Source organism: Vibrio sp. DNB22_10_4 (genome assembly GCF_052879755.1).
The window spans coordinates 1-57,671 of the sequence record NZ_JBNNXW010000002.1 but is presented as its reverse complement, the minus strand read 5'-3'; the positions used below and the strand labels follow the sequence as shown (position 1 = coordinate 57,671).

Annotated in this window: 53 protein-coding genes (1 of these 53 running past the window's edge); 43 read left to right on the top strand and 10 right to left on the bottom strand. The window is 46.7% G+C overall.

Features of this window, described 5'->3' with window-relative positions; translation table 11 throughout:
* From fliP to ACVA6Q_RS08115, 26 genes are all read left to right on the top strand, one after another.
* On the top strand, positions 1-451 hold the 3' portion of the coding sequence (gene fliP / locus ACVA6Q_RS08240) for a flagellar type III secretion system pore protein FliP (protein WP_353496734.1). The gene continues 428 nt to the left of window position 1, outside the view; only the last 451 of its 879 coding nucleotides appear in the window; the start codon falls outside the window, past its left edge; the stop codon is at positions 449-451.
* A gap of 13 nt (positions 452-464) precedes the next feature.
* Entirely contained in the window at positions 465-734 is a 270-nt protein-coding gene (gene fliQ / locus ACVA6Q_RS08235) for a flagellar biosynthesis protein FliQ (RefSeq protein ID WP_353496733.1), read from the top strand.
* A 6-nt stretch (positions 735-740) separates the two neighbouring features.
* On the top strand, positions 741-1,523 hold the full coding sequence (gene fliR / locus ACVA6Q_RS08230; protein ID WP_353496732.1) for a flagellar biosynthetic protein FliR: 783 nt from the start codon (positions 741-743) through the stop codon (positions 1,521-1,523).
* 13 nt (positions 1,524-1,536) lie between these two features.
* Positions 1,537-2,667 carry a flagellar biosynthesis protein FlhB gene (gene flhB / locus ACVA6Q_RS08225; RefSeq protein ID WP_353496731.1) on the top strand — a complete coding sequence of 377 codons (1,131 nt, stop codon included), beginning with the start codon at positions 1,537-1,539 and terminating at the stop codon, positions 2,665-2,667.
* A 144-nt stretch (positions 2,668-2,811) separates the two neighbouring features.
* On the top strand, positions 2,812-4,917 hold the full coding sequence (gene flhA, locus ACVA6Q_RS08220) for a flagellar biosynthesis protein FlhA (protein ID WP_446647226.1): 2,106 nt from the start codon (positions 2,812-2,814) through the stop codon (positions 4,915-4,917).
* Between the two features lie 66 nt (positions 4,918-4,983).
* Positions 4,984-6,513 (top strand): flagellar biosynthesis protein FlhF, encoded by a 1,530-nt coding sequence (gene flhF, locus ACVA6Q_RS08215; protein WP_446647225.1) that lies wholly within the window; start codon positions 4,984-4,986, stop codon positions 6,511-6,513.
* 12 nt (positions 6,514-6,525) lie between these two features.
* A complete protein-coding gene (locus ACVA6Q_RS08210) occupies positions 6,526-7,413 on the top strand; it encodes a MinD/ParA family protein (RefSeq protein WP_418642265.1) in 888 nt (295 codons plus the stop codon).
* A complete protein-coding gene (locus ACVA6Q_RS08205; RefSeq protein WP_429761420.1) occupies positions 7,406-8,137 on the top strand; it encodes an RNA polymerase sigma factor FliA in 732 nt (243 codons plus the stop codon). Before ACVA6Q_RS08210 ends, ACVA6Q_RS08205 begins: the two co-directional genes overlap by 8 nt.
* A gap of 45 nt (positions 8,138-8,182) precedes the next feature.
* Positions 8,183-8,551: a chemotaxis response regulator CheY gene (gene cheY, locus ACVA6Q_RS08200; protein ID WP_006069980.1), complete on the top strand. Its 369-nt coding sequence runs from the start codon at positions 8,183-8,185 to the stop codon at positions 8,549-8,551.
* Positions 8,552-8,582: 31 nt separating this feature from the next.
* Positions 8,583-9,299, top strand: coding sequence for a protein phosphatase CheZ (locus ACVA6Q_RS08195; protein WP_353496726.1), 717 nt, complete (start codon positions 8,583-8,585; stop codon positions 9,297-9,299).
* 8 nt (positions 9,300-9,307) lie between these two features.
* Positions 9,308-11,554 carry a chemotaxis protein CheW gene (locus tag ACVA6Q_RS08190; protein ID WP_446647224.1) on the top strand — a complete coding sequence of 749 codons (2,247 nt, stop codon included), beginning with the start codon at positions 9,308-9,310 and terminating at the stop codon, positions 11,552-11,554.
* An 11-nt stretch (positions 11,555-11,565) separates the two neighbouring features.
* Positions 11,566-12,681 carry a protein-glutamate methylesterase/protein-glutamine glutaminase gene (locus ACVA6Q_RS08185; protein ID WP_446647223.1) on the top strand — a complete coding sequence of 372 codons (1,116 nt, stop codon included), beginning with the start codon at positions 11,566-11,568 and terminating at the stop codon, positions 12,679-12,681.
* Position 12,682: 1 nt separating this feature from the next.
* Positions 12,683-13,462, top strand: a complete 780-nt coding sequence (locus ACVA6Q_RS08180) for a ParA family protein (RefSeq protein ID WP_353496723.1) — start codon at positions 12,683-12,685, stop codon at positions 13,460-13,462.
* Entirely contained in the window at positions 13,452-14,528 is a 1,077-nt protein-coding gene (locus ACVA6Q_RS08175) for a chemotaxis protein CheW (protein WP_446647222.1), read from the top strand. Before ACVA6Q_RS08180 ends, ACVA6Q_RS08175 begins: the two co-directional genes overlap by 11 nt.
* A 64-nt stretch (positions 14,529-14,592) precedes the next feature.
* A complete protein-coding gene (locus ACVA6Q_RS08170) occupies positions 14,593-15,087 on the top strand; it encodes a chemotaxis protein CheW (protein WP_042478487.1) in 495 nt (164 codons plus the stop codon).
* Positions 15,087-15,590, top strand: coding sequence for a DUF2802 domain-containing protein (locus ACVA6Q_RS08165; protein WP_429761811.1), 504 nt, complete (start codon positions 15,087-15,089; stop codon positions 15,588-15,590). Before ACVA6Q_RS08170 ends, ACVA6Q_RS08165 begins: the two co-directional genes overlap by 1 nt.
* Before the next feature lie 299 nt (positions 15,591-15,889).
* Positions 15,890-16,507 (top strand): cytochrome c biogenesis heme-transporting ATPase CcmA, encoded by a 618-nt coding sequence (gene ccmA / locus ACVA6Q_RS08160; RefSeq protein WP_353496720.1) that lies wholly within the window; start codon positions 15,890-15,892, stop codon positions 16,505-16,507.
* A gap of 6 nt (positions 16,508-16,513) precedes the next feature.
* Positions 16,514-17,182 (top strand): heme exporter protein CcmB, encoded by a 669-nt coding sequence (gene ccmB / locus ACVA6Q_RS08155; RefSeq protein ID WP_042497161.1) that lies wholly within the window; start codon positions 16,514-16,516, stop codon positions 17,180-17,182.
* 84 nt (positions 17,183-17,266) lie between these two features.
* Positions 17,267-18,016, top strand: coding sequence for a heme ABC transporter permease (locus tag ACVA6Q_RS08150; RefSeq protein ID WP_353496719.1), 750 nt, complete (start codon positions 17,267-17,269; stop codon positions 18,014-18,016).
* A 6-nt stretch (positions 18,017-18,022) separates the two neighbouring features.
* Positions 18,023-18,229: a heme exporter protein CcmD gene (gene ccmD, locus ACVA6Q_RS08145; RefSeq protein WP_429761807.1), complete on the top strand. Its 207-nt coding sequence runs from the start codon at positions 18,023-18,025 to the stop codon at positions 18,227-18,229.
* Complete coding sequence (gene ccmE, locus ACVA6Q_RS08140; RefSeq protein WP_353496717.1) at positions 18,226-18,711, top strand: cytochrome c maturation protein CcmE; 486 nt, start codon at positions 18,226-18,228, stop codon at positions 18,709-18,711. The genes ccmD and ccmE overlap by 4 nt, the downstream gene beginning before the upstream one ends.
* On the top strand, positions 18,708-20,669 hold the full coding sequence (locus ACVA6Q_RS08135) for a heme lyase CcmF/NrfE family subunit (protein WP_446647221.1): 1,962 nt from the start codon (positions 18,708-18,710) through the stop codon (positions 20,667-20,669). The genes ccmE and ACVA6Q_RS08135 overlap by 4 nt, the downstream gene beginning before the upstream one ends.
* On the top strand, positions 20,669-21,223 hold the full coding sequence (locus tag ACVA6Q_RS08130; protein WP_353496715.1) for a DsbE family thiol:disulfide interchange protein: 555 nt from the start codon (positions 20,669-20,671) through the stop codon (positions 21,221-21,223). The genes ACVA6Q_RS08135 and ACVA6Q_RS08130 overlap by 1 nt, the downstream gene beginning before the upstream one ends.
* A complete protein-coding gene (locus tag ACVA6Q_RS08125) occupies positions 21,220-21,702 on the top strand; it encodes a cytochrome c-type biogenesis protein (protein ID WP_112462189.1) in 483 nt (160 codons plus the stop codon). The genes ACVA6Q_RS08130 and ACVA6Q_RS08125 overlap by 4 nt, the downstream gene beginning before the upstream one ends.
* Entirely contained in the window at positions 21,702-22,916 is a 1,215-nt protein-coding gene (gene ccmI, locus ACVA6Q_RS08120; RefSeq protein WP_418642048.1) for a c-type cytochrome biogenesis protein CcmI, read from the top strand. The genes ACVA6Q_RS08125 and ccmI overlap by 1 nt, the downstream gene beginning before the upstream one ends.
* Positions 22,917-23,108: 192 nt before the next feature.
* A complete protein-coding gene (locus ACVA6Q_RS08115) occupies positions 23,109-24,029 on the top strand; it encodes an MlaA family lipoprotein (protein WP_446647220.1) in 921 nt (306 codons plus the stop codon).
* Between the two features lie 83 nt (positions 24,030-24,112).
* Here the strand turns inward: ACVA6Q_RS08115 and ACVA6Q_RS08110 are convergent, their stop codons facing one another.
* From ACVA6Q_RS08110 to ACVA6Q_RS08095, 4 genes are all read right to left on the bottom strand, one after another.
* Entirely contained in the window at positions 24,113-25,396 is a 1,284-nt protein-coding gene (locus ACVA6Q_RS08110) for an outer membrane protein transport protein (RefSeq protein ID WP_446647493.1), read from the bottom strand.
* A gap of 259 nt (positions 25,397-25,655) precedes the next feature.
* Complete coding sequence (locus ACVA6Q_RS08105) at positions 25,656-26,951, bottom strand: outer membrane protein transport protein (RefSeq protein ID WP_353496711.1); 1,296 nt, start codon at positions 26,949-26,951, stop codon at positions 25,656-25,658.
* A 263-nt stretch (positions 26,952-27,214) separates the two neighbouring features.
* A complete protein-coding gene (locus ACVA6Q_RS08100) occupies positions 27,215-27,934 on the bottom strand; it encodes a DUF3379 family protein (protein WP_446647219.1) in 720 nt (239 codons plus the stop codon).
* Positions 27,927-28,502, bottom strand: coding sequence for a sigma-70 family RNA polymerase sigma factor (locus ACVA6Q_RS08095; protein WP_353496709.1), 576 nt, complete (start codon positions 28,500-28,502; stop codon positions 27,927-27,929). The genes ACVA6Q_RS08100 and ACVA6Q_RS08095 overlap by 8 nt, the downstream gene beginning before the upstream one ends.
* A gap of 461 nt (positions 28,503-28,963) precedes the next feature.
* On the opposite strand from ACVA6Q_RS08095, the gene fadI reads away from it, so the two are divergent.
* Entirely contained in the window at positions 28,964-30,286 is a 1,323-nt protein-coding gene (gene fadI / locus ACVA6Q_RS08090) for an acetyl-CoA C-acyltransferase FadI (RefSeq protein WP_446647218.1), read from the top strand.
* The gene (fadJ, locus tag ACVA6Q_RS08085) at positions 30,286-32,403 is read left to right on the top strand and encodes a fatty acid oxidation complex subunit alpha FadJ (RefSeq protein ID WP_353496708.1); all 2,118 of its coding nucleotides are present in this window, start codon (positions 30,286-30,288) and stop codon (positions 32,401-32,403) included. Before fadI ends, fadJ begins: the two co-directional genes overlap by 1 nt.
* A 68-nt stretch (positions 32,404-32,471) precedes the next feature.
* On the opposite strand, the gene ACVA6Q_RS08080 is transcribed toward fadJ, so the two are convergent.
* Positions 32,472-35,255 carry an insulinase family protein gene (locus tag ACVA6Q_RS08080; protein ID WP_446647217.1) on the bottom strand — a complete coding sequence of 928 codons (2,784 nt, stop codon included), beginning with the start codon at positions 35,253-35,255 and terminating at the stop codon, positions 32,472-32,474.
* Positions 35,256-35,589: 334 nt separating this feature from the next.
* Here ACVA6Q_RS08080 and sixA point away from each other — a divergent pair, with 334 nt between their 5' ends.
* Complete coding sequence (sixA, locus tag ACVA6Q_RS08075; RefSeq protein ID WP_446647216.1) at positions 35,590-36,054, top strand: phosphohistidine phosphatase SixA; 465 nt, start codon at positions 35,590-35,592, stop codon at positions 36,052-36,054.
* 27 nt (positions 36,055-36,081) lie between these two features.
* On the opposite strand, the gene smrB is transcribed toward sixA, so the two are convergent.
* Positions 36,082-36,612 carry an endonuclease SmrB gene (gene smrB, locus ACVA6Q_RS08070; protein ID WP_042502372.1) on the bottom strand — a complete coding sequence of 177 codons (531 nt, stop codon included), beginning with the start codon at positions 36,610-36,612 and terminating at the stop codon, positions 36,082-36,084.
* Between the two features lie 62 nt (positions 36,613-36,674).
* Here smrB and prmB point away from each other — a divergent pair, with 62 nt between their 5' ends.
* From prmB to fusA, 3 genes are all read left to right on the top strand, one after another.
* Positions 36,675-37,607 (top strand): 50S ribosomal protein L3 N(5)-glutamine methyltransferase, encoded by a 933-nt coding sequence (gene prmB, locus ACVA6Q_RS08065; protein WP_446647215.1) that lies wholly within the window; start codon positions 36,675-36,677, stop codon positions 37,605-37,607.
* A 232-nt stretch (positions 37,608-37,839) separates the two neighbouring features.
* Entirely contained in the window at positions 37,840-38,925 is a 1,086-nt protein-coding gene (gene aroC, locus ACVA6Q_RS08060; protein ID WP_112462197.1) for a chorismate synthase, read from the top strand.
* A gap of 533 nt (positions 38,926-39,458) precedes the next feature.
* Positions 39,459-41,474 (top strand): elongation factor G, encoded by a 2,016-nt coding sequence (gene fusA, locus ACVA6Q_RS08055; RefSeq protein WP_446647214.1) that lies wholly within the window; start codon positions 39,459-39,461, stop codon positions 41,472-41,474.
* A gap of 82 nt (positions 41,475-41,556) precedes the next feature.
* Here fusA and ACVA6Q_RS08050 read toward each other — a convergent pair whose 3' ends face one another.
* Entirely contained in the window at positions 41,557-41,976 is a 420-nt protein-coding gene (locus tag ACVA6Q_RS08050) for a glycine zipper family protein (RefSeq protein ID WP_446647492.1), read from the bottom strand.
* A gap of 223 nt (positions 41,977-42,199) precedes the next feature.
* Complete coding sequence (locus tag ACVA6Q_RS08045) at positions 42,200-42,823, bottom strand: trimeric intracellular cation channel family protein (protein ID WP_446647213.1); 624 nt, start codon at positions 42,821-42,823, stop codon at positions 42,200-42,202.
* A gap of 237 nt (positions 42,824-43,060) precedes the next feature.
* On the opposite strand from ACVA6Q_RS08045, the gene ACVA6Q_RS08040 reads away from it, so the two are divergent.
* The 4 genes from ACVA6Q_RS08040 (at position 43,061) to ACVA6Q_RS08025 (ending at position 45,764) form a co-directional block, all read left to right on the top strand.
* The gene (locus ACVA6Q_RS08040; protein WP_446647212.1) at positions 43,061-43,591 is read left to right on the top strand and encodes an elongation factor P hydroxylase; all 531 of its coding nucleotides are present in this window, start codon (positions 43,061-43,063) and stop codon (positions 43,589-43,591) included.
* 42 nt (positions 43,592-43,633) lie between these two features.
* Positions 43,634-43,897, top strand: coding sequence for a YfcL family protein (locus ACVA6Q_RS08035; protein ID WP_446647211.1), 264 nt, complete (start codon positions 43,634-43,636; stop codon positions 43,895-43,897).
* A gap of 144 nt (positions 43,898-44,041) precedes the next feature.
* The gene (locus tag ACVA6Q_RS08030; protein WP_446647210.1) at positions 44,042-44,563 is read left to right on the top strand and encodes an NADPH-dependent FMN reductase; all 522 of its coding nucleotides are present in this window, start codon (positions 44,042-44,044) and stop codon (positions 44,561-44,563) included.
* 214 nt (positions 44,564-44,777) lie between these two features.
* Positions 44,778-45,764 (top strand): Gfo/Idh/MocA family protein, encoded by a 987-nt coding sequence (locus tag ACVA6Q_RS08025; RefSeq protein ID WP_446647209.1) that lies wholly within the window; start codon positions 44,778-44,780, stop codon positions 45,762-45,764.
* Positions 45,765-45,844: 80 nt separating this feature from the next.
* Here ACVA6Q_RS08025 and ACVA6Q_RS08020 read toward each other — a convergent pair whose 3' ends face one another.
* Both ACVA6Q_RS08020 and ACVA6Q_RS08015 read right to left on the bottom strand, forming a co-directional pair.
* Entirely contained in the window at positions 45,845-47,071 is a 1,227-nt protein-coding gene (locus tag ACVA6Q_RS08020) for an MFS transporter (protein ID WP_446647208.1), read from the bottom strand.
* A gap of 186 nt (positions 47,072-47,257) precedes the next feature.
* Entirely contained in the window at positions 47,258-48,874 is a 1,617-nt protein-coding gene (locus ACVA6Q_RS08015) for a long-chain-fatty-acid--CoA ligase (RefSeq protein ID WP_446647207.1), read from the bottom strand.
* A gap of 348 nt (positions 48,875-49,222) precedes the next feature.
* On the opposite strand from ACVA6Q_RS08015, the gene ACVA6Q_RS08010 reads away from it, so the two are divergent.
* The 7 genes from ACVA6Q_RS08010 to ACVA6Q_RS07980 all read left to right on the top strand — a co-directional run bounded on the left by ACVA6Q_RS08010 (position 49,223) and on the right by ACVA6Q_RS07980 (position 57,500).
* The gene (locus ACVA6Q_RS08010) at positions 49,223-50,077 is read left to right on the top strand and encodes a helix-turn-helix transcriptional regulator (protein ID WP_446647206.1); all 855 of its coding nucleotides are present in this window, start codon (positions 49,223-49,225) and stop codon (positions 50,075-50,077) included.
* A gap of 651 nt (positions 50,078-50,728) precedes the next feature.
* Complete coding sequence (locus ACVA6Q_RS08005; RefSeq protein ID WP_446647205.1) at positions 50,729-52,360, top strand: ABC transporter substrate-binding protein; 1,632 nt, start codon at positions 50,729-50,731, stop codon at positions 52,358-52,360.
* 99 nt (positions 52,361-52,459) lie between these two features.
* Positions 52,460-53,380: an oligopeptide ABC transporter permease OppB gene (gene oppB, locus ACVA6Q_RS08000; protein ID WP_042478541.1), complete on the top strand. Its 921-nt coding sequence runs from the start codon at positions 52,460-52,462 to the stop codon at positions 53,378-53,380.
* 15 nt (positions 53,381-53,395) lie between these two features.
* Positions 53,396-54,298 (top strand): oligopeptide ABC transporter permease OppC, encoded by a 903-nt coding sequence (gene oppC / locus ACVA6Q_RS07995; RefSeq protein WP_112462208.1) that lies wholly within the window; start codon positions 53,396-53,398, stop codon positions 54,296-54,298.
* Positions 54,299-54,317: 19 nt separating this feature from the next.
* On the top strand, positions 54,318-55,289 hold the full coding sequence (oppD, locus tag ACVA6Q_RS07990; RefSeq protein WP_446647204.1) for an oligopeptide ABC transporter ATP-binding protein OppD: 972 nt from the start codon (positions 54,318-54,320) through the stop codon (positions 55,287-55,289).
* A gap of 5 nt (positions 55,290-55,294) precedes the next feature.
* On the top strand, positions 55,295-56,287 hold the full coding sequence (oppF, locus tag ACVA6Q_RS07985) for a murein tripeptide/oligopeptide ABC transporter ATP binding protein OppF (RefSeq protein ID WP_446647203.1): 993 nt from the start codon (positions 55,295-55,297) through the stop codon (positions 56,285-56,287).
* Between the two features lie 262 nt (positions 56,288-56,549).
* The gene (locus tag ACVA6Q_RS07980) at positions 56,550-57,500 is read left to right on the top strand and encodes a glutathione S-transferase family protein (RefSeq protein ID WP_446647202.1); all 951 of its coding nucleotides are present in this window, start codon (positions 56,550-56,552) and stop codon (positions 57,498-57,500) included.
* The last annotated feature ends 171 nt before the right edge of the window (positions 57,501-57,671 follow it).

Here is a 57,671-nt window from a genome sequence, read left to right as displayed (position 1 = left end):
CTTGACCTTTTTTATTATGTCCCCGGTGCTCAATCAGGTGAACGAGCAAGCTGTGCAGCCCTACCTCAATGAGCAGATCAGTGCCAAGCAAGCCTTTGAACAAGCACAAGCGCCCATCAAAGACTTTATGCTAAAGCAAACGCGCGTCAAAGATTTAGAGACCTTTGTTGAAATGTCTGGTTCAACCGCACAGAACCCAGAAGACGTTTCTATGGCGGTGCTTATCCCGGCCTTTATTACCTCGGAGCTGAAAACAGCCTTCCAAATTGGCTTTATGCTGTTTTTGCCATTTCTTATCATTGATTTGGTCGTGGCGTCCATTTTGATGGCAATGGGTATGATGATGCTGTCACCGATGATTGTATCCTTGCCGTTTAAACTGATGTTGTTCGTGCTGGTGGATGGATGGAATCTGATTCTTTCCACCTTGGCCGGCAGTTTCGCCTTGTAGCTGGAGTAGCATTATGACTCCTGAGATGTTTGTCGAACTGTTTAGAGATGCGCTGTGGCTGGTATTGCTGCTGGTTTGTGCCATCGTAGTGCCGAGCCTTTTAGTCGGTCTTGTTGTGGCTATCTTTCAAGCCGCGACTTCGATTAACGAGCAGACGTTAAGTTTTTTGCCAAGATTGATTGTCACTATTTTGGCACTGATGGCGTTTGCCCATTGGGGCACGCAGATGATGATGGAGTTTTTTTATGAAATCATCGAGCGTCTCCCATTGGTACTATGGTAAGCCCGCATGGAATACCCAGCGAGTGACGTCCTTGATTGGCTAACTAACTTCTTTTGGCCTTATGTGCGTATTTCCGCCATGTTGATGGTGATGTCCGTTACTGGGGCGAACTTTGTATCACCTCGCATTCGATTGTTCTTAGGGCTTGCGCTGACGCTGGCGGTGTCGCCTTCGATACCAGCCATTCCTCAAACCATTGAGTTGTTGTCGTTTCAAGGTTTCCTCACTGTCGCTGAGCAAATACTTATCGGTACGGCGATGGGCATGGTGACGGTATTTATGGTGCAGACCTTTGTTATGCTCGGCCAGATATTAGGTATGCAATCGAGCCTAGGTTTTGCTTCTATGGTTGACCCTGCGAACGGTCAAAATACGCCGGTGTTAGGTCAGCTATTTCTATTTCTCACTACCATGTTTTTCCTTGCGACCGATGGCCATCTTAAGATGATTCAACTGGTGGTGATGAGTTTTAAGACCTTGCCAGTGGGCTCGGGACATCTGTCCAGCGCGGATTTTCGCGAAATGGCTGGGTGGCTAGGCATTATGTTTCAGACCGCATTGAGTATGGCGCTGGCCGGTATTATCGCGCTGTTGACCGTCAACCTGTCTTTTGGTGTTATGACTCGTGCAGCGCCACAACTTAACATCTTCTCGCTCGGTTTTGCGTTTGCGCTACTTATCGGTTTGATGATCTGTTGGTACATTATGGCGGGGCTGTATAGTCACTATCAGCTCTATTGGTTACAAGTAGAAGGTCAGGTGTGTCGCTTGATCGATCTCGCGTGCTAGGGGAGGGCTAATCATGGCAGAATCCGACGGCCAAGAACGTACCGAAGACGCCACCCCCCAGCGGCTTAAACAAGCTCGCGAAAAGGGACAGGTGGCGCGATCCAAAGAACTAGCATCGGTGTCCGTACTGATTGTTGGCTCGCTGTCACTGATGATGTTTGGCGAAGGGTTAGCGCGCGCATTGTTTAGTTCAATGTCGAGGTTATTCACCTTAACCCGAGAAGAAATCTACGACTCCACCAAACTCTTTGATGTTGTGCTCGGTGCACTGTCGAGCTTGCTGCTACCACTGACACTTATCTTGGTTGTGTTGTTCGTTGCTGCGCTTGTCGGCGCCGCGGGCGTCGGGGGCATTAGTTTTTCAGCGGAAGCAGCGATGCCAAAGCTGTCGAAAATGAACCCACTTAGCGGTGTGAAGCGAATGCTTGGGATGCAAAGCTGGGTGGAGCTTATCAAGTCGATTTTAAAAGTCGCGCTCGTTGCTGGGATGGCGTTTTATTTGGTTAACGCCTCGCGAGCGGACTTATTCCAGCTCAGTATGGAGGTCTATCCCCAGAACATCTTCCACGCACTGGATATTTTGCTTAACTTTATTTTGCTGATAAGTACGACGTTGCTCATTGTGGTAGCGATAGATATCCCGTTTCAGATCTGGCAGCACGCCAACCAACTGAAAATGACTAAGCAAGAAGTGAAAGACGAATACAAAGATACCGAGGGTAAACCTGAGGTGAAAGGGCGTATTCGTATGTTGCAACGGGAAGCCGCTCAACGGCGCATGATGGCAGAAGTGCCCCAAGCTGATGTGATTGTGACTAACCCTGAGCACTTTTCCGTAGCGCTTCGCTATAAACAAGGCCAAGACAAAGCGCCAATTGTGGTCGCAAAAGGTGTGGATCACATGGCGCTGAAGATCCGTGAAGTGGCAAGAGAGCACAATATTTATGTTATCCCGTCACCGCCATTAGCTCGCTCGCTTTATCACACCACAGAGCTGGAACAAGAAATCCCTGATGGACTGTTTGCTGCGGTGGCGCAAATTCTCGCTTATGTGTATCAGCTTAAGCAGTATCGCAAAAAGGGTGGACAGCGGCCTAAGCTGCAAAATGAGCAGGTCACCATCCCGAAAGACATGCGTTACTAATGCGACTTTGCCAGCGTGGGTGGCAAACTAGTGATGTCAAAAAAATGGCGCGCGTTAGTGGCGTAATTCTTGCACATTAGTCTGTATTAAAAGAAACAACCCGAGTCTCCAAGGAAAGTGGAGACCAGCAGTGAACTATCCGTAATGAAATTGACGTTACCTTTTGCCGATAAGTTGCCGAACATTCCGCGTCGAGCGCTACCTGCTATCGGTGCACCGGTTATGGTGCTTGCCGCGCTTGCGATGATTGTATTGCCGATCCCGGCAATTCTGCTCGACTTGTTCTTCACCTTTAATATCGCATTGGCCATGGTGGTCTTGCTGGTATCGGTCTATACCCGTCGTCCTCTCGATTTTGCCGCATTCCCAACCGTACTGCTGATTGCCACTCTGTTGCGTTTAGCGCTAAACGTGGCGTCTACTCGTGTGGTTTTACTCTATGGTCATGAAGGGGGCAGCGCTGCCGGTAACGTAATTGAAGCGTTTGGTAACGTGGTTATCGGTGGTAACTACGCCGTGGGTCTCGTGGTGTTTATGATTTTGATGATCATTAACTTCATGGTGGTTACCAAAGGTGCGGGACGTATTTCAGAGGTAAGTGCTCGCTTTACCCTCGATGCCCTACCAGGTAAACAGATGGCGATCGATGCTGACCTTAACGCTGGTCTCATTGACCAAGACCAAGCACGCCTGCGCCGTTTCGAAGTGACCAAAGAGGCTGACTTCTACGGCTCGATGGATGGTGCATCCAAATTTGTTAAGGGCGATGCCATTGCAGGTATCTTGATCCTGTTTCTCAACATCGTTGGGGGTCTCAGCATTGGTATGATGCAGCACTCGCTCGGCTTTACCGAAGCCCTGCAAATCTACACGTTGCTGACCATTGGTGATGGTTTGGTTGCTCAAATCCCATCGCTACTACTTTCCATTGCTGCCGCTATCATGGTGACCCGTCAAAATACTGACGAAGACATGGGGGAGCAGGTTGTATTCCAGCTTTTTGATAACCCGAAAGCATTGACTATCACCGCCGGTATTTTGGGTGTGATGGGTATTGTGCCGGGTATGCCACACTTTGCGTTTCTACTTTTGGCTGCGTTGGCTGGTGGTGGCGCCTATTGGATGCACCGTAAACAGCAAGCTAAAGCGGATGAGAAGAACCTACCGGCGGAGGTGGGTGCCAACAGCAATGACCCGGCTTCGCCGCCAAAAGAGCTCTCTTGGGATGACGTTCAGCCCGTTGATGTGATTGGTCTTGAAGTGGGCTATCGTTTAATTCCACTAGTAGACAGAGACCAAGGTGGTGAACTGCTTGAACGTGTGAAGGGTGTTCGTAAAAAGCTTTCCCAAGACTTTGGTTTTCTCATTCCTGCGGTGCATATTCGCGATAACTTAGAGCTGACGCCTAACTCTTATCGCATTACCTTGATGGGGGTCGCTGTGGGAGAAGCCGAAATTCGCCCCGATCAGGAGCTCGCGATTAATCCTGGACAAGTTTATGGCCTGATTGATGGTGAGCAAACTATTGACCCTGCATTTGGGCTAGAAGCGGTGTGGATTCAAGAAGCGCAGCGAGAACACGCCCAGGCGCTTGGTTATACCGTCGTAGACTCATCCACAGTGCTTGCCACTCATTTGAGTCAGCTCTTGACCAACAACGCCGCTCAACTATTAGGTCACGAAGAAGTGCAGAACCTTCTGGAAGTACTTGGTCGCAGCGCTCCGAAGTTGGTGGAAGATTTTGTCCCAGAACAATTGCCGCTGGGTACCGTGGTCAAGGTTCTACAGAACTTGCTGCATGAGGCGATTCCTATCCGTGATATCCGTACTATCGTCCAAACTTTGGCGGAATACTCCGGCAAGAGTCAAGAACCTGACGTATTGACGGCAGCGGTTCGTATCTCGCTGAAACGCCTGATTGTTCAGGAAATCAACGGCATAGAGCCAGAGCTTCCAGTGATTACCCTGATACCTGAGCTGGAACAAATTTTGCATCAAACTATGCAAGCGTCTGGCGGTGAATCCGCAGGCATTGAACCTGGATTAGCCGAAAGACTTCAAGCTTCGCTAACACAAGCGACTCAAGAGCAAGAGCTAAAAGGAGAGGCAGCTGTGCTGCTAACATCGGGTGTATTGCGTTCGACGCTCGCTAAATTCGTGAAAAATACCATTCCGAACTTGCGAGTCTTGTCTTACCAAGAAATCCCTGATGAGAAACAGATTAGAATCGTGCAGGCCGTAGGTAATTAACCTTAGTACTGGTCGCCGGTCTTAACACCGATGAGCCGGACATTGCACATTGAATGGATGTAACACTTGAAAATTAAACGATTTTTCGCCAGAGACATGAGGCAAGCTCTGCTCCAAGTTAAAGAAGAACTTGGCGCCGATGCTGTGATCATGTCGAATAAAAAAGTGGCGGGCGGCGTAGAAATCGTGGCTGCTATTGATGGCGATACTGCGCAGCCAGAGCGTCAAATGGGCAGCAATGCTCTAGCGGCGCCATCGCGTTCGGCCTTGCCGAGCTATGGTCGCGACCTCAAAGAGGATGTGGTGAACTTGCAAAAGAGCAGCGCCGCACCGACCAGTAGCGCACTACCATCGATGACCGATCGTTTCGCGAATATGCTAAAAAACTATCGCGGCAACGACAACGAGCAAAGCAAGCCGAAGAATACACCACCAGATTCACTCTCAGCATTACTTGAACGTCAGTCGGAGCGCAGTAAGTCTGCCGGCGATTCTCGTTCAGTGAGTGATGGCTATCAAAACAGCGACCGCTTGCAGTATGCTCAGCAAAACCGTTCTGAGACGGCTTTCCGTGACCGCCAAGAAAGTGCTCGTCCCTCTTACCGCTCTGACGAAGGCTATTTAGATAATGCTCGTGAGACGCGCAGACCAAGTAGTGGCCGCGATGGTAAGTTTGGTGAAGAGCTCGAAGCGATGAAAGAGGATATGTCCTCGATCCGTCGTTTGCTCGAACATCAAGTTTCCGGATTAATGTGGCAAGAAGTTGAGCGCCGTGAGCCGCTGCGTGCCATGTTGATTAAACGCCTTGAGCGCATGGGGATCTCCCCTGAGCTTTCTGACCAGCTTGCTTGCTATATTCCAGAAGACACACCGCCACAAAAAGCGTGGAAAGCGTTGCTGTCTTTGGTTTCCGATCAGATTGTTGTTAGTAAGCAAGATATCCTACGCAAAGGTGGCATCGTTGCGCTGCTCGGTCCTACAGGTGTCGGTAAAACCACGACTGTGGCAAAACTCGCTGCGCGTGCGGCGATGGAGTATGGCTCAGACAATGTCGCCTTGGTGACTACAGACACTTATCGTATCGGTGCTCATGAACAGCTGTCGATTTATGGCCGCATTATGGGTTGCCCGGTAAGAGTCGCTAAAGATTCTGAAGAATTGGCCGATGTACTCTATCAGTTGAGAAATCGACGTTTGGTGTTGATAGATACCGCCGGTATGGGTCAGCGCGATGTGCGTTTGTCCGAACAGTTAGACACTCTGATGCAAGAGAGTGGCGAAGTGATTCACAGTTACCTTGTTTTGCCTGCTACAGCGCAGCGACAAGTACTGCAAGAGACACTGGATCACTTTAGACGCATTCCGCTATCTGGTTGTATTATGACCAAGCTGGATGAGTCATTGAGTTTGGGTGAGTTTATTAGTGTCGTTGTCCAAAATGCACTACCGGTGACCTACATTGCGAATGGTCAGCGAGTACCGGAAGACATCGTGATCGCGCAGCCAAAATACATGGTCGCGAAAGCCAACGAATTATTAGAGAAGTCGACAGAGAATGAACCTCACTTCTGGAACAGTGATATGGAGGGGGTTTAGATGCAAGCGAAAATGACAAATAACATGATACATGATCAGGCCAGTGGCCTAAGACGTTTGACTAAACCAACTTTAACTAAAGTTATCTCTGTCACCGGCGGCAAAGGCGGCGTAGGTAAATCCAACGTAACGCTTGGTTTGGCCATTTGCATGGCGCGCCAAGGCAAGAAAGTGATGGTACTTGATGCCGACTTAGGTCTTGCTAATGTCGATGTCATGCTGGGCATCCGACCTAAGAAAAATCTGGGTCATGTTCTGGCGGGTGAGTGCGATTTAAAAGACGCTATCGTTGAAGGCCCACACGGCATTAAAATCATTCCAGCGACGTCGGGTACCCAAAGCATGACGGAACTGAGTCATGCACAGCACATGGGACTTATCCGTGCATTTGGTAGCTTGGAAGAAGAAATGGACGTGTTGCTGGTGGATACTGCAGCAGGTATTTCTGACATGGTGGTCAGTTTCTCGCGCGCCGCACAAGATGTTGTTGTGGTGGTCTGTGATGAACCAACGTCGATCACTGATGCCTATGCATTGATTAAATTGCTGAGCCGCGAGCACCAAGTGCAACGCTTCAAAGTGGTGGCGAACATGGTTCGTAGCTACCGAGAAGGCCGAGAATTGTTCACAAAATTGACACTAGTCACAGAGCGATTCTTGAATGTGAGCCTTGAGTTAGTCGCCTGTATTCCATTAGATGATAAAGTGCGACAAGCGGTGAAGAGACAAAAAATTGTTGTGGATGCATTTCCACGTTCACCGGCGGCATTGGCGATGAGCTCGCTAGCCAACAAAGCGCTGACTTGGCCAATACCAAAAGTACCAAGTGGCCACTTGGAGTTTTTTGTCGAGAGACTACTCAACAGACCGGAAGTATTAGAGGAACCGTTTGGTGAATAAAGCTTTGACCTATGACCAGCATGCCAATTTGAGTGGTCAGCAAGCTTTCTTGGAGAAATACTCAGTATTGGTGAAACGAATCGCTCACCATTTAATTGGGCGTTTACCACCTAACGTGTTGGTAGAAGACTTGATTCAGGCCGGAATGATCGGCTTGATTGAAGCACAAAAAAATTATGATGGTAGCAAAGGTGCAAGCTTTGAGACCTACGCTGGCATTCGCATTCGAGGTGCGATGCTAGACGATATTCGTCGAGGTGACTGGGTGCCGCGTTCGGTACACAAGCACAGTCGTGATATTTCGCAGGCGATTTCGGTATTGGAGGTGGAGCTTAATCGTGACCCGACCGATACGGAAGTCGCCAACCATTTAGGAATGAGCCTAGAACAATATCACAAGGCATTGTCAGACATTAACTGCTCAAAACTTGTTGGTATTGAAGATCTTGGCATTTCCGAAGACTCTGTATCTGTTGCAGATGAAGAAGATAACTCGCCTTTTCAGGGTGTCGCGGATGATGCATTTCGCGAAGCGTTAATAGAATCAATAAAATCGCTCCCAGAGCGTGAAGCGTTGACGTTATCCCTGTATTATGATGAAGAGTTAAATTTGAAGGAGATAGGTGAGGTATTGGGCGTCAGCGAATCGCGCGTTAGCCAAATACTAAGTCAATCCATGCAGCGTCTTCGCACCAAGCTAAGCGCTTGGACCGATAATAATTAATAAACACTGATTTTGCTTTCAGTGGAGGCAACTTTGAATAAAAACATGAAAATCTTGATTGTTGACGATTTTTCAACAATGCGTCGTATCGTTAAAAACCTTTTGCGCGACTTGGGTTTTAGCAACACGCTAGAAGCCGACGATGGTTTGACGGCTTTGCCAATGCTCAAGAAAGGCGATTTCGACTTTGTGGTGACTGACTGGAACATGCCTGGCATGCAAGGTATTGATCTGCTTCGCCATATTCGTGCCGACGAAGAGCTGAAGCATTTGCCTGTTCTTATGATCACTGCAGAAGCTAAGCGTGAGCAAATTATTGAAGCGGCGCAAGCGGGTGTAAACGGCTATATCGTTAAGCCTTTCACTGCGGCAACACTAAAAGAAAAACTAGATAAAATCTTTGAGCGTTTATAAGACGCCATAAATAGCAGACGGCTATATCAGAATGATTTCATTGGAACAAGCTAAGCAACTTGTTGATTTGTTAGAACAAGGCAAGCAACAAGAAGCGGACGAGCTGGTCATGATGATTCAAGGTGGCAGCGAGCGCAAAGTGCTTCAAGAAGTTGGTGCGCTAACCCGTGACCTACACGATGCACTGACGGAATTCAGTTACGATACTCGTCTTAACGAGATTGCTACTGACGAAATCCCAGAAGCGCGCGATCGCCTTGAATACGTCATCAATAAGACCGAAGTCTCAGCGAATACAACCATGGATGCGGTGGAACGCTGTTTGCCAATGGCGGACAGTTTACATGAGTGTTTAACTCAGGTACGCCCTCAGTGGAACGAGCTGATGCATGGCAGGCTCGAGCTACAGCAATTTAAAGACCTGTGTCATCGCATTGATGACTTACTCAGTCAGGTGGAAGGGGACAGTACCGAATTGCGTACTCAACTGACCAATATCCTTATGGCACAGGACTTTCAAGACCTTACTGGACAGATCATCCGACGCGTCATCACGTTAGTGAGTGAAGTGGAAACGCGCTTGGTAGAAATCTTGAAAGTGTTCAGTGACGAACAACAACCAATAACAACAAAACCAAAGCAAGCGACCTCTGGCGTTGAAGGACCAATCATAAATCCTCATGAGCGTGACGATGCTGTTGCTTCGCAAGACGAAGTTGATGACTTACTGTCAAGTCTTGGGTTTTAGGGGTGACTATGAGCTACGAATTAGATGAAGAGATCCTTCAGGACTTCCTAGTGGAAGCGGGGGAGATCCTAGAGTTACTTTCTGAGCAACTTGTTGAGCTAGAAAATAACCCGGAAGATAAAGATCTGCTCAACGCGATCTTTAGAGGCTTTCATACCGTGAAAGGTGGTGCCGGATTCTTGGCGTTGACCGAACTGGTTGATACCTGCCATGGCGCAGAAAACGTGTTCGATATATTACGTAACGGACAGCGTTCGGTGAATGCTAGCTTAATGGATACCATGTTAAAAGCGCTGGATACGGTAAACGTTCAGTTCCAGTCAGTTCAAAATATGGAGCCGATTGATCCTGCCGATCCTGCTCTGCTTGAAGAGCTTCATCGTTTAAGTAGCCCAGAATCTGCTGACGAAGCTGCAGCACCTCCACCGCCGCCAGTCGTCGACGTTGTTCCAGAATCCGTTCCTGAGGTAGTGTCAGAAGCGCCAGCTGCGGAGATCTCCGCGAGTGGTTCGATTGATGATATTACTCAAGACGAATTTGAACGTTTATTGGATGAGCTTCATGGTAAAGGTTGCAGTCCAACGAAATCAACCGCTAAACCGACCATGACAGTGGTTGAAACGCCAGCTCCCGCGTCAGCGCCGAGCGATCTTCCTTCATCGGATATAACCGACGACGAGTTCGAAAAGCTTCTAGATGAGCTTCATGGTGTTGGTAAAGGCCCATCTGCAGCGGATGGTGTTCAGCCAGCGCCAGTTGCTCCGTCTAAACCAGCGCCAACCCCCGCTGCTAGCTCTGCGAATGATGGCGGCGATTTGATGACAGACGAAGAGTTCGAAAAGTTGTTAGATGAACTGCATGGTGTAGGTAAAGGTCCCTCTCCTGATGAGCTAGATGCTGCGACTAAGCCTGCTTCAATGAACGAAGCACCTGCTGACACTAAGCCAGTTGAACCTGCAGCACCTGTCGCAGAGCCTGTTGCTGCACCAACTGTTGCACCTGTCAGCGTAGGTAACAGTGAAAAATCACTACCGGCTGAGAAAAAAGCGACGGCGGTTGCGCCTAAGAAACCACAAGCAGAAGCAAGTGTACGCGTTGATACGTCAACACTAGATACCATTATGAACATGGTAGGCGAATTGGTATTGGTTCGTAATCGTTTGGTGAGCTTAGGTCTTAACAGCAACGATGAAGAGATGTCGAAAGCGGTCTCGAATCTCGATGTTGTTACCGCAGATTTGCAAGGTGCGGTAATGAAAACCCGTATGCAACCGATTAAAAAGGTGTTTGGCCGTTTCCCTCGCGTGGTTCGCGATTTAGCACGTAGCCTAAACAAAGACATCGTACTTGAGATGCAAGGCGAAGATACCGATCTGGATAAAAACCTAGTCGAAGCACTCGCGGATCCATTGATCCACTTGGTGCGCAACTCGGTTGACCATGGCATTGAAATGCCAGACGTCCGTGAATCTACTGGCAAGTCCCGTACCGGTAAAATTACCTTATCAGCATCGCAAGAAGGCGACCATATTGAGCTCGCAATCATCGATGATGGTGGCGGTATGGATCCTGATAAACTGCGTGCCATTGCGGTGAAACGCGGAATGATGGATGAAGATGCTGCGTCTCGCTTGACGGATAAAGAGTGCTTTAACCTTATCTTTATGCCGGGTTTCTCAAGCAAAGAGAAGATTTCTGATATTTCTGGCCGTGGTGTAGGAATGGACGTGGTGAAAACCGCCATCAACACTCTAAACGGTTCAATCGATATCGATTCAGAGCTTGGTAAAGGCACCAAGATCACTATTAAAGTCCCACTGACTTTAGCGATCTTACCGACCTTGATGGTGGGTGTTGGTAAAAACCCATTTGCACTGCCACTTGCAAGTGTGAATGAGATTTTCCACTTGGACCTAAGCCGCACAAATGTGGTTGATGGTCAGTTGACGATTATCGTTCGTGATAAGTCTATCCCGCTATTCTATTTGCAAGACTGGTTAGCACCACACGCGGGTCGCGCTCAGCAGCGCACCGGCCATGGTCACGTCGTGATTGTTCAAATTGGTAGTCAGCGTGTTGGCTTTGTTGTTGATACCTTGATTGGTCAAGAGGAAGTGGTGATCAAGCCGCTCGATAGCTTGCTACAAGGTACTCCAGGTATGGCTGGTGCAACGATCACCAGTGACGGCCATATTGCGCTTATTCTTGACGTGCCGGACTTACTTAAACAGTACGCTGCAGCATCGCGTATCTGATAAGGAAGTCTATGTCGTTAAAAGTATTAGTTGTAGATGACTCTAGTTTCTTCCGTCGCCGAGTCAGCGACATTATCAATGCTGCGCCACGTCTGGAAGTTATCGACGTGGCCATCAATGGTAAAGAAGCGGTAGAAAAAGCGCTGGCGCTAAAGCCTGACGTGATCACTATGGACATTGAGATGCCCGTCATGGATGGCATCACTGCTGTCCGTGAGATTATGAGCGCTCAGCCAACCCCTATTTTGATGTTTTCTTCATTGACCCATGAAGGCGCAAAAGCCACGCTGGATGCGCTAGAAGCCGGGGCGTTGGACTTCTTGCCTAAGAAGTTTGAAGACATTGCACGAAATAAAGATGAAGCAGTTAGCTTACTGCAGCAGCGCGTGCAGCAAATTGCTAGCCGCAGAGCGTTATTGAGACGCACGGCGGTGCGCCGACCTATGTCTACGCCAAGCACTGCGCCAAGAGCCGCAGTCACTCGCTCTAATGATGATGCATCAGCGTCTAAAACGGCGGCACCTGCAGCGCGTTTTCGCAGTAGCGGCAAAAGCTATCAGTTGACGGCGATTGGTACGTCGACAGGCGGCCCTGTTGCCCTGCAAAAAATCCTGACTAAATTGCCAGCCAATTACCCTCATCCGATTTTGCTGATCCAGCATATGCCAGCAACTTTTACCGCAGCATTCGCGGCTAGGCTAAACTCGCTCTGCCAAATCACGGTGAAAGAGGCTGCGAATGGCGATGTACTGCAACCAGGTGTGGCCTATCTTGCCCCTGGCGGTATGCAAATGATGATCGAAGGGCGCCCTGGGAGTGCGAAAATCCGCATTCTTGATGGCGGTGAACGCATGAACTACAAACCTTGTGTTGATGTTACCTTTGGCTCGGCGGCCAAGATTTACCACGACAAAGTATTGTCGATGGTACTGACCGGAATGGGGGCTGATGGCCGAGAAGGTGCACGCATGCTGAAATCTGCTGGGTCGACGGTATGGGCTCAAGATGAAGACTCTTGCGTGGTTTACGGTATGCCACAAGCAGTCGCCAAGGCAGGGATATCTTCAGAAGATCTGCCTCTTGATCGTATTGCCGAACGCATTTTGGTTGAGTTGAAGAGGTCGTAACATGATCGTATGGAGTGTTGCTAACCAAAAAGGCGGTGTCGGTAAAACGACAACCACTGTTACGTTGGCGGGGCTTTTGAGCCAGAAAGGTAATCGTGTATTGCTTATCGATACCGATCCTCATGCCTCATTGACCACTTACTTAGGCATGGACTCAGATCATCTATCACACAGTTTGTTTGATCTGTTCCAGCTTAAAGAGTTCAGTGATAGTCGAGTTAAGCCGTTAATCCACAACACTAACATCGAAAATATCGATATTTTGCCAGCTCACATGTCGCTGGCAACGCTTGATCGAGTGATGGGTAATCGTAGTGGTATGGGGCTTATCCTTAAACGTGCTCTAATGACTATTCGTGATGACTACGATTACGTGTTGATTGATTGCCCACCTATCCTTGGGGTCATGATGGTGAATGCGCTGGCGGCAAGTGATCGCATCTTAATTCCGGTCCAAACAGAATTCTTAGCGATGAAAGGCTTAGAGCGTATGGTGCGTACACTTGCGATTATGCAAAAGTCGCGTCAGCGTCCGTTTAAGGTCACCATAGTGCCAACCATGTACGACAAACGTACGCGCGCATCGCTGCAAACCTTGACTCAGCTTAAACAAGATTACCCATCGCAAGTGTGGAGCTCGGCAGTACCGATAGACACTAAATTTCGCGATGCCAGTTTAAAGCATTTGCCTGCGTCACATTTTGCGGCGGGCAGTCGAGGTGTCTTTGCCTACAAACAGTTGCTGATTTACTTGGAGAGGCTAGCGCAAGATGAAAGCTGATACCGCGCCGCTCTCAAGTGAGCAGGCGCTGGATGATTACTTTGCGTCGCTGCTTGGTTTAGAACAAGACGAATTGCTGCTTGACGAAGAGCAAGCGCTCGAAGATGTTCCTGTTGAGCCAGAGCCAGAGCCAGAGCCAGAGCCAGAGCCAGAGCCAGAGCCAGAGCCAGAGCCAGAGCCAGAGCCAGAGCCAGATTGGAATGATACAACGCCACCTCTTATGACACAGGCCGCACCAGATGTGCAGCAGTCGGTGGAGGCGGAGTTTGAAGCGTTTGCGGAGCAGCCAGATTTGCAACATCTGGAAAAACTGTTCAGCGGCCTTCAGCAGCAAGTGGACATTGAAATTGAACCGCAAGCTGAGCCAAGCCTTGAACAGCCGACAGTAGATGCAGCCAGTGAGAGTGAAATCCAAGGCTGGGATGTTGAAGCATTAGAAGCTGACACTGTCATTGCGCCTGAGCTGAATGAACTTGATAATCTTCAGTCATCAATCAACGCTCAAGAGACGGTGGAAGTCGCCGATAGTATAGAAGTGGCTGAAAGTGTAGCGGTTGAAACCCAACCTGACGTCGCGAATGGCGGTGGTGCGGATCACGTTTGGGTAAACAACGAACGTACCGAGAGCTTTCAAGTACTCTACTTTGACGTTGGCGGAATGACGTTTGCGGTGCCTTTAGATGAGCTAGGTGGTATTCATCAAATGGGCGAGTTAAGTCATTTGATTGGGCGACCTGCTTGGTACTTAGGTTTACAGTCGAGTCGAGAGAGCCAGCTTGATGTCGTCGACACAGCAATGTGGGTGATGCCGGATGTGCTCAAAGATGATAGTTACAAAGAAGACTATCAATACATTGTCATGCTCGGTGAGAGTAACTGGGGACTTGCTGCAACAGAACTTAAGGGCACGGAACAACTTCAGCCTGTTGCCGTTCGCTGGCGTGAGAAAGCAGGTAAGCGGCCGTGGCTTGCAGGCATGGTGAAACAGCAAATGTGTGCGCTGGTTCATGTGTCTGAACTAATAGATATGCTTAACGCTGGATTAGATGTTAAATCAGTACAGTGATTGAATAAATTGATGTCAAACGACGTAGAGCGTCGCTGATCAGAATGAAATTGAGAGGAAGACTATGTCTCAAACGATGGATGTTGAACTAAGAAAAGAACAATCAAACGATGAAGTTCTTCAGTGGGTTACGTTTCAACTAGAAGAAGAAACCTATGGCATCAACGTAATGCAAGTACGCGAAGTGCTGCGTTACACTGAAATCGCTCCAGTACCAGGTGCACCAGATTACGTGCTAGGTATTATCAATCTGCGTGGTAACGTTGTGACGGTTATCGACACTCGCTCACGCTTTGGTTTGATGCAAGGTGAGATCACAGACAACACGCGTATTATTGTGATTGAGTCTGAGCGCCAAGTGATTGGTATCTTGGTTGATAGCGTTGCGGAAGTGGTTTACCTACGTTCGTCAGAAATTGATACCACACCAAGCGTGGGTACCGATGAAAGTGCTAAGTTTATCCAAGGTGTAAGTAACCGTGATGGCAAACTGCTTATCCTTGTTGACCTCAATAAACTGCTCTCTGAAGATGAGTGGGATGAGATGGCTTACCTATAATGTTTGACGCTGTGTCTTTAACGTCACCTCTTCTTTGGGGAGGGGTGGCGATTGTCGTTATCCTTTTCGTTTGGTTGGTGAAAGTGCATCGTGGCTTAAACATGCACAAGGCACATGCACGACAACAGAAGCGATCGTTAGAAAAGGAAGTCGAGAAGTGCAATAAGCAGTTACTTGAAGTTCGCTCCGTATTGGTAGGGCTTGGCCAAAAGGTTTCTGAACAAGAGGAAATCATCGTCCACCTTACCGAACGTATTCTTGAACTTGAGAACGTCGACAACGATGGGCGCTTATACACTCGCGCTAACAAGATGGTACGCTTGGGCGCCGACATTAACGAGCTTATTGAAGAGTGCGAACTCCCAAAAGCCGAAGCTGAGCTGATGCTTTCTTTACAGAAAAAGATCGCTGGCAAAGAAAAAGTACCACCGCTGCACAAAGAGCGAGCACAACCTGCGCGCCGAGCGGCAACGAACTATCCACCACAAAAACGACCACGCTAGACGATCTGTTTATTCACAGGGCGTTAATGTCTAATTGACGCCCTTAAAATACCTCAATAACAATCGTAACACTCTTTTACTCTTTCTAATTAGCCGACTGAATGCAGTCTGGTATCCTATCATGCGTCCGAATGTGAAGTTTTGTGTCGGAATATACTACTTTGTGGGTAGTTGTTTCAGTTAGAGAACAGTAATTTATTGTTTATTACTAAGTTTCGTGAAGCCGATTTAAACATTACACTTTCACGCATAAGTAGCTATGGTAAGATGAACGCCCAGTCGAGCCAGTGTTTAATTGAATGTTAGAAGTTACAAATTTAACCGCGATTCGAGATGAGCGGATATTGTTCGAAAATTTATCATTTTCGTTACAAGGCGGTGATCTCGTTCAGATTGAGGGTCGCAACGGGACCGGTAAAACCACCTTAATGCGCATCGTAGCGGGATTGGGAGATAAAGAGGAAGGCGACATCAAATGGAATGGTGAGTCTATCCAATCCAATCGAGAAGACTTCCATCAATCACTGCTGTTTCTTGGCCATCAAACTGGCGTAAAGCGCGATCTCACTGCGTTTGAGAACCTTAGATTTTATCAATCGATACACGCACCTCTCACTTCGGACCAACAAATTTTTACTGCGCTAACGCAAGTTGGACTCGCTGGACGTGAAGACGTGCCGGTGGCTCAGCTTTCTGCGGGGCAGCAGCGACGCGTGGCGTTGGCTAGGTTGTGGTTAAGTGAGCAAATGTTGTGGATCCTTGATGAGCCACTGACTGCGATTGATAAGCAAGGGGTAAAGGTACTGGAAAACTTGTTTTTGGAGCATGCGAACAAAGGTGGGATAGTTTTACTTACCACGCACCAAGATATGTTTAGTGACAACCCTAAACTTAAAAAAATCACCTTGGGAGCTTAAACGATGATGTTGTCTTCCATGATGAAAATTGTTCGCCGCGAACTGCTGATTGCGTTTCGTCGCCAAGCGGATATTTTCAACCCATTGTGGTTTTTTATCATAGTGATCACGCTGTTTCCGCTTAGTATCGGCCCAGAGCCTAATCTGCTAGCGCGAATTTCAGCAGGGATTGTATGGGTGGCTGCGCTGCTATCGGCGCTGCTTTCCTTAGAACGACTGTTCAAAGATGATTTTCAAGATGGCTCTTTAGAGCAGATGATGCTGATGCCTATCCCACTGCAATTAGTAGTGATGGCAAAGATCATCGCGCACTGGCTACTTACGGGGTTGCCGCTTATTATTATCAGCCCATTGCTGGCAATTTTGTTGTCTCTTGATAGCAATACATGGATTGCGGTGGTGCTGACCCTGTTGGTAGGAACACCAACACTGAGCTTTATTGGAGCTATTGGGGTAGCCTTGACTGTAGGGCTGCAAAAAGGAGGAGTGCTGCTGAGTCTACTGGTGCTCCCGCTTTACATCCCAATTCTAATATTTGCTACATCAGCGATTGATGCTGCCTCCTTAGGGGTTGCGTATAATGGTCAGTTAGCTTTGCTCGCGGCCATGCTGGTGGGCGCGATGACCTTGACTCCCTTTGCCATCAGTGCAGCCTTGAGAGTCAGCGTCAACTAATATAATAACGCTAATATCATTGTCCAAAGCGAATATCACAGCTTAAAGCAATGGGAAAAATGTCGTCAAAGAGTGAGAAACACTATGTGGAAATGGCTTCATCCTTACGCCAAAACCGAAACCACTTATCAGCTGTGTGGCAAATTACTGCCTTGGTTTGCCACCCTTGCATTGCTGTGCCTTTCTATTGGTACCGTTTGGGGGCTTGCTTACGCGCCTGCGGATTACCAGCAAGGCGACAGCTTTAGGATCATTTATATTCATGTACCTTCGGCTATCTGGTCGATGGGTGTGTACATGTCGATGGCCATCGCCGCGTTTGTTGGCTTAGTGTGGCAGTTGAAACTCTCTAGTATGGCGGCACTGGCTATGGCACCCATCGGTGCAGTGTTTACGTTCATTGCGCTTCTCACTGGCGCAGTTTGGGGTAAACCTATGTGGGGCGCATGGTGGGTGTGGGATGCACGCCTGACCTCTGAGCTTATCTTACTGTTTTTATACCTTGGTGTTATCGCACTTTACCATGCGTTCGATGATCAAAAAACGGCCGCTAAAGCGGCGGGTATTCTCGCGATCGTTGGTGTGGTGAATTTGCCGATTATCCACTTCTCAGTGGAGTGGTGGAACACGTTGCACCAAGGCGCAACCATTACTAAATTTGCGAAGCCATCGATCTCCAACGATATGTTGTGGCCGCTGCTACTGAATATTTTTGGCTTTGCATTTTTCTTCGGTGCGCTGACGATGATCCGCCTGCGTAACGAAATCATCAGTAAAGAAGGCCACAGACCATGGGTGGTTGCCTTGGCTGCGCAATCGAATCAGAAGGGGTAAATCACCATGCACTTTGAATCCTTGAGCGACTTTTTTGCCATGGGCGGCTACGCGGCGTATGTGTGGAGTGCCTTCGGTATTACTTACTTAGCTATGTTGATTCTTTGGGTGACAAGCGTGTCACGCGGCAAGAAATTGCTCAAAGATGTACAAGCCAAAGTCGATAGACAAGCGCGCATCGACGCGGCGAAAAATATGGAGAACACACTATGACCCCAAGACGTAAGAAAAGGCTTGGCATTATTTTAGCCATTTTCGTTGGTATCAGTGCGACGGTTGGGTTGATTCTCTATGCGCTAAACCAAAACATGGATTTGTTCTACACGCCAACGGAATTGGTGAACGGTAAAGAAAATGGCGGCAAACCAGAAATCGGCCAGCGTCTTCGAATCGGCGGTATGGTGGTTGCGGGTTCGGTCAGTCGTGATTCTGAATCACTGCGTGTGAGTTTTGACCTTGCCGATGTCGGCCCGAAGGTTACGGTAGTCTACGATGGCATTCTTCCGGACTTGTTCCGTGAAGGGCAGGGCATTGTGGCACAAGGCGTACTGGTTGAACCGACCAAAATCGAGGCTTTCGAAGTTCTTGCTAAGCACGATGAAGAATACATGCCACCTGAGATTGCTGAAGCGATGAAGAAAACTCACGCCCCACTGGAATACTCTGAAGAACAAAAACAAGGAAGCGGTCTATGATTGCTGAAATCGGCCACTTTGCGCTGATACTCTCGCTCAGTTTGTCTGTGCTGTTGAGTATCTTGCCGCTGTTTGGTGCCTCTCGAAACAACACTATGCTGATGAATACTGCAAGACCTTTGTCTTGGGGTATGTTCATCATGCTGCTTATTTCATTCCTTATCTTGGAGTGGGCGTTCTACGTTAATGATTTCACTTTGCAATATGTGGCGAATAACTCGAATACCCAGTTGCCTTGGTATTATCGCCTAACCGCTGTATGGGGTGCACACGAAGGTTCATTATTGCTGTGGGTGTTAATCCAAGCAGCGTGGACAGTTGCCGTTGCGACATTTAGTCGCGGTATGCCGCAAGAATCTGTCGCTCGTGTGCTCGCGGTGATGGGTATGATCACAGTAGGTTTCCTACTGTTCATTATTGTTACCTCGAACCCATTCTTAAGAACATTACCTTTCTTCCCTGTTGATGGCCGTGACCTCAACCCGTTATTGCAAGACCCGGGATTGATCATCCACCCACCAATGCTCTACATGGGTTACGTAGGTTTCTCTGTTGCGTTCTCGTTTGCTATTGCCTCACTCATGTCAGGTCGTCTTGATACGGCGTGGGCACGTTGGTCTCGTCCTTGGACGACAGCGGCGTGGGTATTCCTAACTATGGGTATTGCGCTTGGCTCTTGGTGGGCGTATTACGAACTTGGCTGGGGCGGCTGGTGGTTCTGGGATCCAGTAGAAAATGCCTCTTTCATGCCTTGGCTTGCGGGTACGGCATTGATGCACTCACTAGCCGTGACGGAAAAACGCGGCACTTTTAAAGCATGGACGGTATTGCTAGCGATCTCTGCGTTCTCTTTGAGCCTGTTAGGTACCTTCTTGGTTCGCTCAGGTATCTTGGTATCCGTTCACGCGTTCGCCTCTGATCCATCGCGCGGTATGTTCATCCTTGGCTTCTTGGTATTTGTCATCGGTGGTTCGCTGTTGTTATTTGCCTTGAAAGGCGCTTCAGTGCGTGCACGCGGCAATTTTGATTTGCTGTCGCGAGAAAACGCGTTGCTTGGTAATAATGTGCTGTTGATGGCGGCGTTGGTTGTCGTATTGGTTGGTACTTTGTTACCGTTGGTACACAAACAAATTGGTTTAGGTTCAGTATCTATCGGCGCGCCTTTCTTCGATATGCTGTTTGCATGGTTGATGATTCCGTTTTCGTTCCTACTTGGTATTGGTCCGCTGATCCGTTGGAAGCGTGACAAACTATCGACTCTAGCTAAACCTATGCTCGTCTCCGGTATTATCTCAGTGGTCTTCTCTGCACTGATGATGTTAGTCCTAGCTGAATACTTCACTGGAATGGCGTTCCTTGGTTGGCTGATGGCTTCTTGGATCATTACGATGCACGGCTTTGAGCTGTACGAGCGTGCAACTCATCGCCACTCGTTTGCTGAAGGTGTTAAGAAGCTACCTCGCAGTCACTGGGCAATGATCCTTGGTCACCTTGGTCTTGCTGTAAGTATTATCGGTATTGCGATGGTGCAAATTTACAGTATTGAGCGTGACGTTCGTTTGGCTCCTGGTGAAAACTATCAGGTTTACGATTACAACTTCTACTTCCAAGGCGTGCGTGATAAAGACGGCCCTAACTACGACGGCTACATTGCTGACTTTGAAATTACCAAAGATGGTAAGTACATCAACACCTTGCACGCTGAGAAACGTTTCTATCGCACGGCGAAGTCGATGATGACGGAAGCGGCGATCGATCGCGGCGTAACGCGCGACCTTTATATTGCGATGGGTGAGCGACTGGATGACGGTAAATCATGGGCAGTGCGTATCTACCACAAGCCATTCGTACGTTGGATTTGGTTTGGTGCCATCATGATGTCGATTGGTGGTGCGCTGGCAATCAGCGACAAGCGTTATCGTTTTAGAAAAACCGATAAAGCGCAAGGAGAGGCATAATGAATAAAAAAATTCTGTTTATTCCGTTAGTTGCCTTTCTGATTCTAGTTTCGGTCTTCGCTGTGCAGTTAGGTCGAAACCAAGCCGGTGATGACCCAACTAAATTAGAGTCGGTATTGATTGGCAAGCAAGTACCACAGTTTCGTCTAGAAGACTTGGCGGAACCTGGCAAGTTGTATGACCAAGCTGTGTTTACAGGTGAGCCTCTACTACTTAATGTATGGGCGACCTGGTGTCCAACCTGTTATGCCGAGCATCAATATCTCAATGAACTTGCTGCAAATGGCGTGAAAATCATTGGCCTTAACTACAAGGACCAGCGTAATAAAGCGGTTCAGTGGCTAAACGAGCTTGGTAACCCATACCTAATCAGTCTTTTTGATGGTGACGGTATGCTTGGACTGGATCTTGGCGTATATGGAGCACCAGAGACGTTTCTCATCGATGCGAACGGTGTCATTCGTTATCGCCATGTAGGTGATGTTAATTCGCAAAACTGGAGTGAAAAACTTCAGCCGCTGTATCAGCAGATGCTAGAGGAGGCGAAGCAATGAAAAAATGGTTAGTTGCGCTGGCCTCAAGCTTAGTCTTGGCATTTGCGGTAAACGCTACAATTGAGATTCATGAATTTGATTCGCTAGAGCAAGAGAATCAGTTTAAAGAACTGAGCCACACATTGCGGTGCCCTAAGTGTCAGAACAACACGATTGGTGACTCAAACGCTGAACTCGCGCAAGATTTGCGTCAGAAAGTGTATGAGATGACTAAAGAGGGCAAATCGAAGCAAGAAATCGTTGATTACATGATTGCTCGTTACGGTAACTTTGTAACCTATAACCCGCCATTAACGCTCGCAACGTCGATACTTTGGCTTGGGCCGCTGTTTGTTATCGTGCTTGGCTTTGGATTAATTGTGGTACGAAGCCGCAACAATCGCATTCAGAAAGCCCAGAAAAGTGAGCAGTGGAGCGATGACAAAGAAGCCAAGCTAAAGGCTTTACTCGATGACAAAGAGACTGGAGATAAGCAGTAATGACACTATTTTGGATATCAACTGTCGTTCTTGTCGTCGTTGCTATTGTGCTATTGGCTATGACGCTAAACAGTAAGAAAGCCAATAATGATGACCAACTTCGTGACGAGCTAAACAAGGCATTCTATAAAGATCGCCTGACCGAGCTCGAAGAAGAAACTAACGAAGGTTTGGTAGAAAACCAGCAAGATCTGATTGACGATCTTAAGCAGTCACTGCTTGATGACATTCCAAATCAAGCGGAGACAAAGAAAACTTCTTTATCGCCAATGACGATTCTTGTGCCTTCAGTGGTGCTGGTTGTCGTCATGACTTACGGGTTGTACATGCATTTCGGTGGTGCTGGTAAAGTTCAGGATTGGCAAGAAGTATCTGGTCGTTTGCCAGAACTTTCTAAGCGTTTGATGGGTGAGTCAGCTGAGCCAATGACAGAAGACGAGATGCAAGACCTAACGTTAGCGCTTCGTACTCGTCTGCATTATCAGCCTGATGATTCAACCGGTTGGTTGTTACTTGGTCGTATTGCACTTGCTAACCGCGACGTGACAACAGCGACAGATGCAATGGAAAAAGCCTACCGTCTTGAGCCAAATGATGCAGATGTGAAGCTGGGTTATGCGCAGGCTTTGATGATGTCACAAGACGAATTAGAGCAGAATCAGGCTCGAGGCCTTTTGAACAGCTTGTTGAAAGAAGAGTATGTTGATCTACGCGTCCTTTCTCTTCTCGCATTTGATGCTTTTGAGCGTCAGGATTACCCAGCCGCGGTTCGTTATTGGTCTGTTATGCAACGTATGATTGGTCCTGATGATAGCCGTTATGAAATGTTGACTCGCAGTATTGAAAATGCGCAAGCCAAAATGGGTGAGCCAATTGTTGAAGGCAAATCTGTCGCTGTCACGATTACCGTGTCATCAGACGTGAGCCTTCCTCAAGATGCTGCGCTGATTGTGTCTGTGCACCCAGCTGATGGCTCTCCAATGCCAGTAGCGGCAGCTCGTTACCCGCTAGGAACATTCCCTCGCACAGTAGTACTGGATGACAACAACAGCATGATGCAAGGTCGTAAGTTATCTAGCCTTGATGGTTTGATTGTTAGAGCCCGTATTGACAGTGATGGGAATGTTGCAACACGAGATGGCGATTGGTTTGGTGAAAGCCAGCCTGCCGCACTTGGTGATACTGTAGAGCTTGTTATTGACCAGCAGTACTAATCAACAAACTATGGCGTGTGATTAAATAAAATGTGTCCAACTTGTTGCTTTAACTAGCTTGGACGGTCGCATGCCGCTATACTCATCCATAGTGGTTATTAATACAATCTGACGTTAATTACTTACTTATCAAGTAAATAGAAAAATAGTTAACATATCAGACGCAGATTGTACTGGCTTATGGATGAGGTTATGCAATCAGCAATAACCGGCAAAAAGTCTACGCTTTTTGCCGTTTTTGTATCTAGCGTATTTCTATTTGGCTGCTCTTCAGCACCAAAAGACAATCAAGTTCCTTCTACTCAGGAAGCAACGGCTACTCCTATCGTGTCTCAATCTACTGACGCATCGGTAGAGAATACTAATGTGCCAAAAGACGCAGTGAATGAATACAGTGTTGAGGCTTCCCAAAGTAGCGTCGACCTTAATAGCGACACGTCAGTAGGCACCGATGTTTATGACCCGTTTGAAGGTTTCAACCGAGTGATGTTTACCTTCAACTATGACTATCTAGACCCGTACTTCGTCAGACCCGTATCACTTGCTTACGTGAATTACACGCCTGTTCCTGTACGTTCAGGTGTGAGTAACTTCCTTGCCAACTTAGATGAACCATTTAGTGTTGTGAACAATGCGGTGATGGGCAATGGCTCAAAAGCATTCGATCATTTCAACCGTTTTTGGATTAACAGTACGCTTGGTTTGTTAGGCTTTATTGATATCGCTTCGGCTGCAGGTATAGAAAAACACGACAAGAAAGAGTTTGGTGATGCCATTGGTCACTACGGTGTAGGCACCGGTCCTTACTTCATGGTACCCGGTTATGGGCCGATTACCTTGCGTGAGGGTGCTGACGTAGTTGATGGTCTTTACCCACCTATTTCATTCCTCAATTTCTGGGCAAGCCTTGGCAAATGGGCGTTAGAAGGTATGGAGAAACGTGCGCTCGTTGTGTCTCAAGAGGCAACGTTGGAACGCTCACCGGATCCATATGCACTGACTCGTGATATCTATATTCAGCGCCAGAACTACAATGCTGAAGTCGTGAGTGATGAGGTCGATGAAGAGCAAGAAGCGTATATCGATGACTACTTGGATAGCTTTGATGAGTAGCTTTGACGACTAGTTTTTAGCAAATAGAGATAAAAAAACGTCACTCAATTGAGTGACGTTTTTCTTAGGATGATTGTTGGAACCTAGAAGCGGTAGTTCGCTTGAATACCCGCAATCCAAACATCACCTGAGATTTCACCTTCAAACGTGCCAAACACGGCCGCGCTTTCATCAAGCTTATCACGTGGTTCAACAATAGACGCGTCGCGAGCCATGATGTAGGTCAGACCGCCATCCAAAGTAAATTGCTTAGTAAAGGCGTAGCTAACACCTGCACTAAGCCAAGTACGGTCAGTCTCTGGAATCGTTGTAGTACGGTATTTGTCGTCAACCGCAGACATGTCGTAGGCGACACCACCACGCAGCGCAAGTTTGCTGTTCAACTGATAGGTTGTACCCAATGCAAAGCGGTAGCTGTCTTTCCAGTTTTCGTTCTTGATTGGAGAAGTGACGCCATCAACAAACTCAGCTTCTAGTTTTTCAAAGCTGCTCCACTGGGTCCAGTTAATGCTTGCGTGCATCGCCCATTGGTCTGTTAGTTGGTGGAAAGAGGCAATTTCTGCGGTTGCAGGTAGTGCTACGCTAAGCTTGCCGTCGCGACGACCTTGAAAGTGGAAGACTTCGCCTTCGCCGTATCCGTCAAAATCCATCATGACTTCTGATTTGTAGGCAAAACCGAGGCGATGGTTATCGTTGATTTGCCATGCGGCACCAAGAACATAGCCCCATGAGCTGTCAGTGCCTTCGACATATTTAAGGTATGAGCCTTTTTGAATCGCTGTAGTTTCTGATGTAGGAAGTGTGAAAGGTGCCGTTGCGCCAATCTTACCTTCACCAGTTACAAAACGAATACCACCACCAACACTGAATGCATCATTTATCTGGTAACCAAGGTTTGCCACGGCTTCAACGGTCATGATCTTCGCTTCATTACCATATTGAGTTGCTTTGAACTCGCTGTCTAACTCGGTCTCCATGCCATAGTTTGAGCTTAGAGCTAAACCTGCGAACCATTTGTCGTTAATTTGGTGGGAAATATAAAGGTTTGGTACTGGTGCACTGTGAGCAATATCTTTTGCTTCGGTGTATACAGGTTGGCCAAAAATCGTTGCTGTACCTTTAACATCAATATTAGGCTCAACGTACAACACACCGCCGGAAATTTGTGTACCTTCTAGGTAGGTAAGCATTGCAGGGTTACGCCACTGTGCACCGGCGTTATCCGCCATTGCGGCTTCACCAGCGTAAGCTCGGCCTAGGCCAGTAGCAGAGTACTCAGCAAGTTGAAAGCCTGCTGCAGACGCAGTCGTAGACGCTAGTGTTCCCAATACCACTGCAATAGCAAGGGGAGAGTATTTGGTATTTATCATTATTGTTCGCTCAAATTAATTGCGTTTAGAGCGCAGATTCTATTTTTAGAGTAATGACTTTAAAACTATTTTGTGGCTAAAAGTGCACATTCAAGATTATCTATCGGTGAGTTATATATATTAGGTGAATATTCTGGTTGTTATCGAGATGTTGTAAAGTTTGAGCGTACAGCTGTAAGGAGGGAAGGTGAGAGTAGGTACAGAAAAGCAAAAAGGGTCGAATTATCGACCCTTTTGAGGTATGACTAGCTAGCGCTTAAAAGCTGTAGCTGTATTGAATACCAGCTAGGATTGCGTTAGCTTTAGTTGTTGCAGTTAGCTGTGTAATACCAGGGACCTGAGTCTCTTGAACATTAACATCTTCACCCATTAGGTAAGTAAAACCAAAATCAACTACATGGTGCTTGTTGAAGTTGTAACCAACACCTGCAGAGAACCAATTACGGTTTGAATCAGGAACCGAAATAGAGGTTAGCTTGTCTTGTGCTGCCGTATCGTGCATGTAACCAGCACGTAATGTCCAAGCGTCGTTTAGGTAATATGTACCACCAATCGCTACGTGGTAACCATCTTTCCACTCGTAGTCTTTGATTGTTGTACCACCAGTGGTTTCTACTTTGTCGAATACACTCCAGCCAATCCACTGTAGGCTATAGTGAACTGCAAACTTAGTGTCTGAGATCTTATGGTAACCAGAGAATTCCGCCATACTTGGTAGAGGAAGCTTCAGTTTTTCACCAGTATCAACGCCACCTAATTTGAGTGTACCACCAGCTTCGATTTCTGGACTGTAGTGATAAGCAAAGCCAAAGCGGTTATTCTCGTCTAGCTCATAGACAGTACCCAAGTTGAAACCAATACCTGTGCCTGATACATCAATATCAACAGCATTAACTTGATTCGCGTAAAAATCACGCTTTAACTCGCCTGAACCACTGACAATGTCAATACCACCACCAATGCTCCATTGGTCGTTAAGTCGATAAGCTGCGTTTAGGGTGTAGTTCACACTAGCAATTTTAGTAGTACCGCCAAAAACAGACGCATCTGGATAAGGAGTATCTGGGATACCGTCACCATCAGAGTCAATAGCACCACCGGTACCTGCACCAAAGTTTGAGTCAAACTCGTTGTTTGTACCAAAGTTTGAATAGATGCCTGCACCTAGAGCCAAACGGTCATTTACCTTATGGATATAGTAAATATTAGGAACTGGAGTACCACTAGAGTTGTTGGTGCTACCTAAATTTTGAGTTGGTAGTACGCCAGGAATTGGGCTGTAGTTTACATCTTTAACATCAATACTTGTCTTAATGTAGTTCACACCACCAGAAAACTGGTGAGAATCAAACAAAGTCATAGCCGCAGCATTACGTGACATTACCGACGCGTTGTCGGCAATAACAGCATCACCTGCAAACGCACGGCCTAGACCGGTTGCAGATTGAGAGTTGAGCTGGAAACCAGCGGCTGCTGCTTGTTGGGAGGCGAAAGTGAGTGACGAGACTGCCACTGCTAATAGTGTTTTTTTATACAGACGCGAAGTAGTCATTTAGTATACATCCTTTTTTGTAATCGCCTCTTATGGGCGTTAGTGTAAATTGAGTTAAAACTCAATTCGGGGCTGATCCTAATCGCTAGTATAGACATTAGAAATCTGACCAGTAATAAAAATGACGTAAAAAGTATATAAATGACGACTAACTGGCAGTAAATGCATCGAATATGCGGATTATTAGAGTTGGTGCTCTAAATTTGAGTGAGGGTACAAAAAAAGCTTACCCGAAAAGGATAAGCCTTATTAAGTCAACATTTCTACGCAGGATTCATGACTTTTTTGATTGTTTCGCCGATTTTCGCTAGATCTTCGCCTTCTTCACCAACGAGGACAAAGCTACTGTCGCCCATTGGCTTAACCATGCCTGCCATGCCATCTTTATCGAAGTTTTCCACTTGGTCAGTGGCAATACCTGTGAGAAACATAGTGACTTTGCCTTTCTCGCCTTCAAACACGATGTGCATTGCATTTGAATCACCAAAACCACAATGATTAATGTAAAACACATGATACGGAAAGCTTTGTCCCAACTGATAGGCAAACGGCAATAGCTTGGCGTTGATTTGCTCTTTTGAGGGATTTTCATCCAAAGAGTCAATAAAGCTTTTCTCAGCGTTGAAGTGCTCCATGGCCATTTCTGGCAGTGATGCTTGCGCGTCAGACACGACAACATTACCCCAGTTAATTTGACCAACAAGCAAACCAAACGCAAACATCACAGAAGCAGCCAATGATAGCGCTTTTTTGCTAAAGCTAACCTTAACGACATTATTTTCCGGTGGCTGGTTGAACAAAATTCGATCGGCAAGATCGTCAGGCACGTCAACTTTCATTGCCTGTTCGATACGCGCATCTAGGCCTAGAATGTCATCCAGGTATTTGGCGTTAGCCTCACTGTTTTTGGTCGCCTCCAACAGCTCCGGATCTCTTGCCTTAGGATCGGACATAACGCGACGACGGAATTCTAACTCATCCATTTTGTTGCCCCCTATGTGCATCCTCAGACTCAAGCATCTCTTTAAGCTGGTTCCGAGCTCTAAATAATCGAGTCATAACGGTATTCTTGTTTAAGTCGAGTATGTTGCCAATCTCCTCACCACTAAAGCCACCGACGACTTGCAGAAAGAGAGGTTCGCGATACTCGACGTCGAGTTTCATTATCTGTGCTTGAAGCCACTCCTGTTGGTGGTGAGGATCATCAGAAACTTTGGCATCATTTCCGTAGTCATCAATATCCACAAGGTCGAACTGTTTACGCTCAAAACGTCTTGCGTTTTCTCTACGTAGAATTGTGATTAGCCACGATTTTGCTGCCTTTTCATCTTGCAAGCTGTCTAACGACTTCCAAGCTCGAAGGCAAGTTTCCTGAACCAAATCCTCCGCGATAGGCTTGTCTTTGCATAGCCAATACGCGTATCGGAAAAGGTCGCGATGATAAGCACGCACCAGTGCTTCGTATTTTCTTTGTCTGTCCATATCCGAGTTGACCGGACGTTTGGAGAATTTATTTCCAAAATTTTTAATTAATGACACAGGAGCCCCCATTTTCGCTCTGTGAACCGTGTTTTTTGTTCTGCAGTGTCAGTAAAGTCACACAAAATTGATCTAGTTCAAAATTCCGACCTGTGGAGCAGTTATAGTGAACCTGTCATCTCGTTGGTCTTTCGGGACTAACATGTTGAGCAAGATGACACTTCCTTTTGAAGGCTGACTTTACTTTCTCCTAATCAGGAAACTGATTATTTTCAATTGGCGCAAGTTAATTGCTTTAGAGATTCCAACCACACAAATTATCTGTGTGGTTTTTTTTTGCCTGAAATCCTGCCGATATCTTCTTGTTTTCCCACACCATATTGTTGCCGACTTAACGCATTTCTCATATTCCATTTTGGTCGACCCTATCACGTTATTCAATAAAACCAGTGATATTTGTCAAACGGTTGTTTTAAATCCTTAACAATCTCGTTACAATGCGTGTGGTCAGACCTCTTTAGGAAGGAGAAACTATGAGCAGTAAGGACGTGGGGAAAATCGATCTCACCACTAGAAACGGTGAGCGAATTGCTGTTGTGGCGGGGCTTCGTACCCCTTTTGCCCGCCAAAGTACCGAATTTAGTCAAGTACCAGCGGTGGACTTAGGAAAAATGGTCGTAGCCGAAATGATGGCTCGCACCAATATTGATCCTAAGTTGATCGACCAAGTGGTGTTTGGTCAAGTAGTGCAAATGCCAGAAGCGCCAAATATTGCTCGTGAAATTGTACTGGGCACTGGAATGGACATTAATACTGATGCCTACAGTGTAACTCGCGCTTGTGCGACGAGCTTCCAAGCCGCTGCCAACGTTTGTGAAAGTATCATGGCAGGGACGATAGACGCCGGTATCGCTGGTGGAGCAGACTCATCTTCCGTGCTACCAATTGGCGTATCCAAGAAACTTGCTGCCAACCTATTAGCTCTGAGTAAAACAAAAACGGTCGGTCAAAAACTCAATATTCTTAAAAAACTATCGTTTAAAGATTTGATGCCAGTGCCACCTGCCGTCGCAGAGTATTCAACAGGCCTTTCTATGGGGCAAACCGCCGAGCAAATGGCTAAGTCGCATGGTATTACTCGCTTAGAACAAGACGGGCTTGCTCACCGCTCTCACACTCTCGCCTCTCAGGCATGGAAAGAAGGTAAAGTGCGCGACGAAGTCATGTCGGCGTTTCCAGAGCCTTATAAGAAGAGCTTGGATGAAGACAACAACATCCGCCACGACTCTGAACTTTCTAGCTACAGCAAACTGCGTCCAGCATTTGATAGACAATATGGCAGCGTTACAGCAGCAAACAGTACGCCGCTAACGGATGGCGCAGCCGCGATTATGTTGATGCGTGAAGGGCGAGCGAAAGAGCTTGGGCTTGAAATCAAAGGCTATATCCGTTCTTACGCCTTCTCAGCAATTGGTGTGCGTGAAGATATGTTGATGGGGCCTTCCTATGCCACACCGATGGCGCTAGATCGCGCGGGTATCTCTTTGTCCGACCTAACGCTGATTGATATGCACGAAGCCTTTGCGGCGCAAGCGCTCTCTAATGTGAAGATGTTTGCCAGCGAGAAGTTCGCTCAAGAAAAATTGGGTCGCTCTCAAGCGATCGGTGAAATTGACATGGATAAGTTCAACGTTCTTGGTGGCTCCCTTGCTTACGGTCACCCGTTCGCTGCCACTGGTGCGCGAATGATTACGCAAACCTTGAATGAACTGAAGCGACGCGGGGGAGGGCTTGCTCTTAATACTGCGTGTGCAGCAGGTGGCTTGGGTGCAGCAATGGTTCTGGAGGTAGAATAATGAGTGAACAAAAAGCCTTTCATCTTTCAGTAGATGAGCAGAACATCGCATGGCTTGGCATCGATGTGCCAGGCGAAAAAATGAATACGTTACAAGCTGCGTTTGCGGAAGAGATGGCGCAGCTGTTTGAAGAGTTAGAGCAGAAAAAATCTGAGTTAAAAGGACTGATAGTCCACTCGCTTAAACCGGATAACTTCATCGCTGGTGCCGACGTAAGAATGCTTGATGCTTGTACTTCAGCTGAAGAAGCTCAGTCTTTAGCAGCTAAAGGACAAGAGATGTTCCAGCAGCTTTCAGATTTGCCCTTCCCAGTTGTTTCGGCGATACACGGACCTTGTCTAGGTGGTGGGCTTGAGCTGGCGCTGGCGTGTGACTACCGAGTCTGTAGTGATGCTGGTATTACTAAGCTCGGCTTACCAGAAGTGCAGCTTGGATTATTGCCTGGATCTGGCGGTACTCAGCGATTGCCACGTTTGATTGGTTTGCTGCCATCATTAGATCTCATCTTAACGGGTAAACAGCTTCGCGCTAAAAAAGCCAAAAAGCTTGGCGTGGTTGATGCGAGTGTACCGAAGACTATTCTGCTAGATGTGGCTAAACAGTTTTTGGAAAAAGGCAAAAAACGCAAAGCCAAGAAACTGAGCAAGAAAGAAGTGTTAATGGCGGGTACTGGCCTTGGCCGCAAGGTGATTTTTGATCAGGCAGCGAAAAAGACTAACGAAAAAACCCGCGGCAATTATCCAGCAGCAGACGCTATTTTGGATGTGATTCGTTATGGTCTCGAGAAAGGCATGAAGAAAGGGCTAGAAAACGAAGCTAAGCGTTTCGGTGAGCTCGTCATGACGTCTGAGTCAAAAGCGCTGCGTTCTATCTTCTTTGCAACCACTGAAATGAAGAAAGAATTTGGTAGTGATGCTAAGCCAAACACGGTAAATAACGCTGTAGTCCTTGGTGGCGGTTTAATGGGGGCGGGTATTACTCATGTCACAGTCAGCAAAGCTAAAGTGCCAGTGCGAATTAAAGATGTGTCTAATGATGGTATCGTCAACGCGCTGGGTTACAACTTCAAGCTATTAGAGAAAAAGCGCAAGCGCCGCATTATTTCTAAAGCAGATTTGCAAGCGCAAATGCTGCAAATGGCAGGTGGCACCGACTTTACCGGATTCGATAAAGCGGACGTAGTGGTTGAAGCCGTGTTTGAAGACTTAGGTCTAAAACAGCAAATGGTGAATGATGTGGAAACGCACGCGAAGCCAACCACTATTTTTGCGACTAACACGTCATCGATTCCAATCGCACAGATTGCAGAAAAAGCGGAGCGCCCTGAAAACGTGGTGGGTCTGCACTATTTCAGCCCTGCAGATAAAATGCCACTTGTGGAAGTCATTCCGCATGAAACGACGTCTGAAGAGACCATCGCTACTATGGTTCAGTTTGCAAGAAAGCAAGGTAAGACACCTATTGTGGTGAAAGACCAAGCGGGTTTCTATGTAAACCGTATTCTAGCGCCGTATATGAATGAGTCTGCGAATGTGCTGCTTGCGAACGAACCGATTGAGTCTTTGGATAGAGCATTGTTAGACTTCGGTTTCCCTGTTGGCCCGATCACCCTGCTTGATGAAGTTGGTGTGGATATTGGCGCTAAGATCATGCCGATTTTGGTTAATGAATTGGGTGAGCGATTCCAAGGCCCTGATGTCTTTGACAAGCTGCTTAACGATGGCCGAAAAGGACGTAAATCGGGCAAAGGTTTCTATACCTATAAAGGCAAGAAGAAGACCGTTGATAGCTCGGTGTATAGCGTGTTAGGTCTTAAGCCTGAAGCGACAATGTCAGAAAAAGATATCGCGATCCGCTGTGTGCTGCCAATGCTTAATGAGGCGGTACGCTGTTTAGATGAAGGTATTATTCGCAGCCCTCGTGACGGTGACATTGGTGCCATCTTCGGCATCGGTTTCCCGCCATTCTTGGGTGGCCCATTCCGTTACATGGACTCTTTGGGTATCAAAAAAGTCGTCGACTTAATGAATGAGCATGCTCAGAAATACGGTGACCGCTTTGCACCTTGTGATGGACTCGTGACGAGAGCAGGCCTAGAAGAGAACTTTTATAAGTAATCTAGAGAGCGTCACACAGAAAACTTAGGGTCTACAAACATTCACCCCCTCAACAGAGGGGGTGTTTTTTATCCTAAATCGGTGTCTTTTGGTCTTAATTGAAACTCTTCAATCGAGCCTATTTCAAGTCCTAACTCAAGTTTTTCGGCATCGACATGTGCTTTGCCTTGGCTATGCATAATCAAACGATTTGCAGTGCGCGGTTTCAGCTCATTGACAACGAAGCGAATCATATCGGCGCGTGTTAATGATTTGAGCTCTTCAAGCACTTTCTCTCGCTGACTAAAGCTGGTGTCTTTATTGCCTATGGCAATCCACAATCGCTGAGCGCGGCCGCGTAACGTGGTATCTGGAGTCGCAATCTGATTCCAGAGCCCTTTCTTGCTGCTGTGCCATTGATAGTCATTGAGCTCAAGCAGCACCATGTAGACCGCATTCAAAAACTCATCGATAGAGCGAATAAGATCGCTTGGTGCCGCATTTGGGGATTGTACATAAAGCACTATCCCTGGGTGGCGATTGAGAGGCATGTTACCGGTGCCGACCATATAACCGAGTTGTTGTTTAGTTCGGATTTCATGGAAGAAGGTCGCTGACATCAAATGATTGGCCAGAGAGTAGAGTGCGATGCTACGTGGATTGATATCTTCACATTGGTAATAGACCACAATCGCAGAGTCATCTTGATCGCAAAACACTTCTTTTTGGAAGCTGCCATTACGCCCAAGCATGACCAAAGGTCGCAAACTCTCTTCGTATTTTTGATTGTGGATACGAAGTGCATCTTTGAGCGTGGTGGCGATGTCGTATGCACCTTGCTTGTGCCAATCGCCATACACGAACATATCGATGTGCAGCTCAGATAATATCGCTTGTACAAAACTAGGTAGCTCATCGACCGTGATGGTTTCTAGTGCATCAAGTAACACAGAGTTTGGTGGATTATTTGGCTGTAAAATGCCCGTCATGGCATTGAATAGCTGTGAAATCGGGCGATCTTTCGCCGAGTTACGCCAACCTCTCATTAACTGCGCTTTTATGCTCTCAAAGCGTGCGGGATTAAACTCTCGTGATGCAAATCGCTGGAGTATCATCTCCAATAACTGAGGTTGCTTTTTGCTAAAACCAGAAATCGACAAGGTGACACCACCTTGGTGGGCGTACATATCGTAGCTCAGACCTGCGACTTCAGCGGGGTAGGTTTCCTCAGAGAGCGAGTCAAGGAACATTTCTACACACAGCCTTGTTTTGACTATGTTACGAGCAGAAGCGACCGAATGGGGGCTATCGATAGCGATAAACACCACTCCTTTCGGTACCTTAAATTGACTGTCCTGAAGGTGCCACAGGCGAAAGCCGTCTAAATCCTCAATAAGCTGAGGATGCGCCTCTTCGCTTTCAAGTGGATAGGTCGATAAGTCGTAGTTGATGAACGGGTTTTTCTCGGGCAGACAGAAGGGCTGCTCCGCTTCTTTTAGAGGCTGATTGAAAAACGCCAGTTCTTCTTCAGTGAATGCCATGACCGAGTATGGCGTAAAGTACCACTTCGCTTGCTTGTCGTAGTGTTGCTCTTTGGCAACCAGCGTTGCTTTGAGATTTCTGGTCGTTAAGAACTGGGCGTATTCAAGCAGCATAGCTTCGTCATAGCCCGCCATTTTGTAGTCGCCATAAATGACGTCCTCTGGTGGGTAGTGTTGCATGTTCATCACCAGATGACTGACCATGTCCATTTGTCTTGCAGGCTCTTGAAACTGGAACGCAGATTCCATGACGGCACGCTTTTCCAAGTAGCGCCATTCCTGCATGCCTTGAGTTTTAATCAGCTCTAGGTACTGGAACACCGCTTGAATCATCTCATTGACGTGCTCAAGCCCGGTTGGTGTCAGTGTCATACTGACACTAAACTCGCGGTAGTTACTACCAGATGCGCCACCACCGGCAGACAGAGACGTGATCCAGCCAAGTTCTTTAAGATGCAGCATTAAGCTGCCTTTGCCTTCATAGCCCAGCAAGTTGGCAAAATAAGACAAAGGTTTTTGGTGATAATGTTGCTGAGTCGCAGGAAACGGAAACGCAAGGATTAACTTACGAAGCTCTTTGATGGGTTCAACGCGCACCATGACTTGAGTATTGTCTTCGGTGGCGAAAGGTACGTCTATGGACTTGCTGATGCGTTGATTATTGACGATGTCCGCAAACTTGTCTGTTGCCCACTGTTCTAATTCATCCAGCTCATGAGGGCCAATCATGGCTAACGTCATGATGTCAGCAGAATATTGCTGCTGGTGGAAGCGAAGGATCTCGCCGCGAATGCTTTCACCATTGCGATCGCTAAGCGTTTCAATATTGCCGACAGAAAATTTGGCGAAAGGGTGCGCTTGGTTAATAGTCTCTTTTTGTACTTGGTATAACCTGCGTCCGTCTTCATTAAGTTTAAGCTTGTATTCGGAATCGACGGCTTGACGCTCTTTATCTAGCGCTTCTTCGTTGAAAAGCGGGGCAGTGAAAAACTGACTGAAGCGATCGAGGCCTTTCTCAAACGCATTTGGATAGACGTCAAAGAAGTAACACGTATGCTCGGTGCCAGTCCAAGCATTGTTGCTGCCACCGTGTTGACTGATAAAGGATTGAAACTCTCCGACTTTAGGGTACTTTTCCGTGCCCAAGAACAGCATGTGTTCGAGGTAGTGAGCAAGACCCTCTCTGTCGTCTGGATCGTCAAAATGGCCGACGTTCACTGCAAGCGCAGCGGCGGACTTTTGGGCGTGCTCGTCTTTGACGAGCAGGACGCGTAACTCATTACTTAGAGTGAGGTAGCGATATGAGCGATTATCATTTGGACTTATATGCACGTATCTTCTCCGGATTAAGCGGTGGCTTGGGACAGCTTAACCAAGCGTCTGGCGACAAAAGCGATGTCTCACAATTGGTACTAACAGGGATAACCAACAACTATTTACAATCTTTCATGGAGACAGACAAAAACTAACTTACAATCTTTTTAAGTATTAACCTTTAAATTGTTAAGAAAGTCGAAGCCTTTAGCAAGTGAATTGATATAATTAATTTTTTTAAATAAGTATATACCCTAGTTATCGGAATATGCAGGCAATTGCGAGAGATAGCGCAGGGTTTAAGCGCTAGAGATGATTGCTTTGTGCGACCATTGAATAGGCGGGTGTTAATATGAAAGTGTTTATTATGCGTCATGGCGAAGCCGTCCATTACGCACCAACGGATGAGCAGCGTGCCCTAACAGAGCATGGCAAAGACAACTCGATTGTCGTTGCCAGAGCGTGTAAGCAGCAAGGGTATGGTCGTTTTGATAAGGTACTTGTGAGCCCTTATCTAAGAGCGCAGCAAACGTGGGCTGCGATCAGCCAGGAATTCAGCAGTGATGACGTCGTCACCTCTGATGACATTACGCCTTACGGTCAGGCTGAGGATGTAGTGGAGTATGTCTCAGCGATTGCTGAGATTGAAAGTCTAGAGTCGATTTTACTCGTCTCACACTTACCATTGGTTGGTTATTTAACGGCAGAGTTTGTCGGCGACATCAGTGCACCAATGTTCCCAACTTCAGGGCTGGTGTGCATTGAATACGACGTTCAGAGAAGGCAGGGCGAAGTGCTTTGGCACATTCACCCCTAGTTAATAAGTGAAAAAGTGAAGAAAGGCTTACTTCTCTGGAATTGAGAGTAAAACCAACAGTGCGCCATCGCCGCCAAACTCAAGCGGCGCTTGGTGGAATGCCATCACATCTGGATGCTGAGCCAGCCAAAGTGGTGCTTTTTGTTTAAGAATGTGTTTACCAATGCCATGCATGACACAAGCACAGTGCACATTTTCTCTTATGCAATGGGCGATCATCGCGCCCAACTCTCGCTTGGCTTCTTGCTGAGTCATCCCATGCATGTCTAAGAACACATCCGGTACATACACTCCGCGTCGCAAGCGTTTCACCTCGTACGTGGACACATCATCACGGGCGTAACGAGTCGGACCATCATCGCTCAGATGCGGCTCAAATTCGTCAGAGAAATAAAACTCCGCGTCTTTGGCTTCGCGGTTGGTTCTTTTCTGCTCTTTTTGTTTCTTATTTCTGTTTGGCTGCTGGACTATGGTATCCTGTTGCAACTTTTTTACGCCTTGTACTGCGTCCTTAAATAGGGCGAAATCGTCATCAGCGTTGGTGTCTTTTTTGCTCATAGACTGGGACAACTCAATAAACATCTAAATTGACAGTATTGTAGCGCTTTTTGGAGGCAATTTTGGATAAGATTTTTGTGGAAGAAGCCGTTTCTGAGCTTCACACACTTCAAGACTTGATTCGTTGGACCGTAAGTCGATTCAATGCAGCAGGTTTATTTTACGGCCACGGCACCGACAATGCTTGGGATGAAGCGGTTCAGTTGATCCTGCCAACGCTGTACTTACCGATTGATGTGCCACCACATGTTCTAAATTCTCGCCTAACCAGCAGCGAGCGTCTGCGTGTTGTTGAGCGCGTTATCAAGCGTATTAACGACCGCACACCAACGGCTTACCTAACCAACAAAGCATGGTTCTGTGGCCTAGAGTTCTTTGTTGATGAGCGTGTTTTGGTGCCACGTTCGCCAATTGGTGAGCTGATTGAAGCTCAGTTCCAGCCTTGGCTTGCTGAAGAGCCAGTTCGCATTATGGATCTGTGTACTGGTAGTGGCTGTATTGCGATTGCCTGCGCGCACGCTTTCCCTGATGCCGAAGTGGATGCCATTGATATTTCAACAGACGCATTGGAAGTCGCTGAGCAGAACGTTCAAGACCACGGTCTAGAACAGCAAGTGTTCCCAATTCGTTCAGATCTTTTCCGCGATTTGCCAAAAGAAAAATACAACCTGATCGTCTCTAACCCACCTTATGTGGATGAAGAAGACATGAACTCACTTCCAGAAGAGTTTACCCATGAGCCAGAGCTTGGCCTAGCGGCAGGTACTGACGGCCTGAAATTGGTGCGCCGAATTCTATCAAATGCACCGGATTATCTGACTGACAACGGTATCCTTATCTGTGAAGTAGGTAATTCAATGGTTCATATGATGGAGCAGTACCCACATATTCCATTCACATGGATTGAGTTTGAAAACGGCGGCCACGGTGTATTCATGCTAACGCGTGATCAGATCCTTGAGCACGCAGCAGAGTTCTCGATCTACAAAGATTAATCGAGTACTGACTCTAAGATAAAGTAACGCTGCAATGAGAATTGCAGCGTTTTTTCGTTTGGGGGTTTACAACGTCAGCCTTTGTCGTCACTATGAATTCACGAAGAATAGACAGGCAAAGGACAAGCGTTAACAGTTAGCTTTGGTACCACGTATCCTTGGTATCACTTAGTATAAATTGCTGAGAGAGAGGCTGCGGACACTGCGCTTGTTCGGACAGACAGAGGAAGTAATGGCAGGAAATAGCATCGGACAACATTTTCGTGTAACCACATTTGGTGAGAGTCACGGCATCGCACTAGGTTGTGTGGTGGACGGTTGCCCTCCTGGATTGGAAATCACGGAAGCCGATCTGCAAGTTGACTTAGATCGTCGTCGTCCAGGGACATCAAAATACACCACTCAACGACGTGAACCTGATGAGGTAAAAATCCTTTCAGGTGTGTTTGAAGGAAAAACCACAGGCACGTCGATTGGTCTACTGATCGAAAACACCGATCAGCGCTCAAAAGATTACTCAGAAATCAAAGACAAGTTCCGACCAGGACACGCGGATTACACCTACCACCAAAAATACGGTATCCGCGATTACCGTGGTGGCGGCCGTTCGTCAGCTCGTGAAACGGCGATGCGCGTCGCGGCGGGTTCTATCGCGAAGAAATACCTTAAACAAGAGTTTGGTGTTGAAATTCGTGCTTACCTATCACAAATGGGCGATGTGTCTATTGATAAGGTAGATTGGAACGAAATCGAAAATAACCCGTTTTTCTGTCCAGATGTCGACAAAGTAGACGCTTTTGACCAGTTAATCCGCGATCTTAAAAAGCAAGGTGACTCAATTGGTGCCAAGCTACAAGTGGTTGCGACCAACGTACCTGTGGGTCTAGGCGAGCCAATTTTTGATCGCCTTGATGCGGATATCGCCCATGCTCTAATGAGCATCAACGCTGTGAAAGGTGTCGAGATTGGTGACGGCTTTGATGTAGTGAATCAAAAAGGCAGTGAGCACCGCGATCCACTGACGCCGGAAGGCTTTAGCAGCAACCATGCTGGTGGCATCCTAGGTGGTATCTCTACCGGTCAAGATATTGTTGCCAATATCGCACTGAAACCAACATCAAGCATTACAGTACCGGGTGAAACCATCACTAAAACCGGTGAGCCAACGCAATTGATCACCAAAGGTCGTCATGACCCATGTGTGGGTATTCGCGCTGTGCCAATCGCTGAAGCTATGTTGGCGATTGTGTTGCTTGATCACCTATTGCGTCATCGTGGTCAGAACCACGGCGTGCAAACAGAGACACCAGTGATTTAATCAGTTCAACATTATACCCAAGATATCGTCACTCCTGCGCAGGCAGGGGTCTTCTTACAGCGAGCACCAAGCCTTAAGTAGATTCCTGTCTACACAGGAATGACGGTGTTTTAGAGTTTGTCGTTCTCCCACATATCGTCACCTTCAAAGACCCAGTGTATTGTCACTCCTGCGCAGGCAGGGGTCTTCTTTAAGCGAGCACCAAGCCTCAAATAGATTCCTGTCTACACAGGAATGACGGTCTTGGTGGTGTTGGTGTCCTAAAATAGTCGTCACTCCACTAGCCGTGCTAATTAACAGCAGGGCTTTTTTGTCCCAAATCACGTCTTAAGCAATAAATATCCAAAAATCCATACGTTATGAAATTAGTCACAATATTTCTACGGGTATAGGTTCACACTAGTCACTCAGCCATCATGTGGGAGTGCATTGTTTGGACAGAAGGATCCGAAAAATGACTTGGAAGACGAGTAGGCGGGAAACCGCCGACTCAATGTAACAGTGCTTGTTTCCAATCATTTAAGGAGCGTCTTATGTCTCAACATGAAATTAGAAATATTGCCTTTGTCGGTCAAACAGGAACTGGCAAAACCAGCTTAGTTGAACGTCTACTTTTTGAGTCCCACGCCATTAATAACCTAGGTCATGTCGAAGATGGTGACACGATCACCGATTTTGACGACCAGTCTATTCACTATCAGCACAGTGTTGAAGCAACCCCAGTCACTCTTTCGTGGCGCAACCATCAAATGAACTTCATCGATACTCCGGGGCAAGTCGAGCTTCTCGGCCGCACGATGAGTATCTTTCCAGCGGTTGAAACCTCTGCTTTGGTGCTGGATGCAGGTAGTTCTATCAACCAAGTCTCCGAGCGCTTGTTCCGATTCGCAAAAGATCAGAAAAAATGCCAGATGGTGATCATCAATAAGATCGATCAGCACCCTGACAAGCTTTTGGCATTACTTGAAGAAATTGAGCAGCGCTTCGGCGCACAATGTTTACCGATTAACTTACCGTCACAAAAACCGGCGGAAGTCGTCGATTGCTACTTTGAGCCAAATCCTGAGCAAACCACTTTGTTTAGTGGCGTCGATGAAGCCCATGAGCTACTGGTCGATCAGGTTGTTGAAATGGATGAATCGCTGATGGAGCTCTATTTGGAGCAAGGCTCAGAACTAACACCAGAGCAGCTCCACGATCCGTTTGAAAAAGCGCTCCGAACCGGTCACGTGGTACCCGTTTGTTTTGTCTCCTCGGATACGGGTGCTGGCTGTGAGCTGTTGCTGCGCACCTTGGCAGAAATTATGCCAATGCCAGACGAAGGCAATCCACCGATGCTAGAGAAAAATGGTAAGCAAGTAGCGATTGATTGTGACAAACGTGACCATACTGTCGCGCACGTTTACAAGGTCAATGTGGATCCTTATATGGGCAAGCTTGCTTACGTACGTGTTTTCCAGGGTGAAATTACCGCGGGCAGTCAGCTATTCGTTGGTGATAGCAGTAAAGCGTTTAAAGTTGGCCACCTATACAACTTACAAGGTAAGAAACGTCAAGAGATCACCACTGCTAAAGCGGGGGATCTGTGCGTATTGGTGAAAGTGGATGATCTTGCCTTTGATTCTGTGATCCATGATTCTCACGATGAAGACGGAGTGCAGTTCAAAACGCTAAACTTCCCTGAGTCGATGTACAGTCTGACGCTGACACCGAAAAAACGCGGTGATGAGCAGAAAATGTCTGACGTATTAGCCAAGATTGCCGCAGAAGATCCTTCACTCAAGATAGAGCACCGTACACGCACTAATGAAACGGTACTTAGCGGTCAGGGTGAATTCCATCTAAAGATCGCGCTTGAAAAGATGCAAAAAGTCTTCAAGTTAGATGTAGAAACCAGTCAGCCAAGCGTTGAATACTTCGAGACCATTACTAAGCCTGCCGAAGCGCAATATCGTCATAAGAAACAGAGTGGCGGCGCTGGACAGTTTGGTGAGGTTCAACTGAAAGTAAGGCCGCTTGAGCGTGGCGCTGGCTTCCGATTTGTTAACAAAGTAGTTGGTGGCGCGATTCCAACCGCGTTAATCCCAGCAGTGGAAAAAGGCATAGTTCAGGCATTAGAAGAAGGGGCGATATCCGGCAACCCAATCAAAGACATAGAAGTGACGGTGTTCGATGGTAAGTATCATTCGGTAGACTCAAAAGAGATTGCGTTTGTCATTGCTGGCAAAAAAGCCTTCTTGCAGGCTGTCGAAGCAGCAGGCCCTATCGTACTGGAACCCATTGTCGACTTGTCTTTAGAAATTCCTACTCAATATGTCGGTGATGTTTCCGGCGATCTTTCTGCCAATCGAGGGCTCATCGTCGGAAGCGAACAAGGCACTTATGGCAGCACCATTTTGGTCGCTAAATCGCCAATTAACGAGTTGGCGGATTACTCCCGCAGGCTAAAAGCGTTAACGGGTGGAGAAGGACGCTTTAGCATGACTCTAAGTCACTATGAGCCGGCACCGCCCATGATTCAAAACCGAGTGTGTGAGGAGCAAGAGTAAACAAGTCGGCTCCAACGGAAAACCGTTGGAGCCGATGTGTTAAGCCGACCTTTTTATGCAGAACACTTTAGCCAAAGACGTGTTAAGACTTACTCTTTTCCTGCTCAGAATCTGATGATGTCGAGTTCGCTGTTGGTGCTGGCTGCTGTTTTTCCATTTCTGAAATTTGCTTTTCTAGCTCTTTGATGCGGATTTCAGCTTCTAGCTCAGCCACGCGTTTTTCTGAGTATGAACGCGTGTCTTTCTGTAGGCTTTCAGCCAAAATTTCTGTACGTTCAGTTTCACGCGCTTCTGCGGTATCTTTCATCGAGCCTGATACGCCGCCAGCAACTGCACCTGCGGTACCTGCCTTAACAGCCACCTCTGGACTACCCGTTAACACACCTGCAGTCACACCAATTAGGGCGCCGCCAATTGCACCACGATTACGTGCTTCATTGCGGTTTGCTGTGTCTTCATCCGTGGCTTTGTTTGATGCACATCCTGTTGCGAATAGCGCCATCACAAGAGCGAAGGCTTTAAGAGTTTTCGATGTCAGCAGTTTTGATGAAAGCATAATATTACCTGTATTGTTACGCCTTTTCGTTGTAAAGCGTTGATTGGTGATTGCCTTGGATGACACTCACTATACCGACAGGTGATATATAGAACGATAAGGGAGACAATAAAGCTGATATTCAAGTTGCGAATATCAGCTTCAGCGTTATTTGAGACTAGAAATCGAATTAGTGTAGCGCTTCTTCGCTGTCTAACTGAAACGAAGGTAAACGCCATTTGAAGCGCAACGCTGCCATACGCAATGTGTAGCCAACCACCAATGTGATGACGGTGGTAGATAGCGTCGATAACCCGTACTCAAGCAGTGCCAAATATAGGCAGGCTGCGACGACAGAAATAGACGCATACAGCTCCTGATGAAGCACGAGTGGCGTTTGGCGACAGATCAAATCACGCAGTAGACCACCAAAAACGCCAGTGACGAGACCAGATACTACACAAATGAATGGGTGTAAGCCCATGCCAAGTCCAACATTGGTGCCGATAATGGTAAACACAACTAAACCAAGAGCATCGAGTCTTAGGAACACACCTTTAAATTTAATAATCCATTTTGCCAGTCCCGTTGTTAGGATCCCTGCAAGGCAAGTAATGGCCAAAAACTCAGGATGTTTTACCCAACCCAGCGGATAGTGACCAAGCAAGATATCACGAACTGTACCACCACCAATTGCAGTTGCACTGGCAACGAGCATGACACCAAACCAATCCATGTTGCGTCGGCCCGCACTGAGCGCGCCAGTCATCGCTTCTGCCGTGATGCCGATGATATATAAGACGGTGAGTAACATAACTCTAAACTCGAAAAAATGAAGATGCGATAGTGTAGTGATTTGTGTCAATATTGACGAATGAAATGATTTGTCACGCAAACGTTTTTCGGATTACTTAAACTAATCTTTTTTTAGGATGAGTCACGGTTTTTGCAACAAAGATATAGCCGCTCAGTTGGCTTTGTACAGTTTGCCCTTTACGTCGCCTGCGATTGAATACACAATAACGCCAATTATTATAGCTACGCTACTGTTATGCACCACGAGTACCAAGACCTTATTACTGTTTTCAATCACACCTTTTTCGATGATTATCGCACCAAGCTTGAGTTAGGTGGCGATGAGCCAATCTACCTTCCAGCTGATGATAAGGTAGACTATCATCGTATTGTGTTCGCAAGAGGGTTCTATGCCTCCGCATTACATGAGATTGCTCATTGGTGTGTCGCTGGCCCTGAGAGAAGGTTGTTGGAAGACTTTGGTTATTGGTATCAACCAGACGGTCGGACGGCACAGGTACAAGCTGAGTTCGAGAAAGTAGAGATCCGTCCTCAAGCCTATGAGTGGATCCTTGCGGCCAGTGCTGGATTCCCGTTTTCAGTCAGTTGCGATAATCTAAGTGGCGACTTTGAGCCGGATCGTCTTGGATTTATGGGTAAGGTTCATGCGGAGGTTATCTCTGTCCTTGAGAAGGGTATTCCTCCTCGTGTAAAACAGCTATCAGATGCATTACGCAGTTTTTATCATATCCCCGAATTGACTCATAACACCTTTGTGGTGCGTTAGCGCATAGCCTCCATCATCGAATTACTATTAAAGAGCCTCAACATGATTATTGAATACGAAGAAAAACTGTTAGAAACCATTGATTCACGAATCACTCAAGCTTCCGATGATGAGCTGTTTGCCGGTGGTTATTTGCGAGGTCACATTTCACTGTCTGCCGCATCGTGTGAAGACGATGGTGTTGTTGATATTGGTGAATTTAAAACTCGAATCCAAGCAAGCCTAGATGAGGCCAAGTCAGAGCTGAGCCCAGCGGACCGCGTTATCGTCAATGACTTGTGGACAGAGCTACAAGCCGTTATTTAATACGGCAAGCCTAGCAACGAAGACGTAGGCAAAATGTACTTGTTCGAAAAATTCGATGAACTAGATAGGATTTTCTCTCTTGCTGGATCAAGCAGATAGGTTAACCTTTAATCATACATTACGTGAGACTAAAGGGAATCGACTATGAAAGTTATCGCATTTGGCGCAAGCACTAGCAGTACTTCTATTAATAAAGCTCTAGCAACTTACAGCGCCAATTTAATTGAAGGCGCTGACGTAGAGGTGCTTGACCTTACTCAGTTTGATGTTCCACTATTTTCGGAAGACAAAGAGAAAGAAATCGGTCAGGCAGAGGGGGCAAAAGCGTTTCTTGATGCGATTGCAACCGCGGATGCATTAGTCATTTCTTTTGCTGAGCACAACGGTCACCATCCAGCAGCGTATAAGAACTTGTTTGATTGGGCGACACGTATCGAACGCGAAGTATTTAAAGGCATTCCTGCAGTCTACCTCGCTACTTCACCAGGACCTGGAGGCGCTGCAAACGTGCTTGCGGCGGCAACCAATTCCGCGCCTTATTTTGGCGGCAATGTCAAAGCGAGTGTCTCTGTTCCGAGCTTTTACGATAATTTTGACCTTGAATCGGGTCAGCTCACCAACGCTGAGTTGATTGACAAAGTTCAATCGGCCATTGAGCAGCTCTGATCTCACTTTTGTATCGTAACCATTTTTATATGAAGGCGCCTATTTATGGCGCCCTTTCTATTTCCGCTTTTTTATTTACGAAATGGGGTTATCCATTTCTCAAATTCATACTCGTTTCTCAAATTAATACATAGCTATATTGGCATTGATGATGCCAACGAGTAATCTTAGCCACAGCTACATAAGTAAAAAATAAAAAGGATAAGGGAACACTATGCTTCAGCTTGCAATTATCGGCACAAACTGGATTAGCGAGAAGTTTGCTCGCGCGGCACTGCAAACCGAACAGTTTGTGATTCGAGGGGTGTATTCACGTGCGCTTGATAAAGCGCGTGCATTCGGCGAACCGCTTGGCGCTACTCTATTTATTGACTCATTAGAGGAACTTGCGGCGTCAAAAGAGATTGATGCGGTTTACATTGCTTCACCAAACAGCCTTCACAGTGCTCAAGCAATACAAATGATGGAAGCGGGGAAGCATGTCATTTGCGAAAAGCCAATGGCATCCAACTTAGCGCAAGTAGAGTCGATGCTTGAAGTGGCTAAAGCCAACAACGTGGTGTTGATGGAGGCTTTCAAAACGGCTTATTTACCTAATTTTATTGAAGCTAAAAAAGCGCTAGCGAGCCTAGGAAGATTGCACAAGGCTCATTTGACCTACTGTCAGTACTCGTCTCGCTATCAAAAGTATCTTGATGGTGAAAACCCGAATACCTTTAACCCTGAATTTTCCAATGGCTCAATCATGGATATTGGTTTCTACTCCGTGGCGGCTGCAGTGGAGTTGTTTGGTGCACCGACTCAGATTCAAGCAAGTGCTCATTTGTTGGAGTCAGGGGTTGATGCTCATGGTAGCGTTTTGCTTCGTTACCCTGAGTTTGATGTGACTTTAAGCCATTCGAAGGTAAGTAATAGCTACTCAACAAGTGAAATCCAAGGGGAAGAGGGTAGCCTGATACTTGCTGACTTCTCTGAGTGTTTAGGCTTTGATTTGTATGCTCGAAGTGGTGAGCGTACTCATTTTGAAACTGAACAAGTTGAGAACAGCATGATGTATGAAGCGAAGGCCTTTGCATCGATGATTTTGAAAGGAGAAATGGATGAACACGCGACTCAGCGCTCGCTGACGATTGCCCATATCATAACCGAAGTTCGCCGTCAGACTGGCATTGTGTTTCCGGCAGATGTTCACTCTCAATAGATAATTTACAGTTAAACACGATGAAAGCGTCGGACAGTTGGCAGTGACTCCGACGCTTTACCTAGACTATGTATTTAAATTTAAGCTTTTTGCTGCCCTGAGTCAGAGTCGCGAGCCACCCCGCGATCTATCAGCTTAGACTTACCAAGACCAATAAACACCATTACGGTTGCCACTGCGATACAGACAGCACCCACGCCGACCTGCCCTTGGAAATCGCCCGTCGCCGTTGCTGCCTGCGCAACGATTGGACCTGCCGCTAGACCGACTGTACCGATCTCTGGGCCGTATGAGCTAAAGTAACCTGACTTATCTGTGGTCGCTAGTGCTGTGTAGTAGCGAGCGTACATCATGTTCCAAAGCATAATGTAAAATGCAGAGAAGCCAAGGAACGAGGTGGTGTCGTTGGTGCTTGCCATACCAAAACAGACCGCCGCGTTAATCACACTAAGAGAAACAATGATGGTGGTATGGCTATATTTCTTGTCGACAACCGCAGTAAGAATGCCACCGATAACGGCCATCACTGAACCTACCGCCAACACCAAACCGACATCTTCAGTAGACGCTTGCATGTCTGCACCAATGATCTCGATATACGGATAAATAATGCCAAGGCTTAAGCTGTAGACTAAGAATGCGCCGCCTACCCAAATCATAGGGACAACGTATTTCTTTTTGTCTACTTTATCACCGTGGACAGAAGAGAGCTCTTGGTCTTTCTCAACACGGCCATTATCAGGGTAGAACCAGAAAGCGACCAAGCATAACGCTGAGGCAAACATAAAGAATTGGTAGAGGGCGTTGAGACCGAATTCTGCCATGAGCTCTGGGATCAAAATGAACCAAGTGATTAGCCAAACGTTCAGGGCGGCAATCATATAACCAAAGTTACGACCTGGATGTTTGGTTACACTCATCCCGACAAGACCTAGTGAATAGCCGATGCCTTGGCCGCTACCAGCAATCAAACGACTGGCGATAAAGCTATCAAAGTCTTGCGCGGTCATACTCATATAGTTACCAGCAATCAGTGCAATTGCAGCGATGTAACCGATATAGCGCCAGTTAACTCGGCGAATTAATAGTAATGAAAATAGCAATGATGAGAGGGCGGTAGCGAGCAGTTCATACATCGCGATGCTTTCTATTTGCGCATCATCAAGCGCCATAGCTTCTGCAGCGCCGCCAAGCATAAAGGGTAAAAAGTTAAACGCGTTAGGCGCAAACATCACCAGCATCATAGCTGCGATGATAAGCGCTTTTGAATCAATCGTCCGTTTTGGGCTAATAAAAGTGTTTAGCATATTGAGCTCCTATCCATCCTTGAACAGTTTGTTATAGACATGTTAATAGTGAGCGTTAATTAGCAATTGATGTAGTACCCAATTGGGTTACAGAGATGTTAACGGATGTAATTATTGTGTTTCATGTCAAATTTGGGTCTCTGTGAGGACACAAAGACCCGGTAGGAGAGGTAAGGCGAGGACGGATTAACCTAGAATATAGTCGGCGTATTTACTGCGCAGATCTTTCTTGCTCAATTTGCCAGTAGCGGTGTGGGGGAGCTCTTTAATAAACTCAACCGCATCCGGGATGCAGAACTTAGCCACTTTACCGTCAAAATGGTCAAGCAGCGCTTCGGCAGAGACTTCTACATCGTGGGTAACGGCTATCAATAGCGGTCTTTCTCCCCACTTTTTATGAGGAACGCCGATGACCGCCGCTTCTTTGATGTCAGGGTGGCCGACGGCTATGTTTTCAAGCTCAATCGAGCTTATCCATTCGCCACCGGACTTAATCACATCCTTAGAACGGTCTGTGATCAACATATAGCCATGAGGATCGACGCTGGCGACATCGCCGGTATCAAAATACCCATTATTGTCAATGGATTGTTCTTGCTTATAGTAACCAGAAGCGATCCAAGATCCCCTTACTTTGACGGCGCCAAATTGGTGGCCGTCCCATTCCACTTCTTGCCCCTGCCAATCTTCGATCCGCATATCGACACCAAATACAATACGCCCTTGCTTAAGCTTATAGCTCATCTGCTCTTTTTCTGACAGCTGTTTGAGGCTAGGTTTAAGTTTGTTAAAAGTGCCAAGTGGACTCATCTCAGTCATCCCCCAGGCGTGGTGAACCGAGACATTGAACAGGTCATCAAATTCATTGATCAGTAGCTCTGGACATGCCGAGCCACCAACAACGATGCGATCCAAAGTCGGCACTTGAATGTCATTGTTTTTAAGATGCTCGAGTAGCATCAGCCACACGACAGGTACCCCTGCGGTCATCGTGACACCCTCGCCATTGATGAGATCGCTTAACACTTCACCATCGGCCATTTTAGGTCCTGGCATAACGAGTTTGGTTCCCGTCATGGGAGCGCTATATGCAAGCCCCCATCCGTTTACATGAAACATGGGCACAATTGGCATAACGGTTTGGTCGATAGAAAGCGAAAATGCATCCGGTAGTGCGCTACCTAGTGAATGGAGCACGGTAGAACGATGTGAATACAACACACCTTTCGGGTGTCCGGTCGTACCCGAGGTATAGCATAGGGAGCTCGCATCATCTTCGGCCAGTTCTGGCCAGTCGAACTCATCGCTTTGATCGTCAATCAAGGATTCATAATCGGTTAGATTGGCAATGTCGACATCGGGTAGGTGCGCCTTATCACAAAGGGCAACATAGTGACGAACGGATGGGAAATTGTGCTGCAGCTTTTCAATGAGCGGCGCAAAAACCGGATCGAAAAACACGACGGTATCTTCGGCGTGATTGACGATGTATTCGATTTGCTCTGGAAATAAGCGCGGGTTGACCGTGTGCAGTACGCCACCCGAACAAGAGATGGCGTAGTACAGCTCAAGATGACGATAATCGTTCCAGGCAAACGTAGCGATGCGCTGCCCTTTTTCTAGACCAAGTGACTGCAGCGCATTGGCAAGCTGGCGAGTTCTTTTAAATGCGTCGTTAAGGGTATATTTGTGGCGAGGATTGTCATAAGTCACCGAGACAACTTCAGTATCACCGTTCACTTTATCCGCATGACGCATGATTTCAGTAATGGTGAGAGGGACATTCATCATTTGACCTTTCATTATGCAACTCCGTTTGTTATTGGAATGTAAATAGTATGTGATCGCATTGGCTTTGGGTATGTACCCCAATAGAGTTACGAGTTGAGTTGTGAAGTCACATAAGTGTCAGGCTCTGCAATAGAAACTTTGATACAGCTCCTCAAAAGCGGGGTAATTTACTTTTTATCATTCAATATATTTGTCACGATGGAAGATATAATTTAACTGTCGGTGCGCTCTAATCGTAGAATCGAATAGTTCTTGTGGTGACAATTGCGAAGAACTGGACGATGGCGATGTGCTGGGTTGAGCAAGCATCGGGAGTCATGGTAATTGAATAGGCATGTGAAGCTAAGATAAGGAGTGTCTATGTCTAAACCAACGACAATGACGGAACAAGCAGGTGCGTGGAGTGAGTTCAACCGACACTATCCACGATTAATTGCCGCTATTGGCGATGTAACATTTCTACAGCGACTGTCTGAGCTTACAACTGCGATTGTTGGTTATGACAGTTTGGTCGTGATGAGCTTTGATGGAGAAAACGCACCTGTTTTGCTTTACAACGATACGAGTTTTTTCGAAGACCAAGCTATCGACAAAGAGTTTATGAGCGCTTTGGTGCTGGACCCGTTCTATCAGTTGATCCGCCGCGGAGTAAAAGAAGGGGTCTATCGTCTCGATGAAATAGCTCCAGATGAATTCTACAGTAGCGATTACTACCACCAAATATATAAACAAACAGGGTTGCAAAAAGAAGTGGGAGTCATCACCAGTTGTGGTGATAATTTGCGTTTAGTGCTTTCACTTGGACTGCGCAATAAGGCGAGCGTAGATGTCGATGAAGTGGAAGTCGTGAATACTTTTTATGAGCTGATCAGTGTCGCGATTTGCAAGCACTTTCAGGTAGGCCATCCAGAACAACGTACTATTGGTCATCAGTTGAACGATATTTTCAGTAACTTTGGCAAAGACTTCCTTAGTGAGCGTGAATGTCAGGTGACCCAATTAGTACTGCAAGGTTACTCTACTAAGGCGATTGCGCCTTTGTTAGAAGTCTCGACAGAAACTGTGAAGGTATATCGCAAGCGAATCCACAATAAGTTAAAAATATCTTCCCAATCAGAGCTGTTCTCTCTGTTCTTAGAAGCGGCATCTACGGTGCCTGCTGACAGCAATATTGACCCGCTAACCTTGTATTTTGGCGGTAAGAGCGTGCACTGATCACCTTTTATCCCCTATTAGGGTTATTGGGTGGCATGTTAAAAATATTTAACATAGTAACGGTTGGAACCAGTAAGCGCGACAAAGTAGCGTCTGCTAGTGACACATCTCCTTATCTGAGCGCACGCTTGAGCCGCGTAGCGCCGTCAGTTTACCCGATCTCTTGGTAGTCAGAGGTCGGGTTTTTTTTTGTGATCTTAATCCGAGGTTGCACGGAAGTAGCCCGAATGTATGTGATTGCAATCACATTTGGTTTTTTTTAGGTGTTTGATAATTCTGAGTGATAGGTAAAATGAAAACGAATTGTTAAATAGTGTGGTGGGATTTTAGTCAAACATGCTGTTTAGTGGTTAAAAATTAGAATTATCGAGATTTATCGCTGGTGTTAAATTACTCACTAGTGATATCAGTCAGTAACTTCACCACTTGGTGGAGTTTTTATCTATTATTTATCTCTCCTAGGAGAATTATGCCATTTTCGCTACAAAAATATGGCAAATTGCTTTGAAGATTGGTAATGTGAACCGCAATCTTCGTAAGGATTTAGAATTTTATGCTCAAATATTGAGCTAAATAGTTCTAAAATGCTGACCGTTCTAGCAATTCTTCGAAGAAGTCATGGATGCAAAAATAAAACTTGGAGTTAAATACATGTATAAGAATAAGATCACGCAAGCCCTTCTTCTAGGTGCTGGCATGGCAGTAGCTGCCACTTCTTTTTCTACTCTTGCTGCTGATGTTCCAGCTGGCACGCAACTAGCAGAGAAACAAGAGCTTGTTCGTGGTAACGGTACCGAGGTTGCAACACTCGATCCGCACAAATCTCAAGGTGTTCCAGAATCTCACGTAATTCGTGACCTTCTTGAAGGCCTAGTAAACCAAGATGCAAACGGCAAAACTATTCCTGGTGTTGCGACTTCTTGGGAAACCGAAGACAACCAAACCTTTACTTTCCACCTACGCAAAGACGCGAAATGGTCTAACGGCGACCCTGTAACTGCAAACGACTTCGTTTACAGCTTCCAGCGCGCGGTTGATCCAGCGACTGCTTCTCCATACGCTTGGTACATGGAATACACCAAGATGGCGAACGCAAAAGACATCGTTGCTGGTAAAAAAGATAAGAGCGAGCTAGGTGTTAAAGCGGTTGACGATTACACGCTAGAAGTGACGCTAGACACAGCCGTTCCTTACTTCGTAATGATGATGGGTCACACAACAGTGAAGCCTGTTCACAAAGCGACAGTTGAGAAGTTTGGCGACCAGTGGACTAAACCAGATAACTTCGTAGGTAACGGCGCATTCGTTCCTAACAAGTGGGTAGTGAACGAGCGTCTAGAGCTAGTTCGTAACACTAACTACTGGAATAACGATGCAACAGTTCTTAACAAGGTAACTTTCCTACCTATCGAGAACCAAGTTGCAGAAATGAACCGCTTCCTTTCTGGCGAACTAGACTTCACATACGAAGTTCCTAACGAGCACTTCCGTCGTCTTCAGAAAGACTACGCTGAAGATGTAAACATTAAAGGTAACCTGTGTACGTACTACTACCAGTTCAACGCACAGAAAGCACCTTTCAACGATGTTCGCGTTCGTAAAGCAATGTCTTACGCAATGGATCGCGATATCGTAACTAAAGCGATTCTAGGTCAAGGCCAGAAGCCAGCTTACTTCCTAACGCCAGAGATCACTGCAGGCTTCGACCCAGTGACTCCTGAGTACGGTCAACTATCTCAAAAAGAGCGTATCGCTGAAGCGAAACGTCTTCTTGAAGAAGCAGGTTACACGAAGAGCAACCCTCTAGAATTCGACCTACTTTACAACACATCTGAAAACCACAAGAAGATTGCTGTAGCAATCGCGTCTATGTGGAAGAAAGAGCTAGGCATCAATGCGAAGCTTGAAAACCAAGAGTGGAAATCTTACCTAGACAGCAAAGACAGCGGCGATTTTGACGTTGCACGTGCTGGCTGGTGTGGTGACTACAACGAAGCGTCTTCATTCCTAACATTGATGGTAAGTCAGAACACGACTGCGGGTCAGCACTATAAGAGCGCTGAGTACGACAAAGTTATCGATAAGGCTCTGCACTCAACTTCAGAAGAAGAGCGTACAGCACTTTACATCGAAGCTGAGAAAATCCTAGCGAAAGATATGCCAATCGCGCCTATCTATCAGTACGTTACAACACGTCTTGTATCTCCACAGCTTGGTGGTTACCCAGAAGGTAACGCGGAAGATAAGATCTACTCAAAAGATCTCTACATCAAAGCTAAGTAATTCTATATAAAAAAAATAACGAACTAAGACACTGTGTGTGCATCTAGCACACGCAGCGTCTTCTTATTATTAATTGTCACAGACTGGATGGATGAGTTTATGATTAAATTCATACTTAAACGGATATTTGAAGCAATACCGACACTGTTGGTATTGATTACTGTCTCATTTTTCTTGATGCGTTTCGCACCAGGTAACCCTTTTTCAAGTGAGCGCCCACTTCCACCGGAAGTTATGGCGAACATCGAAGCAAAATACGGCTTAGATAAGCCGGTGTTTGAGCAGTACACTACGTACCTCACAAACATTATCCAAGGCGACTTCGGGCCTTCATTTAAATATCAAGATTACACGGTAAACGAGCTTATTTCTGTAGCATTACCAGTATCAGCTAAAGTAGGTCTCATCGCCTTTATCTTTACCGTCATCATGGGTGTCACGGTCGGTACAATTGCCGCCTTGCGTCAGAATACATGGCTCGACTATACGATAATGTCAACCGCCATGCTCGGGGTCGTTATGCCCTCGTTTGTATTGGCACCCGCGCTAATTTATCTATTCTCTTTGCACTGGAATCTTTTCCCAGCTGGTGGTTGGCATGACGGCGGCTTCCAATACATCGTATTGCCAGTGATTGCTATGTCATTGCTGTATGTCGCAACATTTGCGCGTATCACTCGCGGTAGCATGATTGAGACATTGAACAGTAACTTTATCCGTACTGCACGAGCGAAAGGCTTGAGCTACAGATACATTGTTCTTAAACACGCGTTGAAGCCTGCGTTGCTGCCGGTTGTCTCATACATGGGGCCAGCGTTTGTCGGTATCATTACTGGTTCGGTCGTTGTTGAAACTATCTTCGGTTTGCCGGGTATCGGTAAGCTGTTCGTGAATGCGGCATTTAACCGTGACTATTCGTTAGTAATGGGTGTGACCATTCTTATTGGTTTCCTATTCATTCTATTTAACGCCATCGTAGATATTCTACTTGCGATGATCGACCCGAAAATTCGTTACTAAGGGAGAGTGGTAATGATGCTAACGAAAAAAGAAAACTTAGAAGCGGTAGAAAAGTTTTCAGAGAACCTAGAAATTGAAGGTCGTAGTTTGTGGCAAGACGCGCGCATCCGTTTTATGCGCAACAAAGCTGCGATGGTCAGTCTATTTATCCTGTTTGTTATGACGATGGCGGTTATCTTTCTGCCAATGATCGCACCTTACGCATACGATGATACAGATTGGTATGCGATGCACGCCGCGCCAAGTGCTGAGCACTGGTTCGGAACAGATAGCCTAGGGCGTGACTTATACGTTCGTACCCTTATTGGTGGTCGAATCTCGCTAATGGTTGGTGTACTTGGAGCCTTTGTTGCGGTACTGATTGGTACGCTTTACGGCGCAGCATCGGGCTTTATCGGCGGTAAAGTCGACCGCATTATGATGCGTATCCTAGAGATCCTTTACGCAGTACCATTCATGTTCCTAGTCATCGTACTAGTGACCTTCTTTGGTCGTAACATTGTACTTATCTTTGTCGCTATCGGTGCGATAGCATGGCTGGACATGGCGCGTATTGTACGTGGTCAAACGCTAAGCTTGCGCAGCAAAGAGTTTATTGAAGCAGCACACGTATCGGGTGTAAGCACATGGCGTATTATTACTCGCCACATTGTTCCTAACGTACTCGGTATCGTAGCGGTTTACTCAACGCTTCTTATTCCAAGCATGATCCTAACGGAATCATTTTTGTCATTCCTTGGTCTTGGTGTTCAAGAGCCAATGACGAGCTGGGGCGCACTTCTTCAAGAAGGCTCACAAACGATGGAAGTAGCTATTTGGCAGCTAACTTACCCAGCAATCTTCATGGTGGTAACGCTATTCTGCTTTAACTATGTGGGCGACGGTCTTCGTGACGCGTTGGATCCAAAAGACAGATAATAACGATTAAGGAAGTACTATGAGCTTATTAGATGTAAAAGATCTGCGTGTCGAATTTAAAACGCAGGACGGTATTGTAACCGCAGTTAACGACCTAAACTTCTCACTAAACCAAGGCGAAACGCTAGGCATCGTCGGTGAGTCAGGTTCAGGTAAATCTCAGACTGTATTCTCAATCATGGGTTTGCTAGCGAAAAACGGTATTGTATCGGGCAGCGCTCAGTTTGAGGGTCGCGAGATCCTTAACCTACCAGAGAAAGAGCTGAACAAAGTTCGTGCTGAGCAGATTGCGATGATCTTCCAGGATCCAATGACCTCACTTAACCCTTACATGAAGGTGAGTGATCAGTTGATGGAAGTACTGATGCTGCACAAAGGCATGGGCAAAGCGGAAGCATTTGAAGAATCTGTTCGTATGCTAGACGCGGTTAAGATCCCGGAAGCACGTAAGCGTATCACTATGTATCCGCATGAGTTTTCAGGCGGTATGCGTCAGCGAGTAATGATTGCGATGGCGCTACTTTGTCGTCCAAAACTACTGATTGCCGATGAGCCTACAACGGCACTCGACGTAACCGTTCAGGCACAGATCATGGATCTTCTGAACGAGCTAAAAACCGAGTTCAATACAGCAATCATTATGATTACCCACGATTTGGGTGTGGTCGCCGGTTCTTGTGACAAAGTACTCGTAATGTACGCAGGTCGTACTATGGAATACGGCACCGTTGACGAGATCTTCTACAACCCAAGTCACCCATATGCAGAGGGTCTGCTAAAGGCAATCCCTCGTTTGGACACCGAAGGTGAAATCTTGCCTACGATTCCAGGCAACCCACCTAACTTGCTACGTCTACCACCAGGCTGCCCTTACCAAGAGCGTTGCCACCGCGCAACACCTCAGTGCAGCGTGGAAGCACCAAAGCTAGAGAACTTTGGTCAAGGTCGTCAACGTGCGTGTTTTTCTAATTGGGAGGCTTGGGCCAAATGAATGCAATGACAAATAACAAAGAGCTTCTTTTAGACGTTAAAGACCTTAAGGTTCACTTTAGCATTGCTTCTAAGTCCGCATGGCCTTGGAGCAAGCCTTCTAACCTTAAAGCTGTCGATGGTGTTAACGTTCGTTTATACGAAGGCGAGACACTGGGTGTTGTAGGTGAGTCTGGTTGTGGTAAATCAACGTTTGCTCGTGCCATCATTGGCCTTGTAGAAGCGACGGACGGTGAAGTGATGTGGCTTGGTCAGGATCTGACTAAGATGCAAGCGGTTCAGCGTCGCAATACGCGTAAAGAGATCCAAATGATTTTCCAGGATCCTTTGGCATCGCTTAACCCGCGTATGACTGTAGGTGACATCATCGCAGAGCCACTTGAGACTTTTTACCCAGAGCTATCAAAGCAAGAAGTGAAAGATAGCGTTAAGGAAATGATGACCAAGGTAGGTCTACTTCCGAACGTTATCAACCGTTACCCACACGAGTTCTCTGGTGGTCAGTGTCAGCGTATTGGTATTGCACGTGCACTTATCTTAAAACCAAAGATGATCATTTGTGATGAGCCGGTATCGGCACTGGACGTATCGATTCAGGCCCAGGTAGTTAACCTTCTGAAGGAACTACAAAAAGAGCTAGGCTTGAGCTTGGTTTTCATTGCCCACGATTTGTCGGTAGTAAAACACATCTCTGATCGAGTATTGGTTATGTACCTTGGCAACGCGGTAGAGTTAGGTGAATCGGAAGCACTGTTTGCAGATCCTAAGCACCCATACACACGAGCATTGATGTCAGCAGTACCTATTCCTGATCCTAAGCTAGAGCGCTCTAAAACAATTCAAATGCTGGAAGGCGATCTACCTTCTCCAATTAACCCACCATCGGGTTGTGTGTTCCGCACGCGCTGTCCACAAGCGACAGAGCAGTGCGCACAACAAAAACCAACAATACAGGGAACGGACGTACACGCAGTGTCGTGCCTAAACGTAATTGTTTAGAGTATCCCAGTAATGTATATAGCAAGGAAAAGCCTTAATCATTTGTGTGTGAGTGGTTAGGGCAGCTATTTTCAGCCTGTGACGGGCCTAAGCGCGACGAGATGTTTGGTCGCGCTTTTTTTGTACCTTAAATTCGTCAATCTGACTTCTATATCACTAGTTATTCAAAGAATTTGAACGACATAGTTAAACCCTTCCTATCAAGTTCCAACTTGCTTCGCTCTATACTTTGAATCATCAAATGATAAAGAGGAACAGAGTCATGGGGAAATTAGTAGAAGGTGTTTGGCACGATGTTTGGTATGACACCAAAGCCTCTGGTGGTAAATTTGTCCGTGAAGACGCTGGTTTTCGCAACTGGGTTGAGAATCGAGCGGATGCTGAGTTTCAACCTGAATCTGGCCGTTATCATCTTTATGTGTCGTTAGCGTGTCCTTGGGCACATCGAACTCTGATATTCCGTTCACTTAAGGGGCTTGAGCCGCATATTGATGTCACTGTCGTTTGCCCCGATATGCTATCAGAAGGCTGGGCGTTTGGTCTTCCAGAGCCTCTGTTTGGATTCACCAAAATGCACCAGGTGTATACTCAAGCGAAGCCTGATTATACTGGTAGAGTTACTGTGCCTGTATTATGGGATAAGAAAACCAATACCATAGTAAGCAACGAATCTTCGGAAATTATTCGTATGTTCAACTGTGCGTTTAACGAATTAACTGGAAATCATGACGATTACTATCCGGAATCACTGCGTGCCGGCATTGATAATTGGAATGACTTTGTTTACCCAAATATCAACAATGGCGTGTATCGCTGTGGTTTTGCCACCTCTCAAGATGCCTATGAGGAAGCATTTCACAATCTGTTTGATGCCCTGGATAAGATCGATGAGCACCTAGCGACGTCGCGTTATCTAGTAGGGGATAAATTAACTGAAGCCGATTGGCGCTTGTTTACTACCTTGGTTCGCTTTGACGCTGTATATGTTGGTCACTTCAAATGTAATAAAAAACGCATTGCGGATTACTCGAACATTCAAGGCTATCTAAAAGAGTTGTATCAAGTCGAAGGGGTGAGTGCAACAACCGATATGTATCATATCAAGCGTCATTATTACTTTAGTCACACGGGAATTAACCCAACGCAAGTAGTGCCTCTTGGACCTGAATTGGATCTCGATTCACCACATGGGCGTGAATCCATAGGTGGATAGAGTCGTTGTTGGGATGTTTGAGTTATTCACTGTATTTGAATTAGCCAACAGCAGAAACGAAAAAACCGACTCAAGCGAGTCGGTTTTTCTTTTGTATGGTGGGGGGGGACGGATTCGAACCATCGAAGGCAGTGCCGGCAGATTTACAGTCTGCTCCCTTTGGCCACTCGG

What these genes read in the sequence shown, in the direction of transcription:
- fliQ (WP_353496733.1), top strand. Translation starts at nt 465, where the DNA reads ATGACTCCTGAGATGTTTGTCGAACTGTTTAGAGATGCGCTGTGGCTG.
- fliR (WP_353496732.1), top strand. Translation starts at nt 741, where the DNA reads ATGGAATACCCAGCGAGTGACGTCCTTGATTGGCTAACTAACTTCTTT.
- flhB (WP_353496731.1), top strand. Translation starts at nt 1,537, where the DNA reads ATGGCAGAATCCGACGGCCAAGAACGTACCGAAGACGCCACCCCCCAG.
- flhA (WP_446647226.1), top strand. Translation starts at nt 2,812, where the DNA reads ATGAAATTGACGTTACCTTTTGCCGATAAGTTGCCGAACATTCCGCGT.
- ACVA6Q_RS08210 (WP_418642265.1), top strand. Translation starts at nt 6,526, where the DNA reads ATGACAAATAACATGATACATGATCAGGCCAGTGGCCTAAGACGTTTG.
- cheY (WP_006069980.1), top strand. Translation starts at nt 8,183, where the DNA reads ATGAAAATCTTGATTGTTGACGATTTTTCAACAATGCGTCGTATCGTT.
- ACVA6Q_RS08195 (WP_353496726.1), top strand. Translation starts at nt 8,583, where the DNA reads ATGATTTCATTGGAACAAGCTAAGCAACTTGTTGATTTGTTAGAACAA.
- ACVA6Q_RS08190 (WP_446647224.1), top strand. Translation starts at nt 9,308, where the DNA reads ATGAGCTACGAATTAGATGAAGAGATCCTTCAGGACTTCCTAGTGGAA.
- ACVA6Q_RS08185 (WP_446647223.1), top strand. Translation starts at nt 11,566, where the DNA reads ATGTCGTTAAAAGTATTAGTTGTAGATGACTCTAGTTTCTTCCGTCGC.
- ACVA6Q_RS08180 (WP_353496723.1), top strand. Translation starts at nt 12,683, where the DNA reads ATGATCGTATGGAGTGTTGCTAACCAAAAAGGCGGTGTCGGTAAAACG.
- ACVA6Q_RS08175 (WP_446647222.1), top strand. Translation starts at nt 13,452, where the DNA reads ATGAAAGCTGATACCGCGCCGCTCTCAAGTGAGCAGGCGCTGGATGAT.
- ACVA6Q_RS08170 (WP_042478487.1), top strand. Translation starts at nt 14,593, where the DNA reads ATGTCTCAAACGATGGATGTTGAACTAAGAAAAGAACAATCAAACGAT.
- ACVA6Q_RS08165 (WP_429761811.1), top strand. Translation starts at nt 15,087, where the DNA reads ATGTTTGACGCTGTGTCTTTAACGTCACCTCTTCTTTGGGGAGGGGTG.
- ccmA (WP_353496720.1), top strand. Translation starts at nt 15,890, where the DNA reads ATGTTAGAAGTTACAAATTTAACCGCGATTCGAGATGAGCGGATATTG.
- ccmB (WP_042497161.1), top strand. Translation starts at nt 16,514, where the DNA reads ATGTTGTCTTCCATGATGAAAATTGTTCGCCGCGAACTGCTGATTGCG.
- ACVA6Q_RS08150 (WP_353496719.1), top strand. Translation starts at nt 17,267, where the DNA reads ATGTGGAAATGGCTTCATCCTTACGCCAAAACCGAAACCACTTATCAG.
- ccmD (WP_429761807.1), top strand. Translation starts at nt 18,023, where the DNA reads ATGCACTTTGAATCCTTGAGCGACTTTTTTGCCATGGGCGGCTACGCG.
- ccmE (WP_353496717.1), top strand. Translation starts at nt 18,226, where the DNA reads ATGACCCCAAGACGTAAGAAAAGGCTTGGCATTATTTTAGCCATTTTC.
- ACVA6Q_RS08135 (WP_446647221.1), top strand. Translation starts at nt 18,708, where the DNA reads ATGATTGCTGAAATCGGCCACTTTGCGCTGATACTCTCGCTCAGTTTG.
- ACVA6Q_RS08130 (WP_353496715.1), top strand. Translation starts at nt 20,669, where the DNA reads ATGAATAAAAAAATTCTGTTTATTCCGTTAGTTGCCTTTCTGATTCTA.
- ACVA6Q_RS08125 (WP_112462189.1), top strand. Translation starts at nt 21,220, where the DNA reads ATGAAAAAATGGTTAGTTGCGCTGGCCTCAAGCTTAGTCTTGGCATTT.
- ccmI (WP_418642048.1), top strand. Translation starts at nt 21,702, where the DNA reads ATGACACTATTTTGGATATCAACTGTCGTTCTTGTCGTCGTTGCTATT.
- ACVA6Q_RS08115 (WP_446647220.1), top strand. Translation starts at nt 23,109, where the DNA reads ATGCAATCAGCAATAACCGGCAAAAAGTCTACGCTTTTTGCCGTTTTT.
- ACVA6Q_RS08105 (WP_353496711.1), bottom strand. Translation starts at nt 26,951, where the DNA reads ATGACTACTTCGCGTCTGTATAAAAAAACACTATTAGCAGTGGCAGTC.
- ACVA6Q_RS08100 (WP_446647219.1), bottom strand. Translation starts at nt 27,934, where the DNA reads ATGGATGAGTTAGAATTCCGTCGTCGCGTTATGTCCGATCCTAAGGCA.
- ACVA6Q_RS08095 (WP_353496709.1), bottom strand. Translation starts at nt 28,502, where the DNA reads ATGGGGGCTCCTGTGTCATTAATTAAAAATTTTGGAAATAAATTCTCC.
- fadI (WP_446647218.1), top strand. Translation starts at nt 28,964, where the DNA reads ATGAGCAGTAAGGACGTGGGGAAAATCGATCTCACCACTAGAAACGGT.
- fadJ (WP_353496708.1), top strand. Translation starts at nt 30,286, where the DNA reads ATGAGTGAACAAAAAGCCTTTCATCTTTCAGTAGATGAGCAGAACATC.
- sixA (WP_446647216.1), top strand. Translation starts at nt 35,590, where the DNA reads ATGAAAGTGTTTATTATGCGTCATGGCGAAGCCGTCCATTACGCACCA.
- smrB (WP_042502372.1), bottom strand. Translation starts at nt 36,612, where the DNA reads ATGAGCAAAAAAGACACCAACGCTGATGACGATTTCGCCCTATTTAAG.
- aroC (WP_112462197.1), top strand. Translation starts at nt 37,840, where the DNA reads ATGGCAGGAAATAGCATCGGACAACATTTTCGTGTAACCACATTTGGT.
- fusA (WP_446647214.1), top strand. Translation starts at nt 39,459, where the DNA reads ATGTCTCAACATGAAATTAGAAATATTGCCTTTGTCGGTCAAACAGGA.
- ACVA6Q_RS08050 (WP_446647492.1), bottom strand. Translation starts at nt 41,976, where the DNA reads ATGGCGCTATTCGCAACAGGATGTGCATCAAACAAAGCCACGGATGAA.
- ACVA6Q_RS08045 (WP_446647213.1), bottom strand. Translation starts at nt 42,823, where the DNA reads ATGTTACTCACCGTCTTATATATCATCGGCATCACGGCAGAAGCGATG.
- ACVA6Q_RS08040 (WP_446647212.1), top strand. Translation starts at nt 43,061, where the DNA reads ATGCACCACGAGTACCAAGACCTTATTACTGTTTTCAATCACACCTTT.
- ACVA6Q_RS08035 (WP_446647211.1), top strand. Translation starts at nt 43,634, where the DNA reads ATGATTATTGAATACGAAGAAAAACTGTTAGAAACCATTGATTCACGA.
- ACVA6Q_RS08030 (WP_446647210.1), top strand. Translation starts at nt 44,042, where the DNA reads ATGAAAGTTATCGCATTTGGCGCAAGCACTAGCAGTACTTCTATTAAT.
- ACVA6Q_RS08025 (WP_446647209.1), top strand. Translation starts at nt 44,778, where the DNA reads ATGCTTCAGCTTGCAATTATCGGCACAAACTGGATTAGCGAGAAGTTT.
- ACVA6Q_RS08020 (WP_446647208.1), bottom strand. Translation starts at nt 47,071, where the DNA reads ATGCTAAACACTTTTATTAGCCCAAAACGGACGATTGATTCAAAAGCG.
- ACVA6Q_RS08015 (WP_446647207.1), bottom strand. Translation starts at nt 48,874, where the DNA reads ATGAAAGGTCAAATGATGAATGTCCCTCTCACCATTACTGAAATCATG.
- ACVA6Q_RS08010 (WP_446647206.1), top strand. Translation starts at nt 49,223, where the DNA reads ATGTCTAAACCAACGACAATGACGGAACAAGCAGGTGCGTGGAGTGAG.
- ACVA6Q_RS08005 (WP_446647205.1), top strand. Translation starts at nt 50,729, where the DNA reads ATGTATAAGAATAAGATCACGCAAGCCCTTCTTCTAGGTGCTGGCATG.
- oppB (WP_042478541.1), top strand. Translation starts at nt 52,460, where the DNA reads ATGATTAAATTCATACTTAAACGGATATTTGAAGCAATACCGACACTG.
- oppC (WP_112462208.1), top strand. Translation starts at nt 53,396, where the DNA reads ATGCTAACGAAAAAAGAAAACTTAGAAGCGGTAGAAAAGTTTTCAGAG.
- oppD (WP_446647204.1), top strand. Translation starts at nt 54,318, where the DNA reads ATGAGCTTATTAGATGTAAAAGATCTGCGTGTCGAATTTAAAACGCAG.
- oppF (WP_446647203.1), top strand. Translation starts at nt 55,295, where the DNA reads ATGACAAATAACAAAGAGCTTCTTTTAGACGTTAAAGACCTTAAGGTT.
- ACVA6Q_RS07980 (WP_446647202.1), top strand. Translation starts at nt 56,550, where the DNA reads ATGGGGAAATTAGTAGAAGGTGTTTGGCACGATGTTTGGTATGACACC.